This window comes from Clavibacter sp. VKM Ac-2872 (assembly GCF_015351105.1).
Classification (GTDB): domain Bacteria; phylum Actinomycetota; class Actinomycetes; order Actinomycetales; family Microbacteriaceae; genus Clavibacter.
Genome location: NZ_JADKRR010000002.1, coordinates 439727 through 496300 on the forward strand (window position 1 = coordinate 439727; position 56574 = coordinate 496300).

Consider the following 56574-nt stretch of genomic DNA (forward strand, 5'->3'; position numbering starts at 1 on the left):
GATGCAGTCGTTCGCCGAGGGCTACGAGCTCCTCGCGGCGCGCAAGGACATCATCAAGGACGTCACGGGCACGTTCGAGGCATGGCAGCGCGGCACCGTCGTGCGCTCCTGGCTGCTCGAGCTCCTGGTCAAGGCGCTCAAGGAGGACCCTGGCTTCGAGGACATCGAGGGCTTCGTGCAGGATTCCGGCGAGGGCCGCTGGACCATCGAGGAGGCGCTCGACAACGCGGTCCCCATGCCCGCCATCAGCGCATCGATCTTCGCGCGCTTCTCCTCCCGCCAGGAGGACTCCCCGGCCATGAAGGCCGTCGCGGCGCTGCGCAACCAGTTCGGCGGCCACTCGGTGCAGAAGAAGTCCTGACCACCGGATGATCGTCCGTCACCTCTCCCTGGGTGACTTCCGCAACTACACCCGCGCGGACGTCGCGCTCCTGCCCGGTGCCACCCTCTTCGTGGGGAGCAACGGGCAGGGCAAGACGAACCTGGTGGAGGCGCTGGGCTTCCTGAGCACGCTCGGGTCGCACCGCGTCTCCACCGACCAGGCGCTCATCCGGCAGGGTGCGGACTCGGCCGTGATCCGGGCGCTGCTGCAGCACGCCGGCAGGGAGCTCCGCGTCGAGGTGCAGATCAACCGCTCGTCGGCGAACCGGGCGCAGGTGAACAGCACCCCTACCAAGCCGCGGGAGCTCCCGCGGTACTTCTCGAGCGTCCTCTTCGCGCCGGAGGACCTGGCTCTCGTGCGCGGGGATCCGTCGGGTCGACGTCGGCTGCTCGACCAGCTGCTGGTGCTGCGCACGCCACGGCTCGCGGGCGTCCTGTCGGACTACGATCGCGCGCTGAAGCAGCGCAACACCCTCCTGAAGTCGGCCCGGGCGCGGGGGATGAAGGCCGACCAGCTCGGCACGCTCGACATCTGGGACGAGCGCCTCGTGACGATCGGCTCGCAGATCATCGCGGCGCGCGGAGCCCTGGTCGAGGCGCTCCAGCCGGAGCTGGCGCGCGCGTACCTGGCGGTGGCCGGATCCGACCACGGCCCGTCCGCTCGTCCGGAGCTGAGCATCCTGGCGGATGACCCGGGGGAGGACGACGTCGCGGACGAGTCGGGCGCGCGTGACGGCGGGCGCTTCACGCGGGCCGAGGACATCGTCCCCGTCTTCACCGCAGCCGTCGCCCGGATGCGGCCGCGCGAGCTCGAGCGCGGGCTGACCCTCGTCGGCCCGCACCGCGACGACGTCCTGTTCCGGCTCAACGGGTTACCCGCGAAGGGCTACGCCAGCCACGGGGAGTCGTGGTCGTTCGCCCTGGCGCTCAAGCTCGCGTCGGCCGAGCTGCTACGGCGCGACTCGCAGACGGGGGATCCGGTGCTGATCCTCGATGACGTCTTCGCCGAGCTCGACCAGGCCAGGCGCGGGCGTCTCGCGGAGGCGGTCACCGGCTTCGAGCAGGTGCTCATCACGGCCGCGGTGTTCGAGGACGTGCCGGAGCACCTGGCGGCGAACGCCGTGCACATCCGCGCGGGCGAGATCGTGGACGCCCCGGCGCCGGCCGACGCCGACGGGGGACCGGCGTGATCCCCCGCGCGGCCGACGGGGGTCCGCTGCCCGAGTCCGAGGCCGTCGCGGTCTACCGTCGCTTCCGCAAGGTGTTCGGCGACGCGTCCGTGCGATCCCCCTCGGCTCGGAAGCGCCGCGAGCAGAAGGCGGGCAGCTCCCCGTTCCAACCGGGACGGGATCCCGACTCACTCGGGAACGTCATGGACTCGCTCACCTCCCGCATGGGCTGGACGTCGTCGCTGTCGCAGGCCGAGCTCATGGCGGCGTGGACGACCATCGCCGGCGAGGAGACCGCTGTGCACTCGTCCCCCGTCGGGATCGAGGACGGGCTGCTCACGGTCGAGTGCGAGTCGACCGCGTGGGCGACGCAGCTGCGCCTCATGCGCGTGGAGATCACGACGCGCATCGCCGAGCGCTTCCCGGACGCGGGCATCCGGTCGATCCGCTTCCAGGGGCCCAACGCCCCGTCCTGGAAAAAGGGTCCCAGGTCGATCCCAGGGCGGGGCCCGCGCGATACCTACGGCTAGGGAGGCGAATCAGATCACCCCCGCCACGAAAACGCGTCAGACGGCCGGATAGGCGGTGCGCAGCGTACTCCTGCGATAGAATGAGGGGTCGCCCGCAGTCCAGGGACGACGGTCCCCGGATCACCTCGTGATCCGCGCGCGTCCGCCGTCGGACAGGGGCGCGTCGACGCGGCAGGAGCCACCACTTCATGACATCGGATGCCTCACAGGACCTCCCCGACGACTCCACCCCCGACGAGGTGGAGGTCGAGGAGACGCACAACGACTCCGACCACATCACCCGCCAGCAGGTGAGCAACGACTACGGCGCCAACGAGATCCAGGTGCTCGAGGGCCTCGAGGCCGTCCGCAAGCGACCCGGCATGTACATCGGGTCCACCGGACCGCGCGGTCTGCACCACCTGGTGAGCGAGATCGTCGACAACTCCGTCGACGAGGCGCTCGCGGGCTTCGCCAGCGACATCCAGATCACCATGCGGAAGGACGGCGGCATCCGCGTCGTCGACGACGGCCGCGGCATCCCGGTCGACATCCACCCCGTCGAGGGGATCTCCACGGTCGAGCTCGTCCTCACCAAGCTTCACGCCGGCGGCAAGTTCGGCGGCGGCGGATACGCGGTGTCCGGCGGGCTCCACGGCGTCGGCAGCTCCGTGGTGAACGCGCTGTCGGAGCGCCTCGACGTCGAGGTCCGCCGCCAGGGCGCCGTCTGGCGCCAGAGCTTCACGATCGGCGTGCCGGACGCCCCTCTGCAGAAGGGCGAGGGATCCACCGAGACCGGCACGACCATCACCTTCTGGCCGAGCCGCGAGATCTTCGAGACCGTGGAGTTCGACTACGACACGCTCCGCGCGCGCTTCCAGCAGATGGCGTTCCTCAACAAGGGCCTGGCCCTCACGCTGCACGACGAGCGCGAGGCCGACGGCGCCGAGCACCGCACCGAGAAGTTCCTCTACGAGCGCGGCCTCGTCGACTACGTCGAGCACCTCGTCAAGGCGAAGAAGACCGAGGTCGTCAACGCCGACGTCATCGCCTTCGAGTCCGAGGACACGGTCAAGAAGATCAGCCTCGAGGTCGCGATGCAGTGGACCACCTCCTACACGGAGAGCGTCCACACCTACGCCAACACCATCAACACGCACGAGGGCGGCACGCACGAGGAGGGCTTCCGCGCGGCGCTCACCACGCTCGTCAACCGCTACGCGCGCGAGAACAAGCTGCTCCGCGAGAAGGACGAGAACCTCACCGGCGACGACGTGCGCGAGGGCCTCACCGCCGTCATCTCGGTGAAGCTCGGCGAGCCGCAGTTCGAGGGCCAGACGAAGACCAAGCTCGGCAACACCGAGGCGAAGGCCTATGTGCAGCGCATCGTCGGCCAGCAGCTCGGGGACTGGCTCGAGAAGAACCCGTCGCAGGCGAAGGACATCATCCGCAAGGGGATGCAGGCGTCGCAGGCGCGGCTGGCCGCACGCAAGGCGCGTGAGCAGACGCGGCGCAAGGGGCTCCTGGAGTCGGGCGGCATGCCCGGCAAGCTCAAGGACTGCCAGAGCAAGGACCCGGCGCTCAGCGAGGTGTTCCTGGTCGAGGGCGACTCGGCCGGCGGATCCGCGGTGCAAGGGCGCAACCCCACGACGCAGGCGATCCTCCCGCTGCGGGGCAAGATCCTCAACGTGGAGAAGGCCCGCCTCGACCGGGCGCTGCAGAACAACGAGGTGCAGTCGATGATCACCGCGTTCGGCGCGGGCATCGGCGAGGACTTCAACGCCGAGAAGGTCAGGTACCACAAGATCGTGCTGATGGCCGACGCGGACGTCGACGGCCAGCACATCACGACGCTGCTGCTCACGCTGCTGTTCCGCTACATGCGGCCGCTCATCGAGCTCGGCTACGTGTACCTCGCGCAGCCACCGCTGTACCGGCTCAAGTGGTCGAACGCCGACCACCAGTACGTGTACACCGACGCCGAGCGTGACGCGCTGCTGGCGCACGGGCAGGCCAACGGCAAGCGGATCCCCAAGGACAACGGCATCCAGCGCTACAAGGGCCTCGGCGAGATGGACTACAAGGAGCTGTGGGAGACCACCATGGATCCGGCCACCCGCACCCTGATGCAGGTGACGCTCGACGACGCCGCGGGTGCTGACGAGGTCTTCTCGACGCTGATGGGCGAGGACGTCGAGTCCCGCCGGAGCTTCATCCAGCGCAACGCCAAGGACGTCAGGTTCCTCGACATCTGATCGACCGGGCGGCGGCACGGCCCGATGCTGACCGCCGCCCCACGCCGACCCCACGATCCACCGACCTCTGAACGGGACCTCCATGGCCGACGACAACACTCCGGACGACGAGCAGGGCACGGGGGCGACCCCGGACGACGAGCAGGCGTCGTCGACCGACGACGCCCTCCCGCAGGAAGGCGTGACGCCGGCGTCCGCCGCCGCCGCGGCGTCCGACTCCCTGCCGGGCGCCATCATCGACCCCGACGCCACGGTCGTCGTCACGCACGACCGCATCGAGCAGGTCGACCTCCAGCTCGAGATGCAGCGCTCCTTCCTCGACTACGCGATGAGCGTCATCGTGCAGCGCGCGCTTCCCGAGGTGCGCGACGGCCTCAAGCCCGTGCACCGCCGCGTGATCTACGCCATGTACGACGGCGGCTACCGGCCCGACCGCTCCTTCTTCAAGTCGGCCCGCGTGGTCGGCGAGGTCATGGGCCAGTTCCACCCGCACGGCGACTCGTCCATCTACGACGCGCTCGTGCGCCTCGTCCAGCCGTGGAGCCTGCGCTACCCGCTGGCGCTCGGACAGGGCAACTTCGGGTCCGCCGGCAACGACGGCGCCGCGGCCCCCCGGTACACCGAGACCAAGATGGCGCCGCTGGCCATGGAGATGGTCCGGGACATCACCGAGGACACGGTCGACTTCCAGGACAACTACGACGGCCGCACGCTCGAGCCGAAGATCCTGCCGTCGCGCTTCCCGAACCTGCTGGTCAACGGATCCGTCGGCATCGCGGTCGGCATGGCCACCAACATCCCGCCGCACAACCTCCGGGAGGTCGCGTCCGGCGCGCAGTGGCTGCTCGCCCACCCGGACGCGAACCGGGAGGAGCTCCTCGAGGCGCTGCTCGAGCGGATCAAGGGACCGGACTTCCCGACCGGCGCGCAGGTGCTCGGCACCAAGGGCATCATCGACGCGTACCGCACGGGCCGCGGGTCCATCACGATGCGCGCGGTCGTCGCGGTCGAGGAGATCCAGGGCCGCGTCTGCCTCGTCGTCACCGAGCTCCCGTACCAGGTGAACCCCGACAACCTGGCGATCAAGATCGCCGAGCTCGTGAAGGACGGCAAGCTCGGCGGAGTCGCCGACATCCGCGACGAGACCTCGGGCCGCACCGGCCAGCGCCTCGTGATCGTGCTCAAGCGCGACGCGGTCGCGAAGGTCGTCCTGAACAACCTCTACAAGCACACGCAGCTGCAGGAGAACTTCGGCGCGAACATGCTCGCGATCGTCGACGGGATCCCCCGCACGCTGGCGCTCGACGGCTTCATCTCCGCATGGGTCGACCACCAGATCGACGTCATCGTCCGCCGCACGCAGTACCGGCTCAACGAGGCCGAGGCGCGTGCCCACATCCTGCGCGGCTACCTCAAGGCGCTCGACGCGCTCGACGACGTCATCGCCCTGATCCGCCGGTCCGAGACGGTCGAGGTCGCCCGCAGCGGCCTGATGAAGCTCCTCGACATCGACGAGCTGCAGGCCAACGCGATCCTCGAGATGCAGCTGCGCCGGCTCGCCGCGCTCGAGCGCCAGAAGATCCAGGACCAGGCGGCCGAGCTCGAGGAGCGCATCGCCGAGTACAAGCACATCCTGGCGACGCCGACCGTGCAGCGGGAGATCATCAGCACCGAGCTGCAGGAGATCACCGACAAGTACGGCGACGACCGGCGCACGGAGATCATGCTCGGCTTCGACGGCGACATGAGCATGGAGGACCTCATCCCCGAGGAGGAGATGGTGGTCACCGTCACGCGCGGCGGGTACATCAAGCGGACGCGCATCGACAACTACCGCAGCCAGCACCGCGGCGGCAAGGGCGTCCGCGGCGCACAGCTCCGGGCGGACGACGTGGTCGAGCACTTCTTCGTCACGACCACGCACCACTGGCTCCTCTTCCTCACCGACAAGGGCCGCGTCTACCGCGCCAAGGCGTACGAGCTGCAGGAGGCCGGCCGCGACGCCAAGGGCCAGCACGTCGCCAACCTGCTGGCCATGCAGCCGGACGAGGAGATCCAGCAGGTCCTCGACATCCGCGACTACCAGGTGGCGCAGTACCTCGTGCTCGCCACCCGCGACGGCCTGATGAAGAAGACGGCGCTCACGGAGTACGACACGAACCGCACCGGCGGGATCATCGCCATCAACCTCCGCGAGGGCGACGCCCTCGTGTCCGCGCTGCTGGTGGATGAGGACGACGACCTGCTCCTCGTGTCGCGCAAGGGCATGTCGCTGCGGTTCTCCGCCGACAACCAGGCGCTCCGGCCGATGGGTCGATCGACGTCCGGTGTGAAGGGCATGACGTTCCGCGGGGACGACACGCTGCTCAGCGCATCCGTCGTCGGCGAGCAGGGCTACGTGTTCGTCGTGACCGAGGGCGGGTTCGCGAAGCGCACCGCCGCGGACCAGTACCGGGTGCAGAACCGCGGCGGCATGGGCATCAAGGTGGCCAAGCTGCAGGACGCCCGAGGCGATCTCGCGGGTGCGCTCATCGTCGGGGAGGAGGACGAGATCCTCGTCGTGCTCGCCAGCGGCAAGGTGGTACGGTCTGTCGTGGCCGAGGTCCCGGCGAAGGGCAGAGACACCATGGGTGTCGTGTTCGCCCGGTTCGCGGACGACGACAGGATCATCTCACTGGCCAAGAACTCCGAACGCAACCTGGTGGTCCCCGAAGCTGCGCCCGACGCGTCCGACGGTACCGCTGCTGGAAAGGGAACACCTGATGAGTAGTGTCGCCGAGAAGCTCGCGAAGAAGTCGTCGCGGGCCACCACCACCAAGCAGGTGCGTCTCAAGCTCGTGTACGTCGACTTCTGGTCGGCGCTCAAGCTGGCGTTCCTCTTCTCCGTGGTGCTCGGCATCATCACCGTGGTGGCGACCTTCCTCATCTACGTCGTGCTGCAGACCACGAACGTGTTCGGCACGGTGGACCAGCTGTTCCAGGAGGTCTCCGGATCCGCGGACTTCTCGCTCCAGGACGTGTTCGGCCTGGGCCAGGTGCTCGGCTTCGCCATCGTCGTGGCCGTCCTCAACATCGTCGTCGGCACGGTGCTCGGCGCCGTCGCCGCGCTGCTCTACAACCTGAGCGTGCGCATCACGGGCGGCGTCCTCGTCGGCTTCACCAACGCGTAGCCGATTGGGAGAAACGGGCGGGCGTACGGTAACGTGTACCTGCCCGATGGGGATATAGCTCAGGTGGTTAGAGCGCTTCACTGATAATGAAGAGGTCCCAGGTTCAAATCCTGGTATCCCCACCAACGCCCCCGGATCCGCATGATCCGGGGGCATGGCGGGCATCGAGTCGGCAGATCGGACGACGATCCGGGGCTCGCCGATCGGGGTCATAGCTCAATTGGTAGAGCGCCTGCTTTGCAAGCAGGAGGTCCGGGGTTCGATTCCCCGTGACTCCACATCCCGCCCGTCACCGGGCCCCTCACCGCTCTGCTGCTGCTGCCGGCGTCGCGTCTCCGCCGCGCGTCGGTGTCCGCCACCACTACGACGAAGGCCCGGCCACCTCTCGGTGTCCGGGCCTTCGTGCGATCGCGAGGCGATCGAGGAGCGGTGCTCAGCTCGCGGGCTGGTCCTTCGAGGTCGTGACCTCGGGCTCGTCGTCGGCGATCCACAGGTCGTCGTCCGCGCGGAACGTCTGGTAGAGCGCGTAGCCGACGCCGCCGACCACCACGACGCCGAGCGCGATGAGGGCGACCCCGCCGAATCCGAGGCCCTTCTTCGCGGGCGCGACCTGCGGCACGTAGCGGCCCACGTAGGAGCGGCCGTTGTCGACGTAGTGCTTGCCGAACTCCTGCGCCTTCGAGGACACCTTGCCGGCCTTCTTGACCGCGTCCTTGACCTGCTTGCTGTTGCGGATGCCCTCGGTCGCGGCAACGGCCGATCCGGCAGCACCGGCGACGGCCGGGAGGACCGTGTGGGTGAAGCCCTTGTACGCGGAGTCGGCCGCGGTGCGGACCCGCTCGGCGCCGGCCTCGTAGCCCGGACGGATGTGGTCGTCGACGCCGCGCTTGACAGCGGGGACGACGTGCTGGTCGGAGAGCTTGCGCGCGGTGTGCGCGGCCTCGGCCACGACGACGTTGGCCCGATCGAGGACCTCGCGCTGCTCCTTGAGGACGGCGGCCGCGTGGGTGCGGAGCTTCGCCAACTCCTTCTTGTTCTTGCGTGACAGACCCAAGGGGACCTCCATCGGTGTGATTTCGCCAGGAATCCCCAGTCTGGCACGGGTGCCTCTGCGGGGAAACACGACGGTGCCTGTGCGTCCGCCGAGTCCCAGCTCCGCCGTGAGACCATTGCTCCATGTCTGCGCACACTCACGTCGCCACCATGACGACCAACCACGGCACCATCGTCCTCAACCTCTTCGGGTCCCACGCGCCCCAGACCGTCGAGAACTTCGTCGGCCTCGCCACGGGCGAGAAGGAGTGGACCCACCCCCAGACCGGCAAGAAGTCGACCGACCCGCTCTACGACGGCGTCGTCTTCCACCGCATCATCAAGGACTTCATGCTCCAGGGCGGCGACCCGCTCGGCCAGGGCACCGGCGGCCCCGGTTACCAGTTCGACGACGAGATCAGCCGCGACCTCGACTTCTCCAAGCCCTACATCCTGGCGATGGCGAACGCCGGCACGCAGGGCGGTCGCGGCACGAACGGCTCGCAGTTCTTCATCACCACGGCGCCCACCACGTGGCTCCAGGGCAAGCACACGATCTTCGGCGAGGTCGCCGACGACGCCTCGAAGAAGGTCGTCGACGCGCTCAACGCCGTCGCCACCGACGGCCGCGACCGTCCCCGCGAGGATGTCGTGATCGAGAGCGTCACCGTCGAGAAGGTCTGATGACCGACTCACCCCGTACGGCGGCCGACCGCTGCTACCGGCACCCTGACCGGCAGAGCTTCGTGCTGTGCCAGCGATGCGGGCGGACGATCTGCCCCGAGTGCCAGACGCCGGCCGCCGTCGGGGTGATCTGCCCGGAGGACATGAAGGAGCAGCGCCGCAGCGCTCCCCGTTCCCGGGCGTCGTTCGTCACGCGGATGACGCGGAGCTCCGCGCCCGTCGTGACGTACGGGATCATGGCGGTCTGCGCCGTGGTCTGGATCCTGCAGGTGCTGCCCGTGGTCGGCGACTACGTCACAACGTCCCTGTGGTTCGCCCCCGTCTACGGCAGCCTCGCCTCCGGCGACTACGAGCCGTGGCGGATGCTCACGAGCGCGTTCACGCACTCGCCGTCGAGCATCCTGCACATCGTGCTCAACATGGTGTCCGTCTACGTATTCGGGCGCGTCCTCGAGCCCATGCTCGGACGCGGCCGCTTCCTGGCCCTCTTCCTCATCTCCGGGCTCGGCGGATCCCTCGGCGTGGAGGTGATCGGCGCCGCGATGGGCGAGCCCCTGCAGGCCGTCGTCGGCGCCTCCGGTGCGATCTTCGGGCTCATGGGCGGCTACTTCGTGCTCGCCCGCAAGCTCGGCGGCAACGTCGGCCCGCTCCTCGGCATCATCGTGCTGAACCTCCTGCTCGGCTTCGTCGTGCAGGGCGTCTCGTGGCAGGCCCATGTCGGCGGCCTGGTGACGGGCGCTCTCGTGGCGCTCGTGCTCCTGCGGACGCGGGACGCCCGCCAGCGGGGTGCCCAGATCGGGTCCCTCGCGGGCCTCGCTGTGGCGATCCTCGTCGCGGCCGCCGTCTTCCCCGTCACCCTCTGATCGTCCTCGACGCGCGCTGCCCTGCACGGGGTGGCGCGTCCGTCGTGCCCTCCGACGGCGGATCCGCATGCCCTCGGCGCTCAGCCGAGTTATCCACAGGCCAGTCCACAGTGGGGATAGTTACACGCGTGTGATTAGCGCTCGACCGGTCGAGGGTCCAAGGGCCATGCGTGCCCGGGGTGGCGACGTCGATCGCGACGAGCATCGGCTTCCACGGGTAACCCGTGCAGGCGGAGGAAGCCGACGCGGGCTTCCGCGGAGTTCTCCACATGTGTGGAGCGCTGTGAACAGCGGGGGTGTGGACAGCGGTGGAGCGAGGGCCGTCCAGCGGGGAGACGAAGAAGAGCCCGTCACCAGCGGATGGTGACGGGCTCTCGTGTTCGTGCTGGGGTCAGCGCCACCTGGTGGTCATGAGGAAGCCGACGAGGATGAGACCGAAGCCGATGAGGATGTTGCCGACGCCGAGGTCGGGGATGGGGAACGCGTTGAGGCTGACGTAGTACACGATGAGCCACGCGAGTCCCACGAGCATGAAGCCGAACATGATGGGCTTGAACCACACGGGGTTCGGGGCGTCCTCGTCGCGCACGCGTTCCTGGCGGGAGGGTCTCGTCGTCTTGTCGCGGGCCATGCCGTGATTCTAGCCGTACCCTCCTCCACCGGGCCGGGAGGATGCCCGGCTCCACGCCGCTCTCGACGAGGGCGTCCCGCGCAGGTCCGCCGCCTACAATCGGCACATGAGCGCTCAGGAACCCGCCCCCTCCCGCCGCGCGACGCGGCGCCGAGGCCGGCGGGGGGATGCGCTCCTCGGCACGGTGGGCGTCCTGGGCGAGCTGCTCCTCACGGCGGGCGTGCTCATCATGCTGTTCCTCGGATGGCAGCTCTGGTTCAACGACATCGTGGTCAGCAACGGCCAGCGGGACCAGGCCCTGGAGAACAGCAGGAGCTGGGCCACGACCGCGCCCGACGCGGCGGCCACACCCGACCCGTCCGCCTCGCCCGCGGCGCCGGGGGATCCGGTCATCACGCAGGCGCCCTCCACGGACGCCACCGACTTCGGGAACATCTACATCCCCCGCTTCGGGCCCGACTACGTGGTGCCGGTCGCGACGGGGGTGGGCCTCGCGAGCGTGCTCAACCACGGCAAGATCGGGCACTACCGCGAGACCCAGATGCCGGGGCAGGTCGGGAACTTCGCCGTCGCGGCCCACCGCACCACCTATGGGAAGCCGTTCAACCAGATCACCGACCTGCGGGTGGGGGACGCCATCGTGGTCGAGACGCAGGACGGCTGGTACACCTACCGCTTCCGTACACTCGAGTACGTGAAGCCCACCGGAGTCGACGTGCTCGACGAGGTGCCCCAGGCCCCGGATGCGCAGCCCGGTGATCGCATCCTCACGATGACGAGCTGCAACCCGCTGTTCTCCGCCGCCGAGCGCGTCATCGCCTACAGCGTCTTCGAGTCGTGGCAGCCGCGTTCGGATGCGGCCACGCCCGCGGCCTTGGCGGGCACGTCGTTCGCGAAGGCGGGCTGAGCGTGTACGCGGCCTTCTGGCGGCTCCTGCCCGGACCGGTGTGGATCCGGCTGCTCATCGTGCTCGTGCTGCTCGCGGCAATCCTCTTCTCCCTCGTCACCTGGGTCTTCCCCTGGGTCGACTCCATCGTCAACACCCAGGAAGTCACGGTGCATCAGTGACACGCGTCCTCGTCATCGACAACTACGACAGCTTCGTCTACACGCTCAACGGGTACCTGCAGCAGCTGGGTGCCGAGACCGTGGTCATGCGCAATGACGACCACGCCGACGCCGACATGGCCGGGGTCATCGCCGAGTACGACGCGGTCCTCGTGTCGCCCGGGCCGGGGAAGCCCTCCGAGGCTGGCGTCTCGATCCCCACGGTGACCGCCGCCCTCGCATCGGGCACGCCGCTGCTCGGTGTGTGCCTCGGGCACCAGGCGATCGCCGAGGCCTTCGGCGCCACGGTCACCAACGCCGAGGAGCTCATGCACGGCAAGACCTCGCTCGTGACGCACGACGACGGGGAGTTCTACCTCGGAGTGCCGCAGCCGTTCACGGCCACGCGATACCACTCGCTGGCGGTCGTCGACGCCACGGTGCCGTCGGACCTGGTCGTCACCTCCCGCACCGAGGGCGGGGTCATCATGGGCCTGCGTCACGAGGCGGCGCCCATCGTCGGCGTGCAGTTCCATCCGGAGTCCGTCCTCACGGAGGGCGGCTACCGCATGCTCGGGAACTGGCTCGAGGGCGCTGGGCTGGCAGGGGCTCGCGACACCGCGTCGCGGCTGTCGCCGCTCGTCCGCGTCGCCTGAGCCGTCCTCCCGGCGGGCCGCCTCACGGGCCGTCCGAACGGGCCGGATCTGCCGCGCGCCACACCATCACCGGCTGAGCAGCTGCGCCCGCCGGCCGCGTGCGGGATCAGCCGCGTGACGGATCCGGGGTCGGCGTGCCCGTGGTGGGAGCGGGCGAGCTGCGGACCGTGCCCGTGCAGTACGTGAGGGCGACCGTCGAGCGCTGGGCGACGTCTCCCGGCGGGACCGACTGCTGGCTCACCGGGGATCCGTCCGCTCGGCCGCAGGAGGGGTCGCGCCGGGTGGTCACCACGAGATCCGATGCCTCGAGGAGCTTCTGCGCGTCCGCGAGGGGCTGGCCGAGCACGTCGGGCAGGGCGACCTTGCCGTTGGACAGGATGAGCTTGACCGCGGAGCCCTGGTCGACCTGCTGCGAGGAGGCCGGCTCCGTCTGCATGACCACGCCGTCGGGGACCGTCGGCGACGATTGACGGACCACCTCGCCCACCTTGAGCCCCGCCGCCTCGAGGTTGGCGGTGGCGGTGCCCTCGTCCATGTTCATCACGTTCGGCACCTGGACCTCCGGCGGGCCGGAGGACACGAAGACGTCGACCTCGGTCTTGGCGGCGACGTTCTCGCCCGGATCCGGGTTCGTGCGCAGCACGATGCCCTCGGCGACCGAGGTGCTGGCCTCCTCGCGTTCGAGGGGGACGAGGTCGACCTCCTGGAGGGCTGCGGCCGCGCTCGCGTAGGTGGAGCCCGTGACGTCGGGGACGGTGGGGCTGATGTCGGGCGGCGCGATGTTGCTGAGGCTGGTGACCCAGATGACGACGGCGATGAGGATCACGACGACCACGGTGACGCCGGCCCAGATCCAGGGCACCGGCGGTCGGCTCTGGGTGCGGACGGTGCGGTCGTCGTCGACGCCGAGCTGGCGGAGCGCCTGCTGCGAGGAGGAGGGGCCCGCGGGGGCGCCGAAGAGCGTGGCTCCGACGTCGTTGGTCGGCGCCTCGCGGGGCGCGAGGGTGCCCGCGGCGGCTCGATCGAGATCCGTGCGGAAGTCGCCCGCCGTCTGGAAGCGCGCGTAGCGGTCCTTCGCCATGGCCTGCAGGACGACCTGGTCGAGCTGCGGGGACACGGCGTCCTGGACGGAGCTCGGGGCGACGGGCGTCTCGCTGACGTGCTGGTAGGCGACCGCGACCGCGGTGTCGGCGCGGAACGGCGCCTGACCGGTGAGCATCTCGAAGAGGACCACGCCGGCGGAGTAGAGGTCGGTGCGCGCGTCCACCGATTCGCCCTTGGCCTGCTCGGGGGAGAAGTAGCGGGCCGTGCCGAGGATGGCGGTGGTCTGCGCGATCGTGGCGGAGGTGTCGGACACGGCGCGCGCGATGCCGAAGTCCATGACCTTCACCTGCCCGGTGGGGGTGACCATGATGTTGCCCGGCTTGATGTCACGGTGGACGACGCCGGCGCGGTGCGAGTACTCGAGGGCGGTGAGCACCTGGCCCATGATGCGGACGGCCTCGTCCGGATCGAGCGGCCCGTCCGTGATCACGTCCTTCAGGAGGCGTCCGTCGACCCGCTCCATGACGATGAAGGGGACCGTGTGCGATGCCCCGTCCTGGTCCGTGACGACGTCCTCGCCCGCGTCGAAGACCCGCACGATCGTGGGGTGCGACATGCGCGCGGCCGCCTGGGCCTCCTGGCGGAAGCGGCTGCGGAACGCGGGATCCTCGGCGAGGCCGCGGCGGAGCACCTTGACGGCGACCCGGCGACCGAGACGGGAGTCGACGCCCTCGAAGACGTCGGCCATGCCCCCGCGACCCAGCAGCGCCCCGACCTCGTAGCGGCCGCCCAGCACACGTGTGTCGGTCACGGACTGCCTCTCGTCGGGATCGGGTTCAGGACGGGGATGAGCTTACCGGGGCTCCGCTGGGGATCCGGGCGGGCCGGGGACACGCGGGAGGGGCGGACGATCGGTCGCCGTCCGCCCCCGGGTGGAGCGCCGGTCAGGCGTTCCGGTGGGAGCTGGAGATGAGCGAGCTCTCGTCCGTGCGACCCGGCGCAGGGGTCGGCGCCATGCCCGTCGTGCCGCCGCCCGTTCCTCCGCCGGTTCCTCCGCCGGTGCCGCCGCCCGTCCCGGTGCCACCCGGGGCCGCCTCGACGGTGACCGTGACGGTGCTGCTGTACGGCGACTCGTTGGTGCCGCAGATGGCGAGGTACTTGACGGTGAACGTGCCCGGGTTCGTGCCCACCTTGATCTCGCCCGACGTGGTCTGCGCGTTCGTCGGGTTGGTGCTGCCGCCCCACGTGCCGGTGGCGCCCCCGGAGAGGGAGTCGGCCTGGATCTGGTACCCGTTGAGCGTCTGGCCTGCGGGGCAGGAGTACGCGGGCCAGGAGATGTCCGCCTCCTGGCCGGCGCGGACGGTGGTCGGGTTGACGGTGGGCGTCGCTGGCGCCGCGGTGGGCAGGGTGGGCGGACCATAGGCCGTGATCTGGATGGTGGCGCCCTTCGCGACGGTGCCCGTGGGGGTGATGGCCGTGACGCGGCCCTCCTCCTCCCCGGACGGCGCGGCGCTGCCCGTGACGACGGTGACCTTGAGGCCGAGGGCCGTGAGCTCCGCCGTGACCGTCTTCTGGTCGCGGCCGATGTAGTCGTCGCGGTTGACGTCCACCGTGCTCGCCGTGGGCGACGGGGTCGGGGACGGGCTCGGCGAGGGGCTCGCGCTCGGCGTGGCGGTGGTCGCGACCGGCGCCGGGGCCGCATCGTCCTTGCGCTGACCCGCGGTGAGGGCGATGGCACCGGCCACGATGGCGCCGATGACGAGGATCGCGACGACGACGAAGATCCAGATGGCGCGCTTGCGAGCCCGCGGCTCCTCGGGCTCCTCGTCGGCCACGTCGTCGAGGAGGAAGGGATCCGCGGCGCCGGCGCGTGGCCCGGAGGAGGCCAGGACCGTGGTCGCGCCCGTGTCGGCGGCGCGGCGGCCGGACGGCATGAGCTGCGTGGCCTGCGTGGGCGTGCCCGGATCCGCCAGGGCGGCGGCACCCGCGACCGCCGCGACGGCGATGGTCGCGGTGGCGACGTCGCCTCGGCGGAGCGCCTGCGCGGCGCGCGCGAGGTGCGCGGCGCTCTGCGGACGATCGGCCGGCTTCTTCGCGATGCACGACATCACGAGGTTGCGCACGGGCTCGGCGACGGTGACCGGCAGCTCGGGCGGCAGCTCGTTGATCTGCGCCATGGCGATGGCGACCTGCGACTCGCCCGTGAAGGGGCGGCGGCCCGCCAGGCACTCGTACGCGACGATGCCCATCGAGTAGACGTCGGTGGAGGGCGACGCCGGGTGCCCGCTGGCCTGCTCGGGGGAGAGGTACTGGACCGTGCCCATGACCTGGCCCGTGGCGGTGAGGGGCACCTGGTCGGCGATGCGCGCGATGCCGAAGTCGGTGATCTTCACGCGGCCGTCGGGCGTGATGAGCAGGTTGCCCGGCTTGATGTCGCGGTGGACGAGTCCCGCCTGGTGCGCGGCGTGGAGCGCCAGCGCGGTCTGGCTGATGATGTCGAGCACCTTGTCGGTGGACAGGACGCGCTCGCGCTCCAGGATGGTGGAGAGCGCCTCGCCGGGCACCAGCTCCATCACGAGGAAGGCGCTGCCGTCCTCCTCGCCGTAGTCGAAGACGTTCGCGATGCCCTCGTGGTTGACGAGCGCGGCGTGGCGGGCCTCGGCGCGGAAGCGCTCGAGGAACCCGGGGTCGCCGAGGTACTCGTCCTTGAGGATCTTGATCGCGACCTTGCGTCCGATGACGAGGTCGGTGGCCTCCCACACCTCGCCCATGCCGCCGATGGCGATGCGATCGCCCAGCTGGTAACGCCCTCCGAAGGTCAGTCCGCTCGTGGGTCTCATCTGTCCAGCACCGCCTCAATCACTTTCTTCGCCACGGGGGCGGCGAGGGTGTTCCCCGAGCCCGATCGTCCTCGTCCGCCGCCGTCCTCGACCAGGACCGCGACCGCCACCTTCGGCGACTCCGCCGGCGCGAAGCCGGTGAACCACAGGGTGTACGGATCGCCGGTGCCGTTCTGGGCGGTGCCCGTCTTGCCGGCCACGTCGACGCCACTGATTCTCGCATTCGACGCGACGCCGCTCTGGACGTCGTCGATCATCATCCGGGTCATGGTGGCGGCGGTCTCCTTCGAGATCGGGTCGGCGAAACGGCTGGGGGAGAAACCGGAGAGCTCGCTCAGGTCGGGGTTGAGGACGCTGTCGACGACGCTCGGCTTCATGACCTCGCCGCCGTTCGCGATGCCGGCCGTGACCATGGCGGTCTGCAGCGGGGTGGCGCGCACGTCGAGCTGCCCGAACGCGGACTGCGCGGTCTGGGCGTCGTCGAGGTCGGGGGAGAAGACGCTCTTGGCGCTCGCCATGGGCACGTCGATCGACTTGCCGTAGCCGAACGCCTCGGCCATCTTCGCGATGCGCTCGGAGCCGAGCGCGATGCCGAGCTGCGCGAACGGGATGTTGCAGCTGAGGCGCAGCGCTGTCGCGATGCTGACCTCGGCCTCCGGGCCGCACGCGCCCTCGCCGGCGTTGGTGATGACCGTGCCGGTGCCGGGGAGCGTGAACGTCGGCGGGTTGGGGAGCAGCGAGTCGGGCGTGTACTGGCCGGACTCGATGGCGGCGGCCGCGGTGATGAGCTTGAACGTGGATCCGGGCGGGTTGAGGCTGTTGACGGCCCGGTTGATGAGCGGGTTCGACGGGTCCGCGAGGAGCGACGCGTAGCTCTGCTTCACGGCCGCGCGGTCGTGCGAGGCCAGCGCGTTCGGGTCGTAGCCGGGCTTGGAGACCATCGCGAGGATGCGTCCGGTCGTCGGCTCGATCGCGACCACCGAGCCCTGCAGCGACCCGAGCGCGTCGTACGCCGCCTGCTGCACCTTCGGGTCGATCGTGAGCTCGACCGACGCGCCCTTGGGATCCTGCCCGGTGAAGGTGCGCGTGAGGCTGTCGAAGAACTGCGTGCCGCTCGTGCCGCTGAGGACGTCGTTCATCGAGTCCTCGAGCCCGGTGGATCCCTGGCCGAGCGTGTAGTAGCCGGTGACCGCGCTGTAAAGGTCGGGCTGCGCGTACGTGCGGAGGAACTTGTAGCGGTCGTCGACCGGGACGGAGGAGGCGATGGGCGTGCCGTCGACGAGGATCGAGCCGCGCTCGGCCGAGTAGCTCGCGATGATGGTGCGGCTGTTGCGCGGATCCGCCTGCAGCGTGGGCGCCTGGATGACCTGGACGACCGACGCCGCGACGAACAGGGCCACGAACATGGCCAGGACGAACACGGAGACGCGCTTCAGCTCGCGGTTCACGACTCGACCACCAATCGGGGCTGGTTGCGGACGGTGTCGGAGAGGCGGAGGAGCAGGGCCGCGATGATCCAGTTGGCCAGCAGCGAGGATCCGCCCGCCGCCATGAACGGCGTCGTGAGGCCCGTGAGCGGGATGACGCGGGTGACGCCGCCGATGACGATGAACACCTGCAGCGCGATGACGAACGAGAGCCCGATGCCGAGCAGCTTGCCGAAGTCGTCCTGGCCCGCGAAGCCGATGCGGAAGCCGCGCGAGACGAGCAGCAGGTAGAGGGCGAGGATCGCGAAGACGCCCGTGAGTCCGAGCTCCTCGCCGAGGCTCGCGAAGATGAAGTCGCTGTTGGCGAGCGGCGTGAGGTTGGGCATGCCCTCGCCGAGCCCGCGCCCGAACAGGCCGCCGTCCGCCATGCCGAACAGGCCCGTGACGAGCTGGTAGCTGCCGCCCTGCGCGTCGTACACGGCGGGGTCGAACGGCTTCAGCCACGCGTCGACGCGGCCGCCGACGTAGCCGAGGGTGCTCGCGCCGTACGCGCCGCCGAGGAACAGGACGAGGCCGAGGACGACCCAGCCGATGCGGCCCGTGCTCACGTAGGTCATGACGATGAACAGGCCGAAGTAGAGCAGCGAGGTTCCGAGGTCGCGCTGGAACACGAGCACGCTCATCGACACGGCCCAGACGAGGAGGATCGGGCCGAGGTCGCGGACGCGCGGGAAGCGCATGCCCAGCACCTTGACGCCCACCATCGACAGGCTGTCGCGGGCGGTGACCAGGTAGCCCGCGAAGAAGACCGCGAGGCAGATCTTCGCGATCTCGCCGGGCTGGAACGAGAAGCCGCCGATGTGGATCCAGACGCGGGCGCCGTTGATGTTCTGCCCGAGCACGGGGAGCATCGGCAGGAGCAGCAGGATGAGGCCGACGAACATCGCGATGTAGCGGTAGCGCTGCAGCACGCGGTGGTTCTTCAGCAGCACGATGACCGCGAGCCCGCACACGATGGCGAGGCCCGACCAGACGATCTGCCGCACGGCCACGCTCTCCCAGCCCGACAGCCCCGCGGCGAGGTCGAGCCGGTAGATGGCGGCGATCCCGAGGCCGTTGAGCACGGTCGCGATGGGGAGGATGAAGGGATCCGCGTCCGGCGCGAGCCAGCGCAGCGCCACGTGCATGCCCAGCACGAGGACCGCGAGCCCGGTGGCGGGGATGAAGAAGCTCTGGTCGAACGCGCCCAGCGCGCCGAGCTGCACGAGGTAGAGGGCGCCGCCGTTGATGACGGAGGCCAGCACGACCAGCGCGAGCTCGAGGTTCCTGAGGCGTCGGGGCACGCGGATCCGCGGGATCTTGGGCGCGCGCTCGCGGGGGCGCGCCGGGGCGTCCGCCAGGCCCGCGCTAGCCACGCGCGGCCTCCTGCAGCCGGTTGACGATCTCCTCGGCGCCCGCGAGCGAGTCGGCGTTGATGGTCTGCTCCACCTGCTGGCGGTAGAACGGCTGGAGGTCGTCGACCCGCACCTCGGTGCGGGCGTAGACGTGGGAGAGCTCGATCGGGCCGATGGTCTGCTGCACGCCGTTGTAGACCGCGACGGTGCCGTCGGACTCGCCCACGTAGTAGCGCGACTGGGTCCAGCGGTAGCCGAGGACGCACGCGAGGACGAGGCCGGCGAGGATCAGCGCGACGCCGACCAGCCAGGTGACGCGGCGGCGGAGCGCCCGGCGCCTGTCCTCCGCGATGAGGGCCTCGAGGTACTGGTCCGACTCCGGCTCGAACTGGGCGTCGCGCGCGGCCGTGGTGGCGCGCAGCGGGTGGAGCAGGAGCGACGGGATGCGGACGGCGCGCTTCGCGGGCTCGTCGCCGAACGCGAGGGGCTGCGCCGCGGATCCGACGAGCACCGGCTCGGGCGCCGGCCTGGAGGCGGCCGTCTCGTCGTCCTCCTCGAGCACGTCGACGACGACGACCGTGACGTTGTCGGGGGCGCCGTGGTCGAGCGACTCCTTCACGAGCGCGTCGGCGACGGTGTCGGGCGTGCCCGCGGTCGCGAGGATCTCGGTGATCCGCTCCTCGGTGACATAGCTGCTGAGGCCGTCCGAGCAGAGCAGCCAGCGGTCTCCCGTGTGCGTGTCGAGCACCTGGGTGTCGACCTCGGGCGCCGCGTCGACGTCGCCCAGCACGCGCATGAGCACGGAGCGGCGGGGGTGGACCAGCGCCTCCTCCGGCGTGATGCGGCCGCTGTCGACGAGGCGCTGCACGAAGGTGTGGTCGGCGGAGATCTGGCTGAGCTCGCCGCGGCGGAAGAGGTAGATGCGCGAGTCGCCGATGTGGGCGATGGCGACGTGGCGGCCGACGCGGGCGAGCGCGCTGACGGTGGTGCCCATCCCGGTGAGCTCGGAGTGCTCGAACACGGTCTCGGCGAGGAGCTGGTTGGCGGCGACGAGGCCGGCCTGCAGCGCGAACTCGGCGTCGTGGGCGGAGGCGTACGGCTTGTCGGCCTCGATGATCCGCGTGAGGGCGACCGCGCTGGCCACGTCGCCGCCCGCGTGCCCGCCCATGCCGTCGGCGACGACGAAGAGGTCCCGCCCCGCGTAGCCCGAGTCCTGGTTGTTCGACCGGACCTTGCCCACGTGGGAGACGGCAGCGGCCTGCGTCACTGTCGCCACGCCGCTACCGCCTGAGCTCGAAGCTGGTCGCGCCGATGCGGATCGGCGTGTCGAGCGGCACCTGCGTCGGCACGCTCACGCGCTTGCCGTCGAGGAAGGTGCCGTTGGTCGAGTCGAGGTCCTGGATCATCCACTCGTCGTTCCAGAGCAGCAGGCGCGCGTGGTGGGTGGACGTGTAGTCGTCGCGGATCACGAGGCCCGACTCGCTCGAGCGGCCGATGGTGAGCGGCTCGGTGCCGAGCGGGATCTCCGTGCCGGCCTTGGCGCCCGACGTGATGACGAGGTGGCGGGCGGTGGATGTGGTGGCCTTCGCGCGCGACGGCACGGCGCCGGAGTTGGCGCCGGACGGCATCGACGAGATGGGCGGCGGCTGCACGGCCGGCTGCGGGGACCTCGGCGGGGCGGCGGCCGATGCGGCGTACGGGGACTGCGGGAACGGGGATCCGCCGGCCGAGCCCGTCTCCTCGCGGAGCTTCCGCACACGCTGGCCGAAGAGGTCGGAGCGCAGCGCGTAGACGATGCCGAAGATGAACAGCCACAGCACCGCGAGGAACGCGAGGCGGAGGACGAGGAGGGTCAGCTCGGTCACGACGCTCCCCAGAACCCGTCGTCGTGGCCCCGGCCCCGGGTGTCGCGCCCGCCGCCCTCCTCGGTGGCCTGCGGCACGACGCGGAAGGTGATGGCGGTGCGGCCGATGCGGATGACGGACTCGGGCGGCAGCGGCGCCTTCGAGACGGGCGCGCCGTTCAGCTCGGAGCCGTTCGTGGATCCGAGATCGCGGACCTGGGCCCGGGATCCGTCCCACGCGATCTCCACGTGGCGGCGCGACGTGCCGGGGTCGTCGACCGTGATGTCGGCGTCGCTGCCGCGGCCGATGACCGTGCGGCCGACGGGGAGCGGGTGGCGGGTGCCGGCGACGTCGACCACGGGCATCCACGTGACGCTGCCCTCGGCCGTGCGGCTGTCGATCTCGAGCACGCCCTCGGAGATGGCGTCGTCCTCGCGGAAGCCGACCTGCACGACGCCGGCGAACTGGTAGCCCTGCGACGACGCGTGCTTCTCGATCGCCTGGCGCAGCTGGTCGGTGAGCGCGGTGCCGATGCCGGCCATGCGCTCGGCGTCGGCACGAGAGACGCGGAGGGTGAAGGAGTTGGGCACGAGGATGAGGTCCCGGTCGACCACGGCGGCGTGGGTGTCGAGCTCGCGACGCAGCTGCGCGGCGATCTCCACGGGCTGCAGGCCGGACTTGAAGGTCTTCACGAAGGCGCCGTTGACGGCGCGCTCGAGGCCCTTCTCGAAGTTGTCCAGGATTCCCACGTGTGATCCGTCCTCGCGCGGTCCTTCCGCGGATGAATAGGGAGATCGTAGCCAACTCGCGAGGCGGGGCCCTGGACACCGGCCCCGCGGCGGGTGCGGATCGCCCCCGGGGAGGGGCGCATGCGGGCCCGGACGGCGCGGGATCGGCCCCGGAGCGTGATAATGTCGTCCGGTTGGCGCGAGTGGCGGAATTGGTAGACGCGCACGGTTCAGGTCCGTGTGTCCGTGAGGACGTGGGGGTTCAAGTCCCCCCTCGCGCACCAGCACAGGAGGCCCCCGGGATCACCCGGGGGCCTCTTCGCGTCTCCGGCACGAGGACGGGCGGAGCGGCGACGCGGTCCCAGCCGATCGGCGGACGGGATCAGCCGATGGTCGGGCCGATCGGATCCCCCGGCCGATGCCCCGGCACCCCCGCGGTCCGCACACTGGGGACGTGACGCACCCGACGCTCGCCCCCGCCGCCCGACCGCTGCCCGTCGACCCCGCGGACGCCCCGCCGACGAGCGACACGTCCGGCCCCGCCGATGCCGCGCCCGGATCGCTCCGGGTCGTCGGCCGCGCCCTCGCCCGCCACCCGCTCGCGGTCCTCGCCGTCCTCGGTGGCAGCGCGTGGATCGGGCTCATGGCCGGCCTCGGCGAGCTCGCGCATCCGGCCGCCACCGCGATCGGCATCGCCGTCACCGTGATGGTGCTGGCCTGGTCGGAGAGCCGCATCGGGATCCTCCGCACGGCGCTCGTCGCGGCCCTCGGCTCCCTGGCGCCCGTCGCGGTCGCCGCGCTCCTGCTCGCCGCTGGCGTCGCGATCGGCGACCTCTACTCCCAGATCGACGCGGCCGACCGCCTCTGGGCGCCGTCCGTCGTGCTCGTGGCGGTGGCTGCCGCCGCCAGCCGCGGGCTCGCCCCGGCCCACCGCGACGGCCTCCGCGCGGCCGTCCTCGCGGCGGTCCTCGCCGGGCTCCTCGCGGGCGGTCACGGCGTCGACCTCACGCGCGGGGTGGCGCTCCTCATCGGGCTCGGGCTCGGGCGCGTCCTCGTGCCGCTGTCCGCCCGACCCGCCTGGCAGGACGAGGCCGCGTCCCGCGCCCGCGTCGTCGCCGCGACCCTGCTCGGCACGGTCACGCTCAGCTGGTGGATCGCCGCCGTCTCGGGCGACGCGATCGGCGTGCTCGGCGCGATGGGGTCGCTCCTGGATCCCGGCCCCACGGTCGCGGTGCTGTGCGTGCTCATCGTCGCCGTCGCGCTGCTCCTCCGCGGCCGGCGTCTCGGGCTCGTGCTCGGGACCGCCGCGCTGCTGCTCGTCACCGGGCTCCTCGCCTGGTACGACACGGTCATCCCGCTCACCGAGGAGTGGTTCGCCTTCCCCCTCGAATCCTGGAGCGACCTCGAGCTGCCCCTGCTGGTGCTGACCACGTGGCTCCTGCCGGCGGCGGCGCTCGTCGTGCTCGTGGTGCGGCGGCGCTCGTTCGCCGCACGCGCGGACGCCGACGGGCGCTCGGCCGGGCGCGACCGCGTCCTCGCGCAGCTGATGCGCTCGGACGCCGGATCCCTCGGCTTCATGGGCACGTGGGCCGGCAGCAGCCACTGGTTCGATGGCGAGGTCGGCGAGGACGGCGAGGTCGGCGAGGCCCGCGAGGACGGCGACCCGGCCCCCCGCGGCGCCGTCGCCTACCGCGCCGCGCACGGGGTGGCGCTGACGGTCTCGGATCCGCTCGCCTCCGCGGCCGACGCGCCCGCGACGATCCGCGCCTTCGCCCGGCACTGCTCGGCCCACGGCCTCGTGCCCGCCTTCTACAGCATCCACTCCCGGCACCTGCCGGTCTTCGCCGAGCTCGGCTGGAGCATCACGCCGGTCGCGGAGGAGGCCGTGATCGACCTCCCCGGCTTCTCCACCTCCGGCAAGCGCCGGCAGGATCTGCGCACGGCCACCAACCGCGCGGCCCGCGACGGCGTCGACGCGCTGTGGAGCACGTACCGCGGCCTGCCCGATCCGCTCCGTCGCGCGGTCGACGCGCTGAGCGGCGACTGGGCCGACGCGAAGGCGCTGCCCGAGATGGGCTTCACGCTCGGCGGCCTGCGCGAGCTCGACGACCCCGAGGTGCGGATGCTGCTCGCGGTCGACGCGGACGGCCGCGTGCACGGCGTCACCAGCTGGCTGCCCGTCTTCCGCGACGGCCGCCTCGTCGGCCGGACGCTCGACGTGATGCGCCGCGGTGCCGACCCGATGCCCGGCGTCATGGAGTTCCTCATCGCGACCGCCGCGCGCGCCTTCCAGGAGGAGGGGCTCGAGACGCTCAGCCTCTCCGGCACGCCGCTCGCGGGCGTCGGGGCGATGCGGCCGGCCGGCCTGGTCGACCGGGTCGTCGCCCGCCTGCTCGCGGCGACCGGCCGCGTGCTCGAGCCGTCCTACGGCTTCACCTCGCTGCTGCGCTTCAAGGCGAAGTTCGACCCGCGCTACGAGACGCTCTGGCTCGCCTGCCCCACGGCGGCGGACCTCGCGCCGATCGGGCGCGCGCTGACGGCGGCGTACGTGCCGACCCTGCGGATCCGGCAGCTGGTGGGCGCGCTGCGGGCGGCGCGCGGCGAGGCCCGTGCCGGGCGTCGCGCGCGCCGGGCGGCCAGGCGCGCGGCACGGGACGCTAGCCTCGGCCGCACGGGGGACCTCGGCGCCGCGACCGGCGGCGGCGGCGGATCCACCGGCGGGAGGCGGGACGCGTGAGCGACGGAGCCTGCGCGGGCGATGGCACCTCCCCGGCCGCACCCGTCGTGAGCGTCGTGGTGGTCGACGACGAGTCGCTCGTGCGCTCCGGCATCGCCATGGTGCTCGGCGCCAGCCCGCGCATCGCGGTGCGCGCGGCCGTCTCGAGCGACACGGCCGTCGCGACCGTGCGGGAGCACGCGCCCGACGTGGTGCTCCTCGACATCCGGATGCCCGCGCCCGACGGGCTCGCGATCCTCGCCGAGCTCATGGCCGAGCCCCGGCCGCCCGCGGTCGCCATGCTCACCACGTTCGACACCGACGACCAGGTGCTCGAGGCCCTGCACCGCGGGGCGTCGGGCTTCCTCCTCAAGGACACGGATCCGGAGCAGCTCGCGCGGCACGTGCTCACGCTCGCGTCGGGCGGCATCGTGCTCGCGCCCGGGCTGCGTCCCGGCCGGCTCTTCCGCTCCCTCGAGGACGACGCGGAGCGGGCGCGCGTCGCCCGGCTCGGCGACCGCGAGACGACCGTCCTGAAGGCGCTCGCCCGCGGCCTGTCGAACGCGGAGATCGTCGCGGAGTGCGGGCTGACGCTCGGCACGGTGAAGGAGACGGTCAGCTCGATCGTCCAGGCGCTGGGCGTCGGCTCGCGCGTGGAGGCGGCCGTCGTCGCCGACCGCGCCGGGCTCGTGCCGCGCCGGTGAGCGGGCGATGCGCGTGAGGGGGGACGACGCCGCGACCGCGACCGGCGGCGTGACCCGTCCCGATCGGATCCGCGCGGCGCTCGTCGACCTGCTCGTGGCGGGGATCGCCACCGCGGCCTCCTTCACGTTCCTCGCCGACGCGGAGTCGCCGTGGGACGCGGTCGCCGGCGTCGTCGCCTGCCTCGGGCTGCTGCTGCGCCGACGCTGGCCGTGGCTCAGCCTCCTGGCCGCGATGCCGGCCTTCTACATCGGCATCGCGTACGTGCCGCTCGTGGTCGCGCTCTTCGACCTCGGACTCTCGCGCGCCGCGCGCTGGCGGGTGGGCGTCGCGACCGGCGTGTCCCTCGTCGCGTACCTGCTGCCGATCGCACCGCCGCAGGACCTGCAGTCGGTGGTCGGGCCCCTCGTGGACGCCACGATCTACACGGTCGGCCCCGCGCTGCTCGGCGCGTTCCTCCGCGAGCGGCGGACGGCGGCGGCGCAGCTGCGCGAGCTGCGGGAGGCGCAGACGCTCGGGCAGCGGCAGGCCGCGGAGGTCGCGCTCGCGCGGGAGCGCGCGGTGCTGGCGCGCGAGATGCACGACGTCGTCTCGCACCAGGTCAGCCTCATCGCGGTGCAGGCCGGCGCGATGCAGGTCGGCGCGACCGACGAGCGATCCCGGGAGGCCGCGCGCACGATCCGCGGGCTCAGCACCGTGACGCTCGAGGAGCTGCGCGGCATGGTCGAGGTGCTCCGCGCCGCGGGCGGCGAGCGGCGGGAGCTCGCGCCGCAGCCGACGCTCCGGGACGTGCCGGCGCTCGTGGCGGCCAGCGGGATCCGCGCGACGACCGACCTCGACCTCCCCGCCGACCTGCCCGCGGCCGCCCAGCGCGCCGTCTACCGGACGGTGCAGGAGGGGCTCACGAACGCGCGGAAGCACGCGACCGGCGCGGCCGTGCGGATCACCGGGCGGCTCGACGCGGGCCACGTGCTGCTCGAGGTCGAGGCGGGCCGGGCGACGCTCCCGACGCTCGACCTGCCGAGCGGGCGCCACGGGCTCACGGGCCTGCGCGAGCGCGCCCAGCTGCTCGGCGGGAGCCTCGCGGCCGAGACGCGGCCCGACGGATCCCATCTGCTGCGGCTGCGGTTCCCGCTCTGAGGCGGGTCGCGGGTCGGCGCCCGCGCGGGTCAGCCGCCGGCCGCCGAGGAGGCGAGCGTGGCCGGCTCCGCGTCGGCCGTGGGCTCCGGGCCGGGCCAGATGGTCCACGCGATCGCCCAGATCGTGCAGATGCCGAGGAGCACCGTGAGGCGGGCGATCCAGTCCTCGAGCGCCCGGGTGCGCGCGGCGTCGCCGACGAACGCGATGGCGGCGAGCAGCAGGGCGCAGGCGATCGCGTAGGCGATCACGGTGAGGATCCAGAGCCGCCACTCGTGCCGCACCCTGGCGCGGCCGGATGCGGGCGGGCGCACGGGCGCGGGGCCGCCCGCGAACCGGTGGGCGAAGCGCACGTCGAGCCACCGGACCATCGAGTGGCCGAAGGCGACGGATCCGCCGAGGTAGGCGGCGGCGAGGCCGTGGGTCCAGTCGGCGGTGGCCCCGCCGCGGAGGTCGACGGTGACGGCGACGAGCAGCACGAGATCCACGACCGGCACGCACGCGAGGAGCACGGCGCCCAGGCGCGGGCGGCGGAGCGCGTATCGGACGGCGAGGCCGGCGGCGAGCACGGCCCAGAAGCCGATCTCGCAGGCGATGATCACGACGACGATCATGCGTCGATCCCCCCCCGGCGCTCGGCTGGTCTCCACCGTATCGACGCGGGGCCCGGCGGCGACGCCCCAGATGCGGGGCGCCCGCCGAGCGGCTGGTCAGCCCTGGCGGGCCTTCATGCGCGGGTTCTTCTTGTTGATGACGAAGACGCGGCCGCGGCGGCGCACGACCTGCGCGCCGGGGAGCTTCTTCAGGGCCTTGATCGAGTTGCGCACCTTCATGGGATGGTCCTTTCACGAGAACGGTTCTCAATAGACTAGCGCCATGCCCGCTCGCGACCTCCCTCTCCCCGTGTACCCGCAGCCGCCGTCGGGGGTCGTCCTCGTGGTGGGCGAGGGGCCGGGGCTCCGCGCGGTGCTGCGCGACGCGGTCGACGACGTCGCGGCGAGCGTGCTCGTGCTGCCGCCCGAGGAGGCGGATCCGGTCGAGCCCATCGCGCGGTTCCTCGACGACCTCGCCGAGCGCGGGCCGGGCACGGAGGCCGTGGTGGGGATCCCCGCGACCGCCGACGCGCGCGCGACCGGGATGCAGCTCGACCTGCTGCTGCGCCGCGAGCACGAGCTGCAGCGCGCGTTCGGCGGGACGGGATCCGGCTTCGGCCTCCGCCACGTCGTGTCGGTCGTGGCCGCCGACCGGCTGCACGCCATCGCCTTCGGCCGGATCGAGGACGCGTTCGACGAGGCCGAGACGCTCGCCGACCTCGTCGAGTACGCGACCGTCGTGGTGCTGACCGGCATGGCGCGCGTGCCGCTGGGGTCGCGCGGCACGCTGCTCGCGCTCGTGCGTCGGCTCGCGCCGCGGGCCGCCGTGCTCGACGCGCGCCGGCCCCTCGCGCTCGACCGGCTGCCGCGCTGGGGCGACGTGGCGGGGCTCGCGGCGTCGGCGGGGTGGATGCGCGAGCTCACCGCGGCGGGTGCCGCGTCGCGGCCGGGGGAGGCCGACCGGCGGGACGGGCCCGTGGGATCCGTCGTCGTGGCCGATCCGCGACCGCTGCACCCCGAGCGGCTCGCGCTCGCCGTGGAGGAGGAGCTGCGGCCCGACCGCGCGGGCCTCGTGCTGCGCTCGAAGGGCTTCGTGTCGCTCGCGTCGCGGCCGGGCGAGGTGGGCGGGTGGTCGAGCGTGGGATCCATGCTGACGCTCCAGCCGACCGGGATCGACCCGTGGCAGGAGGGCTCGCCGCACGGCACGGAGATCGCGTTCTTCGGCGTGGGGCTGCGGCCGGCCGTGCTGCGGCGGGCGATCGGGCGGGCCGTGCTCACCGGCGAGGAGCTGGCGGCGGGGCCGGCGGCGTGGGCCGGGTACGCGGATCCGTTCCCGCGGGTGGACGCGGGCTGACGGCGCGGCGCGCCCGGCGGCCCACGACCGTGACGGCCTGCCGAGAGCGGATCCGCGCGCCTGGTCACTGCTCGGCGCCCGGCGTTCAGTGGGGAGGTGAAGCAGAACCGCACCGCGCACGACCGCACGGCCGACGACCGGCCCGCCGCCGAGGATCCGGCCATCGTCCCGGAGCCCGCGCCGGGCCCGGAGCCCGAGGACGCGCTCCGCGTCGCCCGCGAGTCCTTCGGCTGGGACGAGCTGCACGACGGGCAGGTGCGCACGATCGGCCCGCTCGTCCGCGGCCGCGACGCGCTCGTCGTGATGCCGACGGGCTACGGCAAGTCCGCGATCTACCAGGTCGCCACCGTGCTGATGGAGGGCCTCACCGTCGTCGTCTCGCCGCTCATCGCGCTGCAGGCGGACCAGGTGCAGAACCTCGAGGACGCGCCCGCCGCGCCGCCCGCGCGCGTGATCAACAGCACGATCCGCGGGGCGGCGCTCGAGGAGGCGTGGGCGACCGTCGAGGAGCCGGGCGCCCGGATCGTGTTCCTCACGCCCGAGCAGCTGGCCCGCGACGAGGTCGTCGCGCGGCTGGTGGCACGCGGGGTGTCGCTCGTGGTGATCGACGAGGCGCACTGCGTCGCGTCGTGGGGCCACGACTTCCGGCCCGACTACCTGGGGCTCGGCGGGGTGATCGACGCGCTCGGGCACCCGCCGACCGTCGCGATGACCGCGACGGGATCCACGCCCATCCGCACCGAGGTCGAGGAGCGGCTGGGGCTGCGCGACCCGTTCGTGCTGTCCTCGGGCTTCGACCGGCCGAACATCCGGCTCGAGGTGCGGCGGCACACCGAGGAGGCCGAGAAGCGGCGCGCGATCGTCGCGCACGTCGTGGAGCAGACGCAGCCGGGCCTCGTCTACGTCGCGACGCGCAAGGACGCCGAGGACTACGCCGACGAGATCCGCGCGGCCGGCCTCCGCGTCGACGCGTACCACGCGGGACTGCCGGCCGCCGAGCGCGAGCGCGTGCAGACCGCGTTCCACGAGGACGACGTGGACGTCGTCGTCGCGACGAGCGCGTTCGGCATGGGCATCGACAAGCCGACCGTGCGGTACGTGATCCACGCGGCGCCGCCCGAGTCGGTGGACGCGTACTACCAGGAGGTCGGGCGCGCGGGGCGCGACGGGGAGCCGGCCGTCGGGATCCTGCACTACCGCGCCGAGGACCTCGGCCTCCGCCGCTTCTTCGCGGCGCGCACGCCCCGGCCGGCGAGCCTCCGCGACGTGTACGCGGCGGTCGCGGTGGCGGGCGCCGACGGCCCGGTGCGGCCCGCCGTGGTCGCCGAGCGCGCGGGGATGTCCACGCGCACGGTGGGCGGCGTGCTCAACCTGCTCGTGGACGCGGGCGTGCTCGGATCGGACCGAGATGGGGCCTTCGTGCGCGAGGAGCTGGATCCGCGCGAGGCCGCCTCCCGCGCGAAGGAGGTCGCGCAGGAGCGCGAGCGCATCGAGGTCTCGCGGCTCGACATGATGCGCGGCTACGCCGAGACGCCGCAGTGCCGCCGCCAGTTCCTGCTCGGCTACTTCGGCGAGGAGTCGCCGGAGAGATGCGGGAACTGCGACGCGTGCGACCGGCTCGACGCGGTGGACGCGCATGACGAGGCGATGGGGACGGGCGCTGCCGAACCCGCCGCTGCCGCCTCGGACGAGGCGTTCCCCGTCCAGTCGCGGGTCACCCATGCCGAGTGGGGCCCGGGCACCGTGATGAGCACGGAGGAGGACCGGATCACCGTCTTCTTCGAGAGCGAGGGGTACCGCGTGCTGTCGCGGAAGCTCGTGGAGGAGGGGTCGCTGCTGCAGCAGGCGTGAGCGGGGGCGTCTGCGAGGATGGCCCCATGCACCTCTCCTTCCTGCGCCGCAGCCGCTGGATCACCTACGGCACCGCGATCGCCATCGGGCTCGCGGGCGTCGCCGGGCTGGTGGTCGGGAACCCGCGGGGGTGGATCCCGGTCGGGATCGCCGTGCTCGCCGTGCTCTTCCAGCGGCTCGTCTCCCGGGACGCGCGGCGCGCGCAGGAGGCCGGGACGGACCTGCGCGACACCGTCGGCTGACCGGGTGGACTAGCCGCGGAACGTCGATGCAGATGCATGCAGTTCTCCGTTGGCCTACGTTGTCAATCAGCGGGACGAGCCCTTCGGGTGGGACGTCCTCGCGCAGCGTCGGCCTCTCGGGGGAGAGGGTCCGACCGCCCGGCCCTCCGTGCACGGAGGCCGGGCCACACCCTCTTCCGCGAGGTCGCGGTCACGGCAGGATCCGTGTCCGTGGTCCGCTCGCAGGGAACCCGCGCTCCCGTCGATGCCTTCCGGCTGCGCCTGTGCGCGGTGAGCGTCGCCCGGACGCGACGCCGCGCTAGCCGCGGGAGCGCGCGCGACGGCGCTCGTCACGCCGCCGGGCCCGCTCCGCCGCATCCGCCATGGCCTCCGCGTGCGCGGTCTTGGCGCGGCCGATCGCGGAGTCGTCGTCGCGGCGGATGGCGATGCCCTCGGCCACCTGCGCGCGGAACGCCCGGATCGAGTCGCGGAACGTGGGCGCGAAGTCCGCGTGCTCCTCGTCCCGCTCCTCCTCGCCCACCGGGAACCGCCGCAGCTGGGCGGACGCGTCCTCGGTCGACGAGCCCTCGGCGGGCGGCCGCTCGAGGTGCGCGAGGCAGAGGCGGGCGACCTCGTCGGCGTGGTCGTGCATCACCGAGTGCGCGGCGCCGGGGATCTCCCACAGCCGCGCCCGCGGCAGCAGCCGCCCCATCTCCTCCACCCACGCGCGCGGGACGACGGCGTCGTGCTCCCCGCGGATCACGAGGGCGCTGGCACGGATGCCGGGCAGGCGCGCCTCGATGGGGAATGACATCATCCGCGGCAGCACGCGGAGGAACCAGCGCACGCCGCACACGAGGTAGGCGCGGATGGCGAGCACCTGGATCCGGCGGGGTTCGTGCAGCGACGACCGCAGGAACCGCACGGCGGCCACCGGCACGGAGCGCGCCGCCGGATCCATCACCGGGCTGATCATGACGAGCGTGCTGATCCCGGGGCGCCGGGCCGCGAGATCCGCCACCATCTGCGTGCCCATCGAGTGGCCGACGAGCACAGGGTCGTCGAGGCCGAGCTCGTCGATCGCGGCGCCGACGAGGTCGGCGTACTCGCGGATCGCGAGCGCCCGCCCGGGGTGGCGCACGCCCGCGAACCCCGGCAGGTCGAGGGCGTGCACGGTGCCGTGCCCGTCGAGGCGAGGCGCGAGCCGCTCGAAGTAGTCGGAGCTCACGCCGATGCCGGGTACGAGCACGAACGCGCGGCCGTCGGGGCTGCCGAGGGTGCTGATCCGCACGGTGAGGCCGCGGTGCACGAGGCGCGTGACGCGGACGGTCGTGGCGGGGCGGCCGTGCTCGGTCATGCGGTGCCTCCTGCGGCGGACGGGTCGTCGGGCGCGATCCGCGAGGCGTCCACGCTAGGGCACGGCCGCCGGACGTCCGCCGAGTCCTCCCGCCCTCGGGTCTCGCGCTGATGCTCCCACGGTGGGTATAGTCCCGTCCATGACCACGACAGCCTTCTGGATCCTCACCGCGCTCGCCGCGGGACGCCGCCACGGGTACGCCGTGCTCGCCGACGTCACGCGCCTCAGCGACGGCGAGGTGACGCTGCGGGTGACGACGCTCTACGCGTCGCTCGACCGGCTGGTGCGCGAGGGGCGGATCCGGACGGCGGGGGAGGAGGTCGTCGACGGCCGTGCCCGTCGCTACTACGAGATGACGGACGCGGGTCGCGGGGAGCTGCAGGCCGAGGCCGACCGGCTGCAGGCGCGCGCCGCGGCGGCCCGGGCGAGCATCGCTGCCGCCGCACCCGCGCGCTCGCGTCCCGTGGCGGCACCCCGCGCCACCGCGACGGCGGCCCGCGCATGACCGCGTCCCGGCGGGAGGCCCACGCCCGGCTGCTCCGCTGGTACCCCGCGGCCTGGCGCCAGGCCGACGGCGACGTGATGCTCGACACCCTCGAGGAGCACGCCGACGCCGAGGGGCGTGCGATGCCGACGCGCGGCGATGCCTGGTCCCTGCGCGCCCACGGGCTGCTCGAGCGTGTGACTCCACGGGCGATCCTCGTGGTCGCGGCGGCCGCGCTCCTGCTCGCCGTGGCGCTGCCGGCCGCGGCGCTCTCCTCCCTCTTCCTCGGATCGCCCGTGCTCCTCGCGATGCCGTGGGCCGCCGCCCTCCTCGCGACCCTCGCGCTGATCGGACTGGTGGGCAGGTCGGGCGTGCTCCGGGCCGAGTCGGCGCTGGCGGCGGCGGTGCTCGCCATGCCGTCGTGGATCCTCGGCGGGGTCGCGGCCGCAGCGTGGTCGATCGGATTCGACGAGGCGGACGCCGGGGAGTCTCGGAGTGCGTTCTCGTCCGCCTTCGCCGCGCTCGCGCTGGCCGCCTGGCTGCTCGGGGCGGCGTCGCTCGCGGTCGTGCTCGCAGGTCTGCTCGGGATCCGCTCGGCCGTCGCGCGCTGGATCGTCGCGGTCGTCGTGGCCGTGCCCGGCGCGCTCCTCGTCGGCGGCGTCGCGCTGACGTCCGGGGCCCTGGCGCTCGCGCTGGCCGCGCTGATCGCGTCGGCGCGGCAGCGCATGCGAGGCCGCGGGCGCCTGGCCGGCTTCGCGGTGGACGGATCGGCCTCGGTGTCCGCCGCCCGCGCCCCGCTGTCCGCCTCCGGGCGCCGGGCCGTCGTGATCACCTCGCTGGTCGGATCCGCCCTCGGGCTCGCATGCGCCGCCTTCGCGCTCGCCGGAAGCGCCTGGCTGCCCGCCGTGGGCGACGCGACGGACGCCATGAGGGCCGGCATCGCAGTCGGCTCGGTCGTGGCGCTCCTGCCGGTCGCCGCCGGCGCGGCCGCCCTCCGACCCCGGCTGGGACGCGTCGTGATCCCCGCGGCGGTGTCCCTGGGCGCCGCGTTCGCCACCATCGCGGCGTCGTACGCGGTGCCGGGCCTCGACGCCGCGGCTCCGGGCTACCTGGAGGTGGCCGCGGTCCTCGTGGGAGTGGCCGGGGCAGCGCTCCTGCTGCCCGTCCTCTCCGGCGGCCGGGTCGTGCGCGGGATCCTCGTGGTGGGCGTCGCCGTCGGGATCGCCGCCTTCGCCGGCATGGTGGTCGCCGTCGCGGGCGCCTTCCTGGCCCCGGTGCTCGGCGTCGTCACGGCCGTCCTCGTCGCCCGTCGCGCGCGCGTCCCCCGGCGGACGCAACCCGCCTAGCGCGACGCGCCCGGTCTCAGCCCTGCGCGTCCGCTCCCGACACGCACAGGCAGAACGGGTGCCCTGCCGGATCCGCGTACACGTCGAAGCGGTCGGCCGCCGTCGGATCCGCCGCGGGCTGGAGCAGGCGGCCGCCGAGGGCGAGCACGCGTTCGCGGCCCGCGGCGAGGTCGTCGACGTAGAAGTCCAGATGGATCTGCTGCTGCTGCCGCGGGCCCTCGCCCGGCCACTCGGGCGGCACGAAGTCGGGCGCGGGCTGGATCCCGATCTGCCAGCCGGCATCGAAGGACACGTAGTGCCAGTCGCCGCCCGCGTGCACCTCGCCGTCGAGGAGCCCGGCCCAGAAGGCGCTCTCCGCGGCCAGGTCGGGTGCATCGAGCACCACGATCGTCTGCCGGATCCTCATGCGCGTTCCTTCTCTCGTCGTCGAGCGGGTGCTTCCAGCCTGGCATCGGGCGCACGCCGCGACCAGGATCCGTCGCCCGCGCCCCTGGGATCCGGACCCCGACCACCGGTAGGTTTGACGTCACGGCGCGTCTCGCGCCGGAACACCCTGCGGGCATCGTGGCTCAGCCGTCGTACGCGACGGCGGGAGCGTGCGGTGGCCACAGGGCCACCAGTCACCTCCTGAAAGGAGCGACCATGACCGCCCCCTCCGTCCAGCTCTACACGGTCCGCGACGCTGTCTCCGCGGACCTGCAGGGCGCCGTCGCCCGCGTCGCCGAGATCGGCTACACGCAGGTCGAGCCGTACGCGTTCGTCGAGCGCGCCGACGAGTTCGCCGCCGCCTTCGCCGCGTCCGGCGTCACCGCGCCCTCCGGCCACGCGCCCGTCATCGACGGCGACGACGACCAGGCCTCCCGCACCTTCGACGCCGCCGCGAAGCTCGGGATCCAGACGGTCATCGACCCCTTCATCCCCTCGGAGCGCTGGCAGACCGCCGACGACGCGCACCGGATCGCCGACCGCGTCAACGAGCTGCAGGTGCAGGCCGCCGCGCGCGGGCTCGCCTTCGGGTACCACAACCACCAGTGGGAGTTCGCGAACAAGGTGGACGGCCGTCCCATCTACGAGCTCTTCGTCGAGCGCCTGAACGCGGACGTCGTGCTCGAGCTCGACGCGTTCTGGTCGACCGTCGGCGGCATGGACACGCCCGCCCTCCTGAAGCAGCTCGGCGACCGCGTGCAGTTCCTGCACGTGAAGGACGGCAAGATCTCCGACGCGATCGCCAAGGTGCTGCCGAGCGCGGAGTCCGCGCTCGTCGTGCCGCCGGAGCTCGCGCAGGCCTTCAAGATGCAGGAGCCCGCCGGCCAGGGCGACGTCGACGTCGCCGCCGTGCTGGCCGCCGCGCCCCACGCGCTCCGCGTCGTCGAGTTCGACGACTACGCCGGCGACGTGTTCGACGGCATCCAGGCGTCGCTCGCCTGGCTGCAGGAGAACGACAAGTGACCGGCGGCACCGGCCGCGTCGGCGTCGGCGTCATCGGCGCGGGCGTCATCTCGGGCACCTACCTGGAGAACATGACGGCGTTCCCGGATCTCGAGGTCCTGTTCGTCGCCGACATCGACCTCGACCGCGCCCGCTCGCGCGCCGAGGAGCACGGCGTTCCGAACCACGGAACGGTCGACGAGCTGCTCGCGATGGACGAGATCGAGATCGTCGTGAACCTGACGCTGCCCGCCACGCACGCGGAGGTCGGCCGGCGGATCGTCGCGGCCGGCAAGCACGTGTGGAGCGAGAAGCCGCTGGCGCTGGATCACGAGTCCGGCCAGGACCTGCTCGAGGCGGCGCGCGCGGCCGGCGTGCAGGTCGCGTGCGCGCCCGACACCGTGCTCGGCGCGGGGATCCAGTCGGCCATGCGCGCCATCGCCCGCGGCGACATCGGCGAGCCGCTCACCGCGACGACGCTCTTCCACGTGCCCGGCCCCGACGCCTGGCACCCGAACCCCGAGTTCCTGTTCGCGAAGGGCGCCGGACCCCTGTTCGACATGGGCCCGTACTACGTCACCACGCTCGTGCACGCGTTCGGCGCGGCGGAGACGGTGAGCGCGGTCTCCTCGACCTCGCGCACCACGCGCACCATCGGCAGCGGACCCCGCGCGGGCACCGACTTCCCGGTGGAGGTGCCCACGCACCACGCGGCGCTCATCTCGTTCGCGGGCGGGCAGTCGGCGCAGTCCACGTTCAGCTTCCAGAACGCGCTGCCGCGCATGGGCTTCGTCGAGATCTCGGGCAGCGAGGGCACCATCGTGCTCCCCGACCCGAACACGTTCGAGGGCGACAGCCAGCTGTGGCGCTTCGGGCAGGAGGAGCCGGAGACGCTCGCGGCGGCGGGATCCACGTACGGCCGGGGATCCGGCGTGCTGGACCTCGCGCGGAGCATCCGCGGCGGCGACCCGGTGCGCGCGTCCGGCGAGGTCGCGGCGCACGTGCTCGACGTGCTGCTCGCGATCCGCGACGCGGCCGAGAACCGCGAGGTCGTGCAGGTCGCGTCGAGCGTGACGAAGCCGACGCCCCTCGCGGAGGACTGGGACCCGGCGGCGGCGACGCTGTAGCGCCGCATCCGCTCGGAGGCTCGACCGACGGCCCCGCATCCTGCGACGGATGCGGGGCCGTCCCGCGCTCGGCAGGTGGCGGCAGCCGGAGGAGACTGGACCCATGCAGCTGCACCGCGTCACCACCGGATCCGGCGCGCGCCACGTCGGGCTCGTGCACGGCCTCGGCGCGGATGGCGCGACCTGGCAGCCCGTCGTCGACCGGCTCGTCGCGACCGGCCGCTTCACCGTCACGACCGTCGACCTCCGCGGCCACGGCGCGAGCGACCGGGCTGGCTCGTACGGCGTCGAGGACATGGCCGACGACCTCGTCGCGTCGCTGCCGCGCGGGCTCGACGCGGTCGTCGGGCACTCGCTCGGCGGATCCGTGCTCGTCCGCGCCGTCGCCCGCCTCGAGCCCGGGCGCGCGATCTACCTCGACCCCGGGTTCCGGCTCGCGCTGCCGACCACGGGGATCCGCGGCCGCCTGTTCTGGGCCGCGCCGCTCGTGGGGCTCGCCGCCGCGCAGATCCCGCGCGCCCGCGCCGCCGCCCGCGTGCGCGCCGCCTACCCGGCCGCCGTCCGGGCGTCGCTCGACGCCGCGAAGTCGCGCTTCGACAGCGGCATGGCGGTCGGCGTCTTCCGCGACGTGGCCTTCCATCCGGTTCCGGTCGGCCCGCCCGACGTGCCGTCCACGATCGTGCTCTCCGACGACGCGCCCGCGGTACTGCCCGACGCGTACGCCGCCGCCCTCGAGCGGCAGGGGTGGGACGTGCGGCGTCTGCCGGGGATCCACCACGACATGCAGCTCGAGGATCCGGACCGGGTGCTCGCCGCGATCGAGGACGTGCTGTGAGCGACGCGACGCGCGAGCCCCAGCGTCCGGACCGCCCCGACGACGCCGAGATCGCCGCCCGGCTCGCCGCCGCCCTGCGCGCGCCGGACGCGTCCGCCCGGCTGCAGGCCGCGCTCACCGCGGGCACCCGGCCGGATCCGGCGCTCGTCGAGGGCCTCATCCACCGCTGCCGCGTCGAGCCCGACCTCAACGTGCGCGAGATGCTCACGTGGGCGCTGATCCGGCACGACCCCGAGATCACGCTCCCGCCGCTGATCGCCGAGCTCGGCTCGCCCATCCCGCAGGCGCGGAGCCAGGCGCTGCACACGCTCTCCAAGATCGGCGACCGGCGCGCGCTGCCCGCCATCACGCCGGCGCTGCTGCGGGATCCCGACGACCACGTCGCGCGCACCGCGTGGCGCACGTCGTCCGGCCTGGTCGACGGCGACCGCGATCCCGCCGGCGCGCGCTGGCTGTTGCAGCAGCTCGCGTCGCAGCTCGGCCGCGGCGGCCGCGACACGCAGGCGAGCCTCGCACGCGCCTTCGCGAGCGTCGGCCGGGCGTCGCTGTCCGTGCTCGAGCGGTCGCGGCGCGCGGCGGACGCGCGGGTGCGGATCCATGCGCTCGCCGTGATCGCCCAGCTCGCCGACCCGGAGCTCCGCTTCGACGACGCCGTCGCGGCGGCCCGGCGCACCTCCTTCGGCGGGCACCTCGCCGCGGGTCCGGGCTTGCACCTCCCGTAGCGTCATGTGGTCGGGTGGTCCCATGACCCACCCCACCGAGGACGACCCCGCCACGACGACCACGCCGATCCCGATGCCGGCCCCGCCCCGCCGGGTCCGGATCGGCGACGCCGCCGCGTTCGTCGGCGTCACCCCGCGGACCATCCGCCACTACCACCAGATCGGCCTGATCCCCGAGCCCGAGCGGGGCACCGACGACCGCCGCCGCTACGGGTACGCCGACATGGTCCGGCTGATGTGGATCCGGCGGATGGCCGACGCCGGGATCGCCCTCGAGGACATCCGCGCCGCGTTCGCCGACCCGGAGGCGGGCGACGCCGCCGCTGCTGCCGCGGATGCCGCCGCTCCCGCCGCCCCGGCCGCCGCCGCCGGGGACGACACGGCCGGGGACGAGGACGTCGCCGACGTCCTCGGCCGGCTCGAGGCGACCCTCGCGGCGCAGGAGGTCGAGCTGCGGCGGCAGCGGGAGGCCGTGCGTCGGCTGCGCGCCCGGGGCAGCAGGCTGGGCCTCCTCTCCGACCTCGTCGCCCGCCGTCTGGAGGGCCTCCCCGAGGGATCCCTGCGCCAGGCCGACCTCGATGCCCTGCTCGTGATGGAGCGCAGCCTCGGCCCGCTCGTCGCGGCCCTCAACGCCACGCGCTACATCGCGGTGGCCACGCTGCCGGGCCTGCGCGAGGCGTCGGACCGCGTCGACGCCGCCGAGGAGGCGCTCGACGACACGGTCTCCGCCGACGACCCGCGTGTGGCGGAGGTCGCGGCCGAGCGGCGCGCGTTCGAGGAGGCGCTGCACGCGGCGATCGACGCGTCCGACCTGCCGCGGCAGGACGAGGAGCTCGTCGCCGCCTGGGACGAGCTGCACCCCGACGGGGATGACGACGAGGACGTGGCCGGCGGCGGCGCGGGTCGGGCGGCCCGGCCCCTGCGCACGATGGACGCCTTCGCGAAGATGCCCTACGACTTCTCCCCGGCGCGACTCCGCTCCATGGAGCTGGCCACGGACTTCGTGGTGTGGGGGCCGCCCGCGCGGTGAGCGGGCGTCGGCGTCGCGGATCCCCGCGGCCGGGCCGATCCCGTCGCGGAGCCGCGGAGTAGGTTCGCGGCACGGCGCCCCGCGACGGGAGCGCCCGGATCCCCGCCCCTGCGCGGACGACGAGAGGCGCGCCCATGGCCGAGATCGTGCTGTTCCACCACGTGCAGGGCGCGACCCCCGGCGTCCACGCCTTCGCCGACGCGCTGCGGGACGGCGGGCACACGGTGCACGTGCCCGACCTCTTCGACGGCGCGCTGCCCGAATCCATCGAGGCGGGCCTCGCGCTGATGGCGGGCCTCGCCGACCACGTCGTCGCCGAGCGCACCGCGCGCGCCCTCGACGGGCTGCCCGCCGAGCTGGTCTACGCCGGCGTCTCGTGGGGCGGATCCATCGCCCAGCGCCTCGCGCAGACCCGGCCGGGTGCCCGCGGCGCGCTCCTCTACGAGTCGTTCGTGTCGCTCTCCGCGGAGTGGTCCTTCGGGCCGTGGCCGGCGGGGCTGCCCGTGCAGGTGCACGGCATGGCGCGGGATCCGTTCTTCGCCGGCGAGGGCGACCTCGAGGGAGCGCGCGAGCTGGTCGCCGAGGTCGGGCCCGAGCTCGCCGAGGTCTTCGCCTACGACGGCGACGCGCACCTGTTCACGGACGCGTCGCTGCCGTCGTCGGATCCCGTCGCCACGGCCCTCGTGCTGGAGCGGTCGAGGGAGCTGCTGGCGCGGATCGGCTGACGCCGGATCGCGAGGCTGATTTCGGCCTGTGTCAGGCGGTGACGGCGAGCAGGGCCTCCGCGTCCCGATGCGCCTCCGCGATCTCGGCCGTCCCCAGCCCGCACGCCCGCAGGCACGTGGCGGCGCTGGCGTCGCGGTCGGCGTCCCCGGGTTCGCCGCGGCGGCGCAGCTGGATCACGAGCTCGGCCAGCTGGATCAGCACGGCCCCCAGCGCCTCCGGCCCGATCGTCGCGCGGACGTCGGCGCTCGCCGCCGCCGTGCCGATGCGGCCGTACGCGTCCTGCAGCTCCCGGCGCTGCTGGCGGAAGCCGTCGTAGCGCTCGCCCTGCACCTCGGGCAGCAGGTAGAGCGTGCCGATGTTGTGCGGGGTGTCGGCGAGCGTGCGGAAGTCGACCATCACGAGCGCGTGCAGGGCGGCGGCCGCGGTGGCGCGGTCGGGCACGAGGTCCTCGATGCCGCGCACCACGTCGAGGCTGGGGCGCACGGAGCGCGTGAGCAGCTCGACGAGCAGGTCGTCCTTGCCGGCGAAGTGGTAGTAGAGGGACGCTTGCCGGATCCCGACCCGCTCCGCGATCGCGCGCGTGGACGTGCCGCTCAGCCCGTGCTCGGCGAAGAGCGCGGCGGCGGCGTCGAGGATCTGCTCGCGCGGGCTCAGCGGGGACCCGGCGTCCGGCACCGCCCGGGGGCGGCCGACGCGGGCCGGCTTGTCGTCCTTGGCCATCCCGCCATCCTCGCAGGTGGGGATCACGCGGCGCCGATCACGGCGAGCACCTGCCCGGGCGCGACCTGCTCGCCGGGCCGGATGTGCACGTCGAGCACGCGGCCCGCGACCGGCGCGCCCACGACGGACTCCATCTTCATCGCCTCGACCGCCAGCACCGCGTCGCCGACGCCGAGGAGATCGCCCGGGCGCACGTCCACCCGCCAGACGGTCGAGGTGAACGGCGCCGTGACGGCCGTCGCGCCGGGCGGGATCGGCACGGTCGCCGCCTCGACGACGGGCGGCTCGTCGCGCACGTCGAACTCGCCCGACAGGCGCCAGCGTGCCTTCTCCTCCTCGAACGCGCGCGTCTGGGTGTCGCGGAAGTCGCGGATCGACGCGTCGTTCGCCCGCAGGAACGCCTGGTGGTCGGCGAGGGAGAACTCGCCGTCCTCGGTCTCGTAGTGCCCGCGTCCGGCGTCCGTCTCGGCGCGCAGCTCCAGCAGCTCCTCGGCGCCGAGCGGGTACCACTCGATGCGGTCGAAGAAGCGCAGCGCCCACGGATCCTCCTGGAAGAGCCCGCCGCGGCGGAAGCGGTTCCAGATCTGCACCGTGCGGCCCACGAACTGGTACCCGCCCGGTCCCTCCATCCCGTAGATGCAGAGGTACGCGCCGCCGATGCCGACGGAGTTCTCGGCGGTCCACGTGCGCGCCGGGTTGTACTTCGTGGTCACGAGGCGGTGGCGCGGATCCAGCGGCGTGGCCACGGGCGCGCCGAGGTACACGTCGCCGAGGCCGAGCACGAGGTAGCTCGCGTCGAAGACCGTGCGGAAGACGTCGTCGACCGAGTCGAGGCCGTTGATGCGGCGGATGAACTCGATGTTCCACGGCGTCCAGGGCGCGTCGTCGCGGACGCCCGCCATGTAGCGCTCGATCGCGAGGCGCGTCGCCGGGTCGTCCCAGGAGAGCGGCAGCCGCACCTTGCGCGACGGTACGACGAGCTGCCCGGTGGGCGGGATCTCGTCCTCCAGCTCCTGCAGCAGCCGGGTGACGGCCGTGGCCTTGAGCACGCGCGCGTCGGTGCGGACCTGGAGCGAGCGGATCCCCGGCGTCACCTCGAGCACGCCCGGCGGCATGTGCTCCTGCAGCCGGGTCATGAGCGCGTGCACGCGCATGCGGAGCGCGATGTCGAGGGTCATGTCGCCGTACTCGACGAGCACGTTGTCGTCGCCGTCGCGGCGGTACGCGACGCCCGGGCGCGCGTCGGTGGGCTCGAGCCGGCCGATCACGCCGTCGTCGCCGTCGCCGCCCGCGCGGATCACCTGGAGCGAGGCGCGTGCGTCCACGAGCGACGCCGCCGCGGCCTCCGTCACGGGCACGAACCGCACGGTGTCGCCGGGGCGCAGCTGGCCGAGCTTCCAGAGCTCGCCGCTCGCGACGACCGCCGGGCACACGAAGCCGCCGAGGGACGGGCCGTCGGGTCCGAGGATGATCGGGGTGTCGCCCGTGAAGTCGATCGCGCCGACCGCGTACGGGGTGTCGTGGATGTTCGACGGGTGCAGCCCCGCCTCGCCGCCGTCCTCGCGCGCCCAGCCGGGCCGCGGGCCGATGAGCCGGATCCCGGTGCGCGCCGAGTTGTGGTGCACGCCGTAGTCGGTGGCGTACAGCACGTCGATGTCGGCGCGCGTGAAGAAGTCGGGTGCCGCGTGCGGGCCCTCGGTGACGCCGACCTCCCACGTCGAGGTGAGCGCGGGCCGGCGGTGCGCCGGGGTGGGGCCGCCGATGATCCCGAGGCGCGCGCCCGCGGGGAACGCGGGGTGGTCGGCGTCGGAGTCGGGGGATCCGGGCCGCAGCACGTCGCCCGCGAGCAGCGCCCGGCCCGCGTGCCCGCCGAAGCGGCCGAGCGTGAAGGTGGACGCGGATCCGAGGTACGCGGGCACGTCGATCCCGCCGCGCACGGCGAGGAACAGGCGGAGGCCGGGCCCGTCGGCGCGGCCGATCGCGAGCGTCTGCCCGGCGGCGACCTCGAGCGGCTCCCACATCGCGGCCGGCTCGCCGTCGACCGTGACCGGCGCGGGCGCTCCCGTGACGGCCACCACCGACGCGGTCGAGAAGCGCAGCACGGGTCCGTCGGCCGTGATCTCGAGCCCGGGCGCGCCCTCCGGGTTGCCGACCGCGAGGTTCGCCTCCGCGAGCGACACCGGATCGAACGGGCCGCTCGGCGGCACGCCCACCTGCCAGTACCCGAGCCGGCCGGGGAGGTCCTGCACCGTGGTCATGGTGCCGGGGGAGACCACGTCGATGCGCGGCGCCGGGTCGTCCGTCTCGTCGAGCGTCGACGTGGAGTGGGTGGCGGTGCGCAGCTCGATGTCGTCGGTGAGCGCGCGCAGCAGGCCGATGTTCGTGACGATGCCGTCGATCCGGGAGCCGTCGAGCGCCTCGCCGAGGAGGTCGAGCGCGTCGTCACGGGTCTCGCCCGTGGCGATGACCTTCGCGAGCAGCGGGTCGTAGGAGGCGGAGACCTCGAGGCCGGTCTCGATCCAGCCGTCGACGCGGATCCCGGGCCCGGCCGGCAGCACGGCCTGCGTCACGAGGCCGCTCGACGGGAGGGAGCCCTTCGCCGGGTCCTCGGCGTAGACGCGGGCCTCGACGGCGTGGCCCGTAGGCGTCCACTCGCGCGTGAAGAGGTCGTCGGGGAGCCCCGCGGCGCCGTCGCGGGCGAGCCGCAGCATCAGCTCCACGAGGTCGACGCCGTGCACCTCCTCGGTGACGGGGTGCTCGACCTGGAGGCGCGTGTTCACCTCGAGGAACGCGGCCTCCTCGCGCACCGGGTCGTAGACGAACTCGACCGTGCCGGCGCTGCGGTAGGAGACCGACTCCGCGAGCGCGCGGGCCGAGGCGTGCAGCTGGGCGCGCACGTGGTCGGGCAGGGCGGGGGCGGGCGCCTCCTCGATGACCTTCTGGTTGCGGCGCTGGAGCGAGCAGTCGCGGTCGCCGATCACGGCCACGCGGCCGGTGCCGTCGCCGACGAGCTGCACCTCCACGTGCCGGGCCGGACGCACGAGGCGCTCGAGGAAGATCCCGGTGGATCCGAACGCCAACTCCGCGAGCCGCGTCACCCGCGCGAACGCCTCCCGCACCTCATCCGCCGTCGCGCACGCCTGCATGCCGATGCCGCCGCCGCCGCCCGTGGCCTTGAGCATCACGGGCAGGCCGATGCGCGCGGCCTCGCGCACGGCCTCGTCGGCGTCGGCGAGGAGCCCGGTGCCGGCGAGCAGGGGCACGCCGGCGGCCTCGGCCAGCTCGCGCGCGGTGTGCTTCGCGCCGAACGCGAGGATCTGGTCGGCGGTCGGCCCGACGAACCGGATCCCCGCCTCCTCGCAGGCCGACGCGAACTCCAGGTTCTCGCTGAGGAACCCGTAGCCGGGGTGGATGAGGCCGGCCCCCGTCGCGCGGGCGGCCTCGATGATCGCGTCGATGCGCAGGTACGACTCCCGGGGCGCGGCCGGGCCCAGCCGCACGGCCTCGTCGGCCTCGCGGACGTGCGGGGCGGCCCGGTCGGCGTCGGAGAAGACCGCGACCGTGCGCATCCCCATGGCCTTCGCGGTGCGGATCACGCGGCACGCGATCTCGCCGCGGTTCGCGACGAGGACGGTGGCCAGGTCGAGCGCGCGGCGCTCGCCGCCGGCGCGGCTCACGGCTGCACCACGATCATCCGCAGCGGCGTGCAGCTGAAGTCGTTGCACGGGTTGTTCATCTGCGGGCAGTTGGAGACGATCACCAGCACGTCCCGCTCCGCGCGCAGCGCCACCCGCTTCCCGGGCGCGCTGAGGCCGTCGACGATCCCGAGGGATCCGTCCGCCTCCACGGGCACGTTCATGAACCAGTTGATGTTCGACACGATGTCGCGCGCGCCCAACCCGTGCCGCGAGGCCTCGGTGAGGAAGTTCTCGCGGCAGCCGTGCTGGTACGCGGTGTGGTGGCCGTAGCGGAGCGTGTTCGACTCCTTCGAGCACGCGCCGCCGAGGGTGTCCTGGCGGTCGATCTCGTTGCCCACCACGGTCATCAGCGGCCGGCCCTCGCTCGACATGAGCACCGTGCCGGTGCGGATGTACGCGTTGCCCTGTGCCACGAGGGTGTCGGGCACGCTGTAGCGCTCATCCGGATCCTGGGCGTCGTAGACCAGGCAGTCGGCGGACTGGTTGCCGCCCACGTCCACGATCGTGAGCACCTCGCCGGCGCGCACGACGGCCGACCACGGGGCGAGCGGCGCGACGCGGTCGTCGCGCACGACGCGGCCGTCGACGAGCGACGCGCCCCAGTCGAGGACGGCATCGGGCGCGTGGACGGCGCCGGTGGGGACGGTGGACGCGAGGACGTGCGTCATCGGGTTCCTCTCGCTTCGCAGTGGTCGATCGAGTTCAGGTAGGCCCGCGTCAGCTCGGGGGTCGCGTGGAAGCGCGCGTCGGCAGGTCCCGTGGGGGCGCCGCGCCAGGCGTGGATCCGCAGCGGGCCCACCACGTGGTCGGTCCGCGGGTCCAACGGGTGCGGCACGTTCGCGATCAGCACGATCAGCGGCATCTCGGCCACGAGCGTGACGTGCGTGCCGGGCCCGGCGGATCCGGTGGGCCGCAGCGCGCCGTCCTCCTCCACGCGCACACCCTGGAAGAGGGAGACGCCGGGCGGCAGGTCACGCCGGGTGAGCCCGTGCTTGGCGGCGGCCTTCACGAGCAGCGACCGGCCGCTCGGCGTGGGGCCCTCGGGCGCGGATCCGCCGTAGCGCCGGTCGTTGAGCGCGTCGGTGGAGGTGCCGCAGAGCGCGTCGTGGTGGCCGGAGGTGTCCTCGACGATGCTCGCGAGGATCCGGCCGTCGCCGCTCAGCAGCGGGGAGCCCGCGCCGAGGTACGCCTGCCACGGGATCTTCACGGTGTCGGCGACGTTCAGCCGCTCCCACGGCGCCTCCACGTCGTAGAGCACGAGGTGCGCGCACGCGTCGCCCGTGGGGTCGTCGAGGCGGAGGCGGGATCCGCGCGCCAGCACCCGGTGCGCGTACCCGCCGGGCGCCACCGTCTCGGCCCAGGTGAGCTCCTCTGCGGTGACCCCCTCCGGCCGGTGCGGCGACGAGGACGCGGGCACGTACGGCATCCACTCGCTCCGGCGGTCGGCCTGCGCGCGGGCGTCCGCGCGGGACGCGGTGACGCTGTCGGTCGTGCGCAGGTCCCTCATCGGATGGACGCCCCCGCCGGCTCGACCACCGGGATCGTCGCCGTGGTCGGCACCTCCGTCAGCCGGATCGGCCCGTCGGAGCGGTGGCGCCACGCGTGGTAGCCCCAGCCCACGAGCAGGGTCGCGCCGATGAAGAGGAGCGCGCTGTACTGCAGCCACCACGACTCGCCCGTGAGGTCGTAGATCTCGGGGCGCGGCCAGATCAGGTTCACGGCCATGGCCGCCTGGAAGAGCACGGCGGCGGCGTTGAGCGGGATCCCCCAGCGGCCGAGCGTGAACAGCGGCGTCCCGTCCTCGTCGACGCCGCCGACCGGGAAGCGCCCGCGGATCCGGGCCACCAGCAGCGGGCCCGTCACGCCGAGGTAGGCGAGGTAGAGCATCGCGATGCAGAGGCTCGAGAGCGCCGTGAAGATCGCCGACTGCCCGGCGTTGACCGCGAGCGCGAGCACCGCGCCGACGCCGACGACGACGGAGGTGAGCACCGGCGTGCCCGTGCGCGGCGAGACCCGCGCGAGCTGGCGATGGAACGGGAGGGCCTTCTCGCGGGCCATCGAGTAGATCATCCGGGTGCCCGACGTCTGCACGGCGAGCGTGCACGCGAACACCGCCACCGCGACCGCGCAGAGCAGGAGGCGGCCGCCCACCTCGCCGGCGACCGAGGTGATCACCCAGGCGAGGCCCTGCGTGGCGAGGTTCCCGTCGGTGAGGCTCGGCGCCGCGACGAGCGCGCCCACGATGAGGAGCGCCCCGCCGAGCCCGGAGACCGTGAGCGCCCGGATGATCGTCTTGGGCGTCGTCTTCCGCGGGCTGTGGGTCTCCTCGGCGAGCTCGCCCGCGGAGTCGAAGCCGACCATCACGTAGGCGGCCATGAGGGAGGAGGCGAGGAAGGCCCACACGTAGGGCTCGTCGCTCGCGGATCCCGCGGTCGTGAACACCACCTCGGGTCCGCGCTTCGGCAGCAGGAACAGCACGGCGACGAGCGCGACGACGCCGACCATCTCGATGGCGACGCCCGCGGTCGTGACCCGCGCCATGAGCCGCACGCTGAGGATGTTCACGACCGTCGTGACCGCCAGCATGATGATCCCGAGCAGCACCGCGTTCGCGGATCCCGTGGGGGAGGCGACCGACGGATCCGCGTCCGGCCCGCCCACGATCTGGAACCCGGCCCAGATGGACGGCAGCACGGCCTGCACGGCGATGGCCGCGACGGCGACCGTGAGGATCTGGCCGACGATCATCGTCCAGCCGGTGAACCAGCCGAACGTGGTGCCCGCCAGCCTGCTCGACCACTGGAAGATCGCGCCCGAGATGGGCCACGAGGCGGCGAGCTGCGCGAAGTTCAGCGCCACCAGCAGCTGCCCGACGAACACGATCGGCCACGCCCAGAAGAAGGCGGCGCCGCCCAGCCCGAAGCCGAGGCCGAAGAGCTGGAACACGGTCGTGAGGATCGAGACGAAGGAGAACCCGGCGGCGAAGGACGAGAACGGACCGACGCCGCGATGCAGCTCCTGGGCGTAGCCGGGCGGGACGACGGGAGTGGGGGCCGACGGGTGCGGCGGGAGGTGCGGGGTGCTCAATGTTCTGGCCTCTCACGAGGGCGCGGTGAAGCGTGTGCGCCGGAGATCCGGTTGCCCGGTCGGAGTATCTATCGAGCGATAGGTATTTCCGTCCAGTGTGGTTCTGCCCCGTATCGCCGCGGTTTCCCTCGTGTTACCGGCGTGTATCTTCTCCGGCGGCGACGGATCCGGTCGTCGTCGTCGGCCGCTGACACGTGCGGAGGGGCCGGCAGCGCATGGCTGCCGGCCCCTCGATCTCAGTCCGCGGGCGCGGGCGTCACGCGGCGGCGGCCGCACGCGCCGGCGCGAGCAGCCCCAGGAACGCGAGGTCGTCCGCCACCTTCGTGATGAGCGCGTGGTCGAGCGACGGGATCTCCGGCGACCCGAGCGGGCGGACCGCACGGACGGCCTCGGCGAACGCGTCGGCGGGGATCGCCGATCCGGCGTGCGGCTCCTCCGGCGCGGCGAACGCGTGCATCAGCGGCAGGACGGACCGGGCGCGGTCCGCGTCCGGGAGCGACCCCAGCGCCTCGCGGAACCGGCCGACCCACTCCGCGTGGTCCGGGACGAGCTCGATGTCGTGGCCGTCCTCGCGGAGCCAGCCGACGAAGGTGTCGAGCGAGACGCCGTCGTCGTGGGGGTTCACGACGTTGAAGGTGCGGTGGCCCTCGGTGAGCGCGGCGCCGATCCCGTCGATCGCGGCCGCCGTGAAGTCGGCGGGCAGGCCGTCGTAGTGGGACCGCTGCGGCTCGCCGTCGGGCCCGCGCCGGACGAACGACGCCGGGGCGAGCCCGGTGGTGAGCACGCTCCACATCAGCCGGGTGAAGACGTCGGGGAGGTTCAGCTGGCCGCGCCAGCGCGGGTGCTCCAGGATCATGTCGGAGCGGAACACGGCCACGGGGACGCCGTGCTGCTCGTGCGCCTCGCGGAGCAGGACCTCGCTCGCCCACTTGCTCGCGCCATACCCGTTGGCGTACTCGTCCCCGACGGCCCACTCGGGGATCCGGGCGCGGATGTCAGCGTGCTCGTCGAGCGCGGCGGGCGCGGACGGTGCCGCATCGGCAGCGGCGCTCGGCCGTGCGCCGCCCGCGACGGCGACGCTCGAGACGAAGGTGACGGGCACGCTGCCGGCGGCGATCGCCAGGCGGATCACCTCGGCGGTGCCGACGACGTTCGGGCCGAACAGCGCGGTGTACGGGAGGACGTGGTTCACGAGCGCCGCGGCGTGCGCGACGAGGTCGACCCGGGCGGCCAGATCCTCCCACCGCGCGTCGTCGAGGCCGAGGCGGTGCTCGCTGACGTCGCCGGCCAGGACCTCGAGCGAGCCGGCCAGCTCGGAGAAGCGCCGGGCGAACGCGGGGTCGGCGGCGAACGCGGCGTCGAGGCGGCGCCGGGCGTCGGCGTCGTCGGCGCCGCGGACGATGCACACCAGCGTCCCGCCCGCCGGGGCGAGGCGCTCGAGCCAGTCGATGGCCAGGAACCGGCCGAGGTAGCCGTTCGCGCCGGTGAGCAGCACGGTCCGGGCTCCGGCCCGGGTGGTCGAGGCGCGCGGGACCGGCGTCGGGACGCCGCCGAGCATCCGGTCGAGGCGGAGGTCGCTGACGCGGAGGGTGGATGCGCCGGCGCCGTGCACGCGGGTCACGGTCGGCCGGTCGTCGGAGGCGGAGCGCTCCACGTAGGCGGCGACGGCGGCGAGGTCGTTGGTCGGGTCGGTGAGCACGCCGACGGGCACCTCGGTGCCGAACACGTCCTCGAGGATCCCGGAGAACGTCAACGCGGACAGCGAGTCCCCGCCGAGGTCGGAGAACCGGGCCGCGGCGGCGGTCGCGGGGGACACCTCGGCCCCGAGGAGCTGGAGGGCCGCGCGCACGACCGTGTCGACCGTCGGCTCGTCGCCGGCGCGGTCGCGGAGGGCGGCCACCAGGGTGCCGGTCTGCTGCTCCGCGAGCGCGTCGTACAGGGCGGCGAAGCGCTCGCCGTACCGCCGCGTGAGGCGCAGGCGCAGGAGCTTGCCCGCGTCGGACAGCATGCCGTCGTCCACCGTGAACGGCTGCGGCTCGACGATCACGCCGCGGGGCACCTCGTAGGGCGCGAGGCCGTGCTCGCGGGCGGTGCGCTGGAGGGCGGCGAGGATCTCGCGCTCCGACGCCCCGGGCTCGGCCGGGACGACGACCGCGACGAGGAACGCGTGCCGGCTGTCGCCGTGCAGCGCGATCTGGTGCACCTCGGGCGTCCCGCCGTAGGTCGCCTCGAGGGACGCCACCGCGACGAACTCGCCCTGCGACAGCTTGAGCACGTTGTTCCGACGGTCGACGTACTCGTAGGTGTCGGGTCCGGTCTGCGCCATGACGTCGCCGGTCCGGTAGAAGCCCTCCTCGTCGAACACGGCGGCGGTGACGTCCGGTCGGCGGAAGTACCCGGCGATCACGGCGGCGCTCTTGACGAGGAGCTCGCCCCGTGGGTGCGGCAGGTCGGTGGTGAGGTACCCGAGCTCGGGGACGTCGACGAGCTTGTGCGCGGTGACGGGCGGCTGCTGGACGACCCCGTCGTGGAGGATGCCGCCCGCCTCGGTCGATCCGTACAGGTCGTGCAGCGTGATCCCGAGGCACGCCTCGACGTACGCGCGGAGCTCGGGCGTCAGCGGGGCGCTGGTGCAGATCGCCTGGCGGATCCGCCCGCCGAACGCGCGGACGCGCAGGTCGGCCTGGACGGCGGCGCGGACCGCATCCGGGTCCTCGCCGCCGGCGGCCAGCCGCCGCTGCTCCTCGCGGTCGCCCTCCTGACGGAGCATCTCCGCGACGCGGGGCACGAAGACGAACTCGGTCGGGGCGAAGGCCCGGAGGTCCTCGAAGAGCGTCGACAGGTCGGTCGAGGTCGCGAGCGCGACCGTGCCGCCGCGGCCGAGCGTGGCGAGCAGGGAGGAGCGGCCGGTGAGGTGGCTCATCGGGAGGTACGCGTACCCGACGATGTCGTCGGCTGCGTCGGCTGCGTCGGCTGCGTCGGCGGCCCGGGCGGGGTCGGGGCGGAGGACGTGCCACATCCGCTCGACCATGGAGCGCGTGTACATCGCGCCCTTCGGCGTGCCGGTGCTGCCGGATGTGTAGAGCAGGAGCGCGAGCGGGTCATCGCCGGGCGCAGGGTGCCACGGGCTCCGGCGCGGGAGGCCGGCCCCGCGGGCGACGAGCGCGTCGAGGGTCAGGTCGGTGTCGGTGTCGGTGTCGAGCAGCATCGTGCGGATGTCGTCACCCGCGGCCTCGGCGACCGCCCGGGCCGTCGCGGCCTGCTCGACGGTGGCGGCGATCCAGGTCGGCGCCGTCTCCTCCACGATCGCGGTCAGGGCCGCGACGGGAGCGCTGGCCTGCAGCGGGACGCTCACCGCGCCGAGGATCCACGTGGCGAGGTCGAGGGTGACGGCGTCCGCGGTCGCCGTGCCGAGCACCGCGATGCGGTCGCCCGCGGCCACGGTCTCGCCGAGCGCCGCGGCCAGCGCGCTCGCGCGGTCCCACAGCTCCCGGAAGCTCGTGTCCGCGATGTCCGGCCCCGACCGCTGCCGCAGCGCCGTCCGGTCGGCGTGCTGCGCGAAGATCGCCTCGATCGACGTGTCGTCGTGCGGGCTCGCCGTCTGCTCGGTCCCCATCTGCTCGGTGCTCATGTTCTCGGTCCCCAATGTGTTCGTCCTCTCGTCTTCCGTCCCGGCGCGCCCCTGCGCGCCGGCTTCAGCGCTCGTCGAGCGCGATGCCCGCCAGCGCGAGCCCCCCGGCCACCGCCCACCGCCCGGTCCCGGCGAACGCCGGTCCCCGGCGTGCGCGGACGGCGAACGAGCCGTCCGGGTGGAGCGCGATCTCCGCGCCGTCGATGCCGTGCCAGCCGCCGTGCGCCGAGGTCCGCGCCTTCGCGACGGCCTCGGCCGCGGCGAAGAGCACGCTGTCCGGGCTCTTGACCCCGGCTGCCCGGAGCGCGCGGAGGCCCGCGGCGACGGGTGCGCTGCCGAGATCCGCCACGCGCGCGAGCACGCCTCCCGGGAGGGGGCGCGCGGGTGTCGCGTCGATGCCGATCCCGGCGTGCTCGTCGCGTCGGCTCACGGCGCACGCGCGGAGTCCGGCGCAGTGCGTGATGCTGCCGACGATCCCGGGCGGCCACACGGGCGCTCCGCTCCGCGCGACCGGGATCGGTCCGGGTCGGATGCCCATGGCCGCGAGCGCCTGCCGGGCGAGCGCGCGACCGGTCACGAACTCCGCCCGACGGCCCGGGAGCGCGGTCGCGACGGCATCGCGCTCGTCGCCGGCCAGGCCTCCGTCCACGTCGTGGTCGGCTGCCGCCACGACCACGGAATCCGGGAGGAGTTGCCCCCAGGGGATCCGCGATAGTAGTTGCACTGACACAACTAAACCCCCGCTTCCTCCATGGTTCCCGGGTCCCGGGCGGCGCACTACACTCCGCGGCCGGGCGAGCGGGGAGGGGCGGGCGGCCGATGGGCCCAAGTCGTCCGGCGCCTCGGAATCGCCTCCGCGGCCCTTGACGGAGCGGGCGCGGGGGAGTCGGCTGGATGCTTCCGACGGCGGTCCTCGCCTCCCGGCGACGGTGCTCGCCGTCCCCGCGAACCCCTCAGGAGGATCACCATGGCTGGACGCTTCGACGGCAAGGTCGTCATCATCACCGGCGCAGGATCGGGCATCGGCGAGGCCACGGCCCGCCGCTTCGTCGCGGAGGGCGCGAAGGTCGTGATCACCGACAGCGTCGAGGACAAGGTCCGCGCGGTCGCCGACTCGCTCCCCGCGGGCAGCGCCATCGCGCTCGTCGCGGACGCCGCCGTCTCGGCCGACGCCGACCGCGCGGTCGCGACGGCCCTCGAGGCCCATGGCCGCCTCGACGTTCTCGTCAACAACGCCGGCACCTTCCAGGCGGGCCCGATCGCGGGCATCACCGACGACGAGTGGCGCCGCGTCATCGACACCGACCTCTCGGGCGTCTTCTACGGCACGCGCGCCGCGCTGCCGCACCTCGTGGCGACGCGTGGATCCATCGTCAACGTCTCCTCGGTGTCGGGCATGGCGGCCGACCACCACATGAGCGCGTACAACGCCGCGAAGGGCGGCGTGAGCAACTTCACGCGCGCCACCGCGCTCGACCACGGCGTCGACGGCGTGCGCGTGAACGCGGTGGCGCCGGGCCTCATCTGGACCGAGCTGGTCGCCGGCAAGGAGGACGACGAGGAGCTGAAGGCCGAGTTCGCGAAGCGCATCTCCCTCGGTCGCGGCGGCGAGGCCGACGAGGTGGCGGCGGCGATCGCGTTCCTCGCGAGCGACGACGCCTCGTTCATCACGGGCGCGATCCTGCCGGTCGACGGCGGCACCACGGCGAGCAACGGGCAGCCCTCGCAGGCGTGACCTCGGCCGTGCGTCAGGCGGCCGGATCCTCCGACCCGGGGCCCACCGCATCCGGCAGTCCCGCCCGCAGCCGCGCCGTGCGCTCGCGCACCAGCTCGAGCCGGGCCTCGTCGAGCGCCGCGGATGCGGCGAGCGTGCGGCGACCGCCGAGCGCGACCCGCACCAGCACGACGAGCAGGACCGCGCCGAGCGCCACCAGCGCGACGGCGACGACCAGCGCGAGCGACCAGCCGATGTCGTAGGCGGTCGGCAGAAGGATGCTGTCGGTGGTGCCGCCCACGGTCAGGCGCCCGTTCCGGTGGGGCCCGCGCCCGGCGCGTACGGGCCGCCGGCCGCGCCGCCGTCCCCGTCGTCGGCCTGGAGCCGGGCGGTCTGCTCGCGGATGAGCTCGAGCCGCGCCTCCTGCAGCTCGGTCGTGACGAGCAGCGTGCGCCGGGCGGTGAGCGCGAGGCGGATGAGCACCACGGTCGCGACGACCGAGAGGGCCACGAGCGCGAGGATCACGAGGATGTAGAGGGCGATGCCGATGCTGGCGCCGGAGGAGGAGATCATCCCCCGAAGCTATCGGCCGGGAGCGCTCCCGAGCGAGGGATTCACCCGCACGGGGAGGACGCCGACGGGCCCGGCCCCGTGGAGGAGCCGGGCCCGTCGCGGGTCGGAAGCGGGTCAGCGCACCGTCACGCCCGCGCTCGCGCGCGCCTGGTTGTCGTACAGGTAGATGACGCCGCTGACCACGACGGTCACGGTGTGCCCGCGGTCCGCCTCCGTCAGCGTGTACGTCTTCGCGGTCGCTCCGGCGATGACCTTCCCGTCGCGCTTCCACTGGTAGCCGAGCTCGAGCGACGACGGCTTCCAGACGCCGGGCTGCGCGGTGAGCGTGCGACCGACGACCGGGTTGCCGGTGATGCGCGGCGTGCCGGCCGTGATGACGGGCGCGGCGACGACCTTCGTCTGCCCCGACGTGCGGGTGACGGGGACGTAGCCGTCGCGGGATCCGCGCACGGACACCGTGAGGCGGTGCCCGGCGTCGTACGCGTCGACCGTGCGGGTGGCGCCGGTCGCTCCGGGGATCCGCTCGCCGTCGCGGAACCACTGGTACTCGAGCGTCACGGGCGCGGGCTGCCAGAGGCCGGTGCGCACGGTGAGGGTGGATCCGTACTCGACCGTCCCCAGGATCTGGGGCGCCGGGGCGGACGTGAGCGCCTGCGCGCCCGGCGCGCTCGCCGTGCTGGCGTCGACGTGCACGTAGCGCCAGGCGTCCGGGATCGGGCCGAAGGTCAGGTCGAAGGCCACGCGCTTGCCGTAGCCCGGGGTGACGGTGACGGATCCGGTGCCGCCGGCGTCCACGAGCGCGCCGCCGTCGATCTGGTAGAAGATGTCGCTCTCCTCGGGCGTGAAGCCGTTGAGGGCCGCGCGCACGTCCCAGCGGAACGTGACGGACGGGCCGTCCACGATCACCTCGGGCGTGTACTCGTCGGGGCCGCCGACCGACCGGACCGCCGTGGGCGCGGATGCCGTGCCGGTGACGGCGACGCCGTCCACGGTCCCGGCGACGCGCACGCTGATGAGGTGCTCGCCGGGGGAGGCCGGGATGTAGACCTCGTCCTCGTCGCCCGAGACGCTGCCGGTCCCGTCCGAGAGCCAGGGTCCTGCGCCGTCGAGCTGGTACTCGTAGCGCAGCCCGGAGTTGTCGGTGATCCCGCCGAGGTCCACCGAGATCACGCCGTGGAAGACCGCGTCGGCGCCGTAGGTGTCGCCGTAGCCGCGCACGGTGGGGGCGGCGATGAGGATCGCGGCGGCGGTCGACGAGTCGGCGGCGGGCGCGGGTGCGTCGGCCGCCTGCGCGGGCGCGACCCCCGCGAACGCGGTGCCGGCCGCGACGACGACGGCCAGGGCGGTGAGGAGGAGGCGTCGCCTCGGTGAGGTGCGGGTCATGTGCGTTCCTTCCTTGCGGGCCGGGTCGCCCGTGTCCATGGTTCTCGCTGAGGTGGACGCCGCGCATCCCCCCGTCCGGGCCGCCCCCGGACGAGGCGTACCGTGGACGGGACCCGCCCCGCACCGTCAGGAGCCCCCGCATGCCCACCGTCCTCCTCACCGGATTCGAGCCCTTCGACGGCGACACCAGCAACCCGTCGTGGACGGCCGTGCAGGAGGTGCGCGACCGATGGGACGGCGACGCGGAGATCCACGTGCGCCAGCTGCCGGTCGACTTCGCGAAGGTCGACGACGCGCTGCGCGCGGCGCTCGCCGAGGTGGATCCCGACGTCGTGATCTCCGTGGGCCTCGCCGGCGGCATCGAGACGCTCGAGGTGGAGCGCGTCGCGATCAACGTCGACGACGCCCGCATCCCCGACAACACGGGGTTCCAGCCCATCGACGAGCCAGTGGTCGACGGCGGTCCCGCGGCCTACTTCAGCACCCTGCCGATCAAGGCGGCGGTCGCGGCCGTGCGCACGAAGGGGATCCCCGCGGTCGTCTCGCAGACCGCCGGCACCTACACCTGCAACCACGTCTTCTACCTCCTGATGCACGAGCTGCGCGAGCGCCCGGGCACCCGCGGCGGCTTCGTCCACATCCCGTACTCGACGGAGGAGGCGATCGGCACCGACCGCCCGTACATGCGCATGGAGCAGCTCGCGACAGCTCTCACGGCCGTCGTCCGCGCGACGCTCGCGAACGCGACCGACGTGAAGGTGGGCGGCGGGTCGCTCGACTGATCCGTGGCTCGACCACGCCGCGGCCCCGGTCTCCGTCACTCCCGCGCCTGGGGATCGGCGCGGCGGCTCCCGGGGTGCGCCGCCTACCCTCGCGGGCATCGTCCCCTGTCAGCGCGTCACGCCGACCACGGATCCCGGGGCGGATGAGAGGCTCCGCATGATCGACCCGAGGACACCCGCATGCACGTCGTGATCGCGGGCGGCGGCATCGCCGGTCTCGCGACCGCCATCGCCGTCCGCCGTGCAGGGCATGAGGCGACCGTCCTCGAGCGCCGGAGCGCCGCGGAGGAGCCGGGATCCTGGCTGCAGGTCGCGAGCAACGGCATGGTCGCGCTCGACGCCATCGGGCTCGGCGACGCGGCGAGCTCCCTCGGCGAGGCCACCCCGCGAGTCCGCATCTGCGGGGCCGACGGGCGCCGCACGGCGGACCTGCCGCTCGGCCCGCAGCCGGGGGAGGGCCGCGTCACCCGGTCTCTGCGTCGGGCCGACCTCCACGCGCTGCTGCGGGAGGAGGCGGCGCGCGTCGGGGCGCGCACGGTGCACGCGGCCCGCGTGACCTCCGTCGCGCAGGACGAGCGGGGAGCGACCCTCGTGACGGAGTACGGGGAACGGCATTCAGGCGACCTCGTCGTCGGCGCGGACGGGGTGGGCTCGGCGGTCCGAGCGGGTCTGGGTGCGCACGCGGCCGGCCCCGCGGAGCGCGTCACCGGACTGGTCTACGTCGGCGGCACGGCCCGGGCGGGCGCGCTGCCCGCCTCCGCGTCCTCGCCGGGCACGTTGCAGTTCCTCTTCGGGCGCGACTGCTTCCTCGCGTACGCGATCCTGGAGGACGGCACCACCGGGTGGTTCGCGAACCCCCGCGTCCCCGTCCCCCGGCGCGGGTCCGCCCCGGACGCGCCGCTCGCGTCGGAGGACTGGGCGCGCCTGCTGCTGCGGCTCGGCGCCCGCGACGCGCTGCCGCTCGAGCACCTCATCCCGGCGTCCCCGGATCTGGATGCACGGCTCCCGCGCCCGGAGGCGCCTCCCGCGTGGGGCTCGCGCCGCGTCGTCCTGGTCGGCGACGCCGCGCACGCCATCTCCCCGTCGTCCGGCCAGGGCGCGTCCCTCGCGCTCGAGGACGCCGCCGTGCTCGGTCGCCTCCTCGCCGCGGGCACGGACCCGGCCGACCTCGTGGCGCAGCTCGCGCTCCGCCGCCAGGAGAGGGTCGCGTACGTGATCCAGCAGGGGCGCTGGCTCGACGGGATCAAGCTCCTCGGGCCGGTGGGCGCCGCGGTGCGGGATCGCGTGATCATGCCGCTCGCCGACCGCAGATCCGCGCGAGGCGGCGCCGGGGCCGGGGCCGAGCTCTACGACTTCGTCGTGGGGTGACGGCGCGGGCGCGTCACGCCACCCGCGCGTCCGCCCCGCGCACCCGCAGCATCAGCAGCAGCCCCGCGAGCAGCACGATCACGATGCCGATGACCCCGAAGCGCGTGTCGCCCGTGATCGCCACCGCGATGCCGAAGAGGCCGGGCGCGAGGAACGAGACCGCGCGGCCGGTGGTCGTGTAGAGGCCGAACATCTCGCCCTCGCGGCCGGCGGGGGAGATGCGCGCGAGGAAGGTGCGGCTCGACGACTGCACGGGCCCCACGAACAGGCAGAGGAACAGGCCCGTCGCCCAGAAGCCGGCCTTGGCGTCGCCGA

The 56574-nt window shown here is 73.4% G+C and carries 52 protein-coding genes and 3 tRNA genes (2 of these 55 only partly in view); 31 read left to right on the forward strand and 24 right to left on the reverse strand.

The genetic code is table 11. From position 1 onward, the window contains the following. The 8 genes from gnd to ITJ40_RS12580 all read left to right on the forward strand — a co-directional run. A protein-coding gene (gnd, locus tag ITJ40_RS12545) for a phosphogluconate dehydrogenase (NAD(+)-dependent, decarboxylating) (RefSeq protein ID WP_194667370.1) crosses the window boundary here: on the forward strand, positions 1-361 show its final stretch. 527 nt of this gene lie to the left of the window's left edge; 361 of the gene's 888 nt are visible here — the last part of the coding sequence; the start codon falls outside the window, past its left edge; its stop codon occupies positions 359-361. Positions 362-368: 7 nt separating this feature from the next. Continuing rightward, entirely contained in the window at positions 369-1571 is a 1203-nt protein-coding gene (recF, locus tag ITJ40_RS12550) for a DNA replication/repair protein RecF (RefSeq protein ID WP_194667371.1), read from the forward strand. After that, positions 1568-2080 carry a DUF721 domain-containing protein gene (locus ITJ40_RS12555; RefSeq protein WP_045526009.1) on the forward strand — a complete coding sequence of 171 codons (513 nt, stop codon included), beginning with the start codon at positions 1568-1570 and terminating at the stop codon, positions 2078-2080. The genes recF and ITJ40_RS12555 overlap by 4 nt, the downstream gene beginning before the upstream one ends. Positions 2081-2268: 188 nt before the next feature. Next, entirely contained in the window at positions 2269-4314 is a 2046-nt protein-coding gene (gyrB, locus tag ITJ40_RS12560) for a DNA topoisomerase (ATP-hydrolyzing) subunit B (protein ID WP_228512356.1), read from the forward strand. Positions 4315-4396: 82 nt separating this feature from the next. After that, a complete protein-coding gene (gyrA, locus tag ITJ40_RS12565; protein WP_194667372.1) occupies positions 4397-7084 on the forward strand; it encodes a DNA gyrase subunit A in 2688 nt (895 codons plus the stop codon). After that, positions 7077-7484 (forward strand): DUF3566 domain-containing protein, encoded by a 408-nt coding sequence (locus ITJ40_RS12570; protein ID WP_011931227.1) that lies wholly within the window; start codon positions 7077-7079, stop codon positions 7482-7484. The genes gyrA and ITJ40_RS12570 overlap by 8 nt, the downstream gene beginning before the upstream one ends. Positions 7485-7532: 48 nt before the next feature. Further along, a tRNA-Ile gene (locus tag ITJ40_RS12575) sits at positions 7533-7609 on the forward strand. An 80-nt stretch (positions 7610-7689) separates the two neighbouring features. Then, positions 7690-7762 (forward strand) — tRNA-Ala (locus ITJ40_RS12580). A 155-nt stretch (positions 7763-7917) separates the two neighbouring features. Here the strand turns inward: ITJ40_RS12580 and ITJ40_RS12585 are convergent. Continuing rightward, positions 7918-8538 (reverse strand): hypothetical protein, encoded by a 621-nt coding sequence (locus ITJ40_RS12585; RefSeq protein WP_228512357.1) that lies wholly within the window; start codon positions 8536-8538, stop codon positions 7918-7920. Between the two features lie 122 nt (positions 8539-8660). Here ITJ40_RS12585 and ITJ40_RS12590 point away from each other — a divergent pair, with 122 nt between their 5' ends. Then, positions 8661-9200, forward strand: coding sequence for a peptidylprolyl isomerase (locus tag ITJ40_RS12590; protein WP_104343585.1), 540 nt, complete (start codon positions 8661-8663; stop codon positions 9198-9200). Then, positions 9200-10063 carry a rhomboid family intramembrane serine protease gene (locus tag ITJ40_RS12595; RefSeq protein WP_194667374.1) on the forward strand — a complete coding sequence of 288 codons (864 nt, stop codon included), beginning with the start codon at positions 9200-9202 and terminating at the stop codon, positions 10061-10063. Before ITJ40_RS12590 ends, ITJ40_RS12595 begins: the two co-directional genes overlap by 1 nt. A 391-nt stretch (positions 10064-10454) precedes the next feature. Here ITJ40_RS12595 and ITJ40_RS12600 read toward each other — a convergent pair whose 3' ends face one another. Beyond that, complete coding sequence (locus ITJ40_RS12600; RefSeq protein WP_015488825.1) at positions 10455-10694, reverse strand: cell division protein CrgA; 240 nt, start codon at positions 10692-10694, stop codon at positions 10455-10457. Positions 10695-10800: 106 nt separating this feature from the next. Between ITJ40_RS12600 and ITJ40_RS12605 the strand changes: the two genes are divergently transcribed. Genes ITJ40_RS12605 through ITJ40_RS12615 form a run of 3 tightly spaced genes read left to right on the forward strand, consistent with a single transcriptional unit; the run spans position 10801 to position 12397 of the window. Continuing rightward, on the forward strand, positions 10801-11601 hold the full coding sequence (locus tag ITJ40_RS12605; RefSeq protein WP_194667375.1) for a class E sortase: 801 nt from the start codon (positions 10801-10803) through the stop codon (positions 11599-11601). Positions 11602-11603: 2 nt separating this feature from the next. After that, a complete protein-coding gene (locus ITJ40_RS12610) occupies positions 11604-11762 on the forward strand; it encodes a hypothetical protein (protein ID WP_194667376.1) in 159 nt (52 codons plus the stop codon). After that, positions 11759-12397, forward strand: a complete 639-nt coding sequence (locus ITJ40_RS12615) for a gamma-glutamyl-gamma-aminobutyrate hydrolase family protein (RefSeq protein WP_194667377.1) — start codon at positions 11759-11761, stop codon at positions 12395-12397. The genes ITJ40_RS12610 and ITJ40_RS12615 overlap by 4 nt, the downstream gene beginning before the upstream one ends. A 106-nt stretch (positions 12398-12503) precedes the next feature. Here the strand turns inward: ITJ40_RS12615 and pknB are convergent, their stop codons facing one another. The 7 genes from pknB to ITJ40_RS12650 form a co-directional block, all read right to left on the reverse strand. Then, positions 12504-14252, reverse strand: coding sequence for a Stk1 family PASTA domain-containing Ser/Thr kinase (pknB, locus tag ITJ40_RS12620; RefSeq protein WP_194667378.1), 1749 nt, complete (start codon positions 14250-14252; stop codon positions 12504-12506). A 133-nt stretch (positions 14253-14385) separates the two neighbouring features. Further along, positions 14386-16281 carry a protein kinase gene (locus ITJ40_RS12625; RefSeq protein ID WP_194667379.1) on the reverse strand — a complete coding sequence of 632 codons (1896 nt, stop codon included), beginning with the start codon at positions 16279-16281 and terminating at the stop codon, positions 14386-14388. Continuing rightward, the gene (locus tag ITJ40_RS12630; protein ID WP_194667380.1) at positions 16278-17729 is read right to left on the reverse strand and encodes a penicillin-binding transpeptidase domain-containing protein; all 1452 of its coding nucleotides are present in this window, start codon (positions 17727-17729) and stop codon (positions 16278-16280) included. The genes ITJ40_RS12625 and ITJ40_RS12630 overlap by 4 nt, the downstream gene beginning before the upstream one ends. After that, positions 17726-19123 (reverse strand): FtsW/RodA/SpoVE family cell cycle protein, encoded by a 1398-nt coding sequence (locus tag ITJ40_RS12635; RefSeq protein ID WP_194667381.1) that lies wholly within the window; start codon positions 19121-19123, stop codon positions 17726-17728. Before ITJ40_RS12635 ends, ITJ40_RS12630 begins: the two co-directional genes overlap by 4 nt. After that, positions 19116-20378, reverse strand: coding sequence for a PP2C family serine/threonine-protein phosphatase (locus tag ITJ40_RS12640; RefSeq protein ID WP_194667382.1), 1263 nt, complete (start codon positions 20376-20378; stop codon positions 19116-19118). The genes ITJ40_RS12635 and ITJ40_RS12640 overlap by 8 nt, the downstream gene beginning before the upstream one ends. 4 nt (positions 20379-20382) lie before the next feature. Continuing rightward, a complete protein-coding gene (locus ITJ40_RS12645; protein WP_194667383.1) occupies positions 20383-20967 on the reverse strand; it encodes an FHA domain-containing protein in 585 nt (194 codons plus the stop codon). Further along, positions 20964-21695, reverse strand: coding sequence for a DUF3662 and FHA domain-containing protein (locus ITJ40_RS12650; RefSeq protein ID WP_194667384.1), 732 nt, complete (start codon positions 21693-21695; stop codon positions 20964-20966). Before ITJ40_RS12650 ends, ITJ40_RS12645 begins: the two co-directional genes overlap by 4 nt. Positions 21696-21871: 176 nt before the next feature. On the opposite strand from ITJ40_RS12650, the gene ITJ40_RS12655 reads away from it, so the two are divergent. The 4 genes from ITJ40_RS12655 (at position 21872) to ITJ40_RS12670 (ending at position 26232) form a co-directional block, all read left to right on the forward strand. Next, positions 21872-21958 (forward strand) — tRNA-Leu (locus tag ITJ40_RS12655). Positions 21959-22128: 170 nt separating this feature from the next. Then, entirely contained in the window at positions 22129-24411 is a 2283-nt protein-coding gene (locus ITJ40_RS12660) for a DUF2156 domain-containing protein (RefSeq protein WP_194667385.1), read from the forward strand. Then, a complete protein-coding gene (locus tag ITJ40_RS17460) occupies positions 24408-25094 on the forward strand; it encodes a response regulator transcription factor (protein WP_194667386.1) in 687 nt (228 codons plus the stop codon). Before ITJ40_RS12660 ends, ITJ40_RS17460 begins: the two co-directional genes overlap by 4 nt. A gap of 7 nt (positions 25095-25101) precedes the next feature. Then, positions 25102-26232 (forward strand): sensor histidine kinase, encoded by a 1131-nt coding sequence (locus ITJ40_RS12670; protein WP_194667387.1) that lies wholly within the window; start codon positions 25102-25104, stop codon positions 26230-26232. A 29-nt stretch (positions 26233-26261) separates the two neighbouring features. Here ITJ40_RS12670 and ITJ40_RS12675 read toward each other — a convergent pair whose 3' ends face one another. Together ITJ40_RS12675 and ykgO are read right to left on the reverse strand one after the other, a co-directional pair. Further along, positions 26262-26843, reverse strand: a complete 582-nt coding sequence (locus tag ITJ40_RS12675) for a hypothetical protein (RefSeq protein ID WP_194667388.1) — start codon at positions 26841-26843, stop codon at positions 26262-26264. A 96-nt stretch (positions 26844-26939) separates the two neighbouring features. Then, a complete protein-coding gene (ykgO, locus tag ITJ40_RS12680; protein WP_194667389.1) occupies positions 26940-27062 on the reverse strand; it encodes a type B 50S ribosomal protein L36 in 123 nt (40 codons plus the stop codon). A gap of 43 nt (positions 27063-27105) precedes the next feature. Here ykgO and ITJ40_RS12685 point away from each other — a divergent pair, with 43 nt between their 5' ends. The 3 genes from ITJ40_RS12685 to ITJ40_RS12695 all read left to right on the forward strand — a co-directional run bounded on the left by ITJ40_RS12685 (position 27106) and on the right by ITJ40_RS12695 (position 30269). Further along, a complete protein-coding gene (locus tag ITJ40_RS12685) occupies positions 27106-28176 on the forward strand; it encodes a GTP-binding protein (protein WP_194667390.1) in 1071 nt (356 codons plus the stop codon). Between the two features lie 96 nt (positions 28177-28272). After that, positions 28273-30027 carry a RecQ family ATP-dependent DNA helicase gene (locus tag ITJ40_RS12690; protein WP_194667391.1) on the forward strand — a complete coding sequence of 585 codons (1755 nt, stop codon included), beginning with the start codon at positions 28273-28275 and terminating at the stop codon, positions 30025-30027. 26 nt (positions 30028-30053) lie between these two features. After that, entirely contained in the window at positions 30054-30269 is a 216-nt protein-coding gene (locus ITJ40_RS12695; protein WP_194667392.1) for a hypothetical protein, read from the forward strand. A gap of 298 nt (positions 30270-30567) precedes the next feature. On the opposite strand, the gene ITJ40_RS12700 is transcribed toward ITJ40_RS12695, so the two are convergent. Further along, on the reverse strand, positions 30568-31605 hold the full coding sequence (locus tag ITJ40_RS12700; protein WP_194667393.1) for an alpha/beta fold hydrolase: 1038 nt from the start codon (positions 31603-31605) through the stop codon (positions 30568-30570). Between the two features lie 139 nt (positions 31606-31744). Here ITJ40_RS12700 and ITJ40_RS12705 point away from each other — a divergent pair, with 139 nt between their 5' ends. Together ITJ40_RS12705 and ITJ40_RS12710 are read left to right on the forward strand one after the other, a co-directional pair. Beyond that, positions 31745-32110, forward strand: coding sequence for a PadR family transcriptional regulator (locus ITJ40_RS12705; RefSeq protein WP_194667394.1), 366 nt, complete (start codon positions 31745-31747; stop codon positions 32108-32110). Then, a complete protein-coding gene (locus tag ITJ40_RS12710; protein WP_194667395.1) occupies positions 32107-33435 on the forward strand; it encodes a hypothetical protein in 1329 nt (442 codons plus the stop codon). The genes ITJ40_RS12705 and ITJ40_RS12710 overlap by 4 nt, the downstream gene beginning before the upstream one ends. A 16-nt stretch (positions 33436-33451) precedes the next feature. Here ITJ40_RS12710 and ITJ40_RS12715 read toward each other — a convergent pair whose 3' ends face one another. Further along, complete coding sequence (locus ITJ40_RS12715; protein WP_194667396.1) at positions 33452-33841, reverse strand: VOC family protein; 390 nt, start codon at positions 33839-33841, stop codon at positions 33452-33454. A 236-nt stretch (positions 33842-34077) separates the two neighbouring features. Between ITJ40_RS12715 and ITJ40_RS12720 the strand changes: the two genes are divergently transcribed. From ITJ40_RS12720 to ITJ40_RS12745, 6 genes are all read left to right on the forward strand, one after another. Beyond that, a complete protein-coding gene (locus tag ITJ40_RS12720; RefSeq protein ID WP_194667397.1) occupies positions 34078-34884 on the forward strand; it encodes a sugar phosphate isomerase/epimerase in 807 nt (268 codons plus the stop codon). After that, entirely contained in the window at positions 34881-35990 is a 1110-nt protein-coding gene (locus tag ITJ40_RS12725; RefSeq protein WP_194667398.1) for a Gfo/Idh/MocA family protein, read from the forward strand. The genes ITJ40_RS12720 and ITJ40_RS12725 overlap by 4 nt, the downstream gene beginning before the upstream one ends. A gap of 103 nt (positions 35991-36093) precedes the next feature. Next, the gene (locus ITJ40_RS12730; protein WP_104235724.1) at positions 36094-36825 is read left to right on the forward strand and encodes an alpha/beta hydrolase; all 732 of its coding nucleotides are present in this window, start codon (positions 36094-36096) and stop codon (positions 36823-36825) included. Further along, a complete protein-coding gene (locus ITJ40_RS12735; RefSeq protein WP_194667399.1) occupies positions 36822-37547 on the forward strand; it encodes a HEAT repeat domain-containing protein in 726 nt (241 codons plus the stop codon). The genes ITJ40_RS12730 and ITJ40_RS12735 overlap by 4 nt, the downstream gene beginning before the upstream one ends. A gap of 22 nt (positions 37548-37569) precedes the next feature. Continuing rightward, positions 37570-38577 (forward strand): MerR family transcriptional regulator, encoded by a 1008-nt coding sequence (locus tag ITJ40_RS12740; RefSeq protein WP_228512359.1) that lies wholly within the window; start codon positions 37570-37572, stop codon positions 38575-38577. Between the two features lie 98 nt (positions 38578-38675). After that, positions 38676-39302: a dienelactone hydrolase family protein gene (locus ITJ40_RS12745; RefSeq protein WP_370532053.1), complete on the forward strand. Its 627-nt coding sequence runs from the start codon at positions 38676-38678 to the stop codon at positions 39300-39302. Positions 39303-39333: 31 nt separating this feature from the next. Here the strand turns inward: ITJ40_RS12745 and ITJ40_RS12750 are convergent, their stop codons facing one another. The 7 genes from ITJ40_RS12750 to ITJ40_RS12780 form a co-directional block, all read right to left on the reverse strand. Continuing rightward, entirely contained in the window at positions 39334-40023 is a 690-nt protein-coding gene (locus ITJ40_RS12750) for a TetR/AcrR family transcriptional regulator (protein WP_194667401.1), read from the reverse strand. A 23-nt stretch (positions 40024-40046) separates the two neighbouring features. Beyond that, positions 40047-43700, reverse strand: coding sequence for an urea carboxylase (gene uca / locus ITJ40_RS12755; RefSeq protein WP_194667402.1), 3654 nt, complete (start codon positions 43698-43700; stop codon positions 40047-40049). Continuing rightward, positions 43697-44389, reverse strand: coding sequence for an urea amidolyase associated protein UAAP2 (locus ITJ40_RS12760; RefSeq protein ID WP_194667403.1), 693 nt, complete (start codon positions 44387-44389; stop codon positions 43697-43699). Before ITJ40_RS12760 ends, uca begins: the two co-directional genes overlap by 4 nt. Then, the gene (locus ITJ40_RS12765) at positions 44386-45228 is read right to left on the reverse strand and encodes an urea amidolyase associated protein UAAP1 (protein ID WP_194667404.1); all 843 of its coding nucleotides are present in this window, start codon (positions 45226-45228) and stop codon (positions 44386-44388) included. The genes ITJ40_RS12760 and ITJ40_RS12765 overlap by 4 nt, the downstream gene beginning before the upstream one ends. Then, positions 45225-46808 (reverse strand): APC family permease, encoded by a 1584-nt coding sequence (locus ITJ40_RS12770; RefSeq protein WP_194667405.1) that lies wholly within the window; start codon positions 46806-46808, stop codon positions 45225-45227. Before ITJ40_RS12770 ends, ITJ40_RS12765 begins: the two co-directional genes overlap by 4 nt. Positions 46809-47064: 256 nt before the next feature. Next, positions 47065-50439 (reverse strand): thioester reductase domain-containing protein, encoded by a 3375-nt coding sequence (locus tag ITJ40_RS12775; RefSeq protein ID WP_194667406.1) that lies wholly within the window; start codon positions 50437-50439, stop codon positions 47065-47067. 64 nt (positions 50440-50503) lie between these two features. Next, positions 50504-51109, reverse strand: coding sequence for a 4-phosphopantetheinyl transferase (locus ITJ40_RS12780; protein ID WP_370532048.1), 606 nt, complete (start codon positions 51107-51109; stop codon positions 50504-50506). Between the two features lie 297 nt (positions 51110-51406). Between ITJ40_RS12780 and ITJ40_RS12785 the strand changes: the two genes are divergently transcribed. Further along, positions 51407-52174, forward strand: coding sequence for an SDR family NAD(P)-dependent oxidoreductase (locus ITJ40_RS12785; protein WP_194667408.1), 768 nt, complete (start codon positions 51407-51409; stop codon positions 52172-52174). Between the two features lie 13 nt (positions 52175-52187). Here ITJ40_RS12785 and ITJ40_RS12790 read toward each other — a convergent pair whose 3' ends face one another. From ITJ40_RS12790 to ITJ40_RS12800, 3 genes are all read right to left on the reverse strand, one after another. Next, a complete protein-coding gene (locus ITJ40_RS12790; protein ID WP_370532049.1) occupies positions 52188-52454 on the reverse strand; it encodes a hypothetical protein in 267 nt (88 codons plus the stop codon). 2 nt (positions 52455-52456) lie between these two features. Further along, a complete protein-coding gene (locus ITJ40_RS12795) occupies positions 52457-52726 on the reverse strand; it encodes a hypothetical protein (RefSeq protein ID WP_194667409.1) in 270 nt (89 codons plus the stop codon). A 114-nt stretch (positions 52727-52840) separates the two neighbouring features. Next, positions 52841-54109, reverse strand: a complete 1269-nt coding sequence (locus ITJ40_RS12800) for a hypothetical protein (protein WP_194667410.1) — start codon at positions 54107-54109, stop codon at positions 52841-52843. A 140-nt stretch (positions 54110-54249) separates the two neighbouring features. On the opposite strand from ITJ40_RS12800, the gene pcp reads away from it, so the two are divergent. Both pcp and ITJ40_RS12810 read left to right on the forward strand, forming a co-directional pair. Beyond that, a complete protein-coding gene (gene pcp / locus ITJ40_RS12805; RefSeq protein WP_194667411.1) occupies positions 54250-54891 on the forward strand; it encodes a pyroglutamyl-peptidase I in 642 nt (213 codons plus the stop codon). A 180-nt stretch (positions 54892-55071) separates the two neighbouring features. Beyond that, on the forward strand, positions 55072-56259 hold the full coding sequence (locus ITJ40_RS12810) for an NAD(P)/FAD-dependent oxidoreductase (protein WP_194667412.1): 1188 nt from the start codon (positions 55072-55074) through the stop codon (positions 56257-56259). A 13-nt stretch (positions 56260-56272) separates the two neighbouring features. Here the strand turns inward: ITJ40_RS12810 and ITJ40_RS12815 are convergent, their stop codons facing one another. Beyond that, positions 56273-56574 carry the 3' portion of an MFS transporter gene (locus ITJ40_RS12815; RefSeq protein WP_194667413.1) on the reverse strand. Its footprint extends 1087 nt past the window's final position, so the window shows 302 of its 1389 coding nt (coding positions 1088-1389); its start codon lies off the right edge, out of view; the stop codon is at positions 56273-56275.

Excerpts from the sequence above, each read along its gene's own strand:
- ITJ40_RS12775 (WP_194667406.1), bottom strand. The coding sequence starts at position 50,439 with ATGAGCACCGAGCAGATGGGGACCGAGCAGACGGCGAGCCCGCACGAC.
- gyrB (WP_228512356.1), top strand. The coding sequence starts at position 2,269 with ATGACATCGGATGCCTCACAGGACCTCCCCGACGACTCCACCCCCGAC.
- ITJ40_RS12605 (WP_194667375.1), top strand. The coding sequence starts at position 10,801 with ATGAGCGCTCAGGAACCCGCCCCCTCCCGCCGCGCGACGCGGCGCCGA.
- ITJ40_RS12750 (WP_194667401.1), bottom strand. The coding sequence starts at position 40,023 with ATGGCCAAGGACGACAAGCCGGCCCGCGTCGGCCGCCCCCGGGCGGTG.
- ITJ40_RS12590 (WP_104343585.1), top strand. The coding sequence starts at position 8,661 with ATGTCTGCGCACACTCACGTCGCCACCATGACGACCAACCACGGCACC.
- ITJ40_RS12600 (WP_015488825.1), bottom strand. The coding sequence starts at position 10,694 with ATGGCCCGCGACAAGACGACGAGACCCTCCCGCCAGGAACGCGTGCGC.
- ITJ40_RS12695 (WP_194667392.1), top strand. The coding sequence starts at position 30,054 with ATGCACCTCTCCTTCCTGCGCCGCAGCCGCTGGATCACCTACGGCACC.
- ITJ40_RS12675 (WP_194667388.1), bottom strand. The coding sequence starts at position 26,843 with ATGATCGTCGTCGTGATCATCGCCTGCGAGATCGGCTTCTGGGCCGTG.
- ITJ40_RS12730 (WP_104235724.1), top strand. The coding sequence starts at position 36,094 with ATGCAGCTGCACCGCGTCACCACCGGATCCGGCGCGCGCCACGTCGGG.
- ITJ40_RS12720 (WP_194667397.1), top strand. The coding sequence starts at position 34,078 with ATGACCGCCCCCTCCGTCCAGCTCTACACGGTCCGCGACGCTGTCTCC.
- ITJ40_RS12765 (WP_194667404.1), bottom strand. The coding sequence starts at position 45,228 with ATGAGGGACCTGCGCACGACCGACAGCGTCACCGCGTCCCGCGCGGAC.
- pcp (WP_194667411.1), top strand. The coding sequence starts at position 54,250 with ATGCCCACCGTCCTCCTCACCGGATTCGAGCCCTTCGACGGCGACACC.
- ITJ40_RS12760 (WP_194667403.1), bottom strand. The coding sequence starts at position 44,389 with ATGACGCACGTCCTCGCGTCCACCGTCCCCACCGGCGCCGTCCACGCG.
- ykgO (WP_194667389.1), bottom strand. The coding sequence starts at position 27,062 with ATGAAGGTGCGCAACTCGATCAAGGCCCTGAAGAAGCTCCCCGGCGCG.
- ITJ40_RS12785 (WP_194667408.1), top strand. The coding sequence starts at position 51,407 with ATGGCTGGACGCTTCGACGGCAAGGTCGTCATCATCACCGGCGCAGGA.
- ITJ40_RS12625 (WP_194667379.1), bottom strand. The coding sequence starts at position 16,281 with ATGAGACCCACGAGCGGACTGACCTTCGGAGGGCGTTACCAGCTGGGC.
- ITJ40_RS12710 (WP_194667395.1), top strand. The coding sequence starts at position 32,107 with ATGACCGCGTCCCGGCGGGAGGCCCACGCCCGGCTGCTCCGCTGGTAC.
- recF (WP_194667371.1), top strand. The coding sequence starts at position 369 with ATGATCGTCCGTCACCTCTCCCTGGGTGACTTCCGCAACTACACCCGC.
- gyrA (WP_194667372.1), top strand. The coding sequence starts at position 4,397 with ATGGCCGACGACAACACTCCGGACGACGAGCAGGGCACGGGGGCGACC.
- ITJ40_RS12795 (WP_194667409.1), bottom strand. The coding sequence starts at position 52,726 with ATGATCTCCTCCTCCGGCGCCAGCATCGGCATCGCCCTCTACATCCTC.
- ITJ40_RS12685 (WP_194667390.1), top strand. The coding sequence starts at position 27,106 with ATGCCCGCTCGCGACCTCCCTCTCCCCGTGTACCCGCAGCCGCCGTCG.
- ITJ40_RS12700 (WP_194667393.1), bottom strand. The coding sequence starts at position 31,605 with ATGACCGAGCACGGCCGCCCCGCCACGACCGTCCGCGTCACGCGCCTC.
- ITJ40_RS12670 (WP_194667387.1), top strand. The coding sequence starts at position 25,102 with ATGCGCGTGAGGGGGGACGACGCCGCGACCGCGACCGGCGGCGTGACC.
- ITJ40_RS12740 (WP_228512359.1), top strand. The coding sequence starts at position 37,570 with ATGACCCACCCCACCGAGGACGACCCCGCCACGACGACCACGCCGATC.
- ITJ40_RS12800 (WP_194667410.1), bottom strand. The coding sequence starts at position 54,109 with ATGACCCGCACCTCACCGAGGCGACGCCTCCTCCTCACCGCCCTGGCC.
- ITJ40_RS12570 (WP_011931227.1), top strand. The coding sequence starts at position 7,077 with ATGAGTAGTGTCGCCGAGAAGCTCGCGAAGAAGTCGTCGCGGGCCACC.
- ITJ40_RS12715 (WP_194667396.1), bottom strand. The coding sequence starts at position 33,841 with ATGAGGATCCGGCAGACGATCGTGGTGCTCGATGCACCCGACCTGGCC.
- ITJ40_RS12705 (WP_194667394.1), top strand. The coding sequence starts at position 31,745 with ATGACCACGACAGCCTTCTGGATCCTCACCGCGCTCGCCGCGGGACGC.
- ITJ40_RS12595 (WP_194667374.1), top strand. The coding sequence starts at position 9,200 with ATGACCGACTCACCCCGTACGGCGGCCGACCGCTGCTACCGGCACCCT.
- ITJ40_RS12810 (WP_194667412.1), top strand. The coding sequence starts at position 55,072 with ATGCACGTCGTGATCGCGGGCGGCGGCATCGCCGGTCTCGCGACCGCC.